The organism is Pseudarthrobacter sp. NamE2, from assembly GCF_005796205.1.
Classification (GTDB): Bacteria; Actinomycetota; Actinomycetes; order Actinomycetales; family Micrococcaceae; genus Arthrobacter.
This window is the reverse complement of record NZ_VAHN01000010.1, coordinates 114053-162176: the sequence shown is the minus strand read 5'-3', so window position 1 is coordinate 162176 and position 48124 is coordinate 114053. Positions and strand designations below refer to the sequence as shown.

Below are 48124 nucleotides of genomic sequence, written 5' to 3'. Positions count from 1 at the left end.
TGAGATGCTGGCCCGCCGTGGCGAGGTGGACGCCCAGGCCCCGGTCAAGGCAATCGAGAAGTACCGCCTGCACAACGTCAATGCCGGCACCACCGGCAACGCCGGAGGCGAGGCCTAACCCTCCCCCGGAGTTTTTGTGCAGCTAAGCTGACTTCCGGGCCCCGGAACCCGGCATATCTGCCCAAAAACTCCCCAGCCAAGGCGTGAACGACGGCGGCCCCCACCGTAAGGCGGGGGCCGCCGTCGTTCGTCAAACCGAGCGTAAGCGGTGTGACGCAGGACAACGCCGATTGTAGCCTTCGCACAAATGGAGCTTGCCGGGCGCTACCCGTATGCTCAAAGAATGCCAGCACCAGCCAACCCGTCCGCGAAGCGCAATCCTGCCCAGGCCAGGGTCAGCCCGGAAAAGTCCGAAACCCTCAAAAGGCTGCGTGCGAACGTCGGGCAGCTCTCCACCACCACAATGCGCAAGCTGGAACAGTCGCTGCCCTGGTACAGCCGGCTGAGTGCGGATGAACGGTCGGCACTGGGCATGGTGGCGCAAAACGGAATCGCGGCCTTCGTCACCTGGTACGAACGTCCGAGCTCGCCGTCGTGGATCCTTACCGACGTCTTCGGCACGGCACCCACGGAACTGACGCGGTCAATCAGCCTGCAAAAGGCGCTGCAGCTCATCAGGATCGTCGTGGAGGTGGTGGAAGACCAGGTACCGGACATTGCCCCGGAAGCCGACCAGCCGTCCCTCCGGGAAGCCGTGCTGCGCTATTCACGGGAGGTGGCTTTCGCCGCCGCAGACGTCTACGCCCGCGCCGCCGAATCCCGCGGCTCGTGGGACACGCGCCTTGAAGCGCTGATCGTGGACGCCATCCTCCGCGGCGAAAACACCGACGCGTTGCGGTCCAGGATCGCGGCGCTGGGGTGGAAGGCGCAGGAGCGCTTCACCGTCATGGTGGGCAACTCCCCCTCGGAACCCAGCGCCAGCTACGTCAGCGAATTACGCCGCATGGCCGGGCGCTACGCCGAAGACGCCCTCGTGGGCATCCAGGGCGACCGGCTGATCCTCATCCTCGGAGGCGTCCAGGACAGGGAAACGGCCTACGTGAAATTGAGCGAAATGTTCGCCCCCGGACCTGTTGTGTACGGCCCCGAGGCAGGGTCCCTCCTTGAAGCAAGCGGCTCCGCCCAGTCCGCCTTTTCGGGACTTACCGCGGCCAAAGCCTGGCCGTCGGCGCCGCGGCCGGTGGCAGCGGATGACCTGCTCCCCGAACGTGTGATCTCCGGCGACGACGCGGCGCGCCGGTCCCTCGTCAAGAACATCTACCGCCCCCTCCTGGCCGCATCAAACGGCCTTGTGGAAACCCTGGGTACGTATCTTGAACTGGGACATTCCCTGGAGGCCACCGCACGGGAACTCTTTGTGCATGCGAACACTGTCCGGTACCGGTTGAAGCGGGTGTGCGACGTGACGGGATGGGATCCGCTGCTTCCGCGCGAGGCTTTTGTCCTGCAGGCCGCGCTTGTGGTGGGCCGGCTCTCGGCCCCGCCAAAAGCCGCCACGGAGCGTCAACCGTCGCGGAACCAGCCCTGAGTCGTTGTAGACTTCCTACAACTCGACTCTGTGAGCTTGGTGCGGACAAACACCGTTGGATCACACAGGAATTTGGAAAGCTGGTTACGTGCTTGCAATAGTCTGCCCTGGACAGGGCTCACAAACCCCGGGTTTTCTGGCCCCCTGGCTGGAACTGCCCCCGGTGGCAGGCCACCTGGCCGCCTTGAGCGATATCGCCGGCCTGGACCTCATCGCCCACGGAACCACCTCCGACGAGGAAACCATCAAGGACACTGCCGTAGCGCAGCCCCTGATCGTTGCGGCCGGCCTTGCGGCCGCTGCTTCCCTCTTTGATGTGGACCTCAACTCCCTGCCCGTCATCCTGGCCGGCCACTCGGTGGGTGAAATCACTGCATCTGCCCTTGCCGGGGTCCTGACGGAGCAGGAAGCCATGACGTTCGTCCGCGAGCGGGCCAACAGCATGGCAGCTGCAGCCGCCGTCACCCCCACGGGCATGAGTGCCGTCGTGGGCGGAGACCCTGCCGAAGTCCTGGCCGCAATTGAAGCGTCGGGTGCAACCCCGGCCAACGTTAACGGCGCCGGCCAGACCGTGGCCGCAGGCACCTTCGAACAGTTGAAGGCCCTTGCGGACAACCCTCCCGCCAAGGCCAGGGTCATTCCGCTGAAGGTCGCGGGCGCCTTCCATACCAGCCACATGGCCCCTGCTGTCAGCGCCCTGAAGGCGCTTGAGCCGCGGCTGAAGCCGCAGGCGCCATCCGTTCCCCTGCTGTCCAACTACGACGGCGGCGAAGTCACCAATGGCCCTGCCGCCGTCGAAAGCCTTATCGCCCAGGTTTCCCGGCCGGTGCGCTGGGACCTTTGCATGGAAACCCTCGTCCGGCGCGGCGTCACCGGCGTGATCGAACTGGCTCCGGCAGGCACCCTGGCCGGCCTCGCCAAGCGCGGCATGCCCGGCGTCAAGACCGTCGCGGTAAAGACTCCCGACGACCTGTCCGCCGCCCTTGCACTCTTCGCGGAACTGGAGGGCAGCAAGGCATGAGCGTTCCCACGCTGAAACAGGCCCCGATCCAGGAGCACACGCGCATCCTCGGGCTGGGGGCCTACCGTCCCGACGTCATTGTCACCAATGAGGACGTCTGCCAGTGGATCGATTCCTCGGACGAGTGGATCCGCCAGCGCACGGGGATTGTGACCAGGCACCGCGCCAAGCCGGATGTCAGCGTCATCGACATGGCCGAGGGTGCTGCCCGCGAGGCGATGGAAAAGGCCGGAATCCAGGCCTCCGACCTCGGTGCCGTCATCGTGTCCACGGTGACCCATCCGTACGCCACGCCGTCGGCTGCCGCGAGCCTTGCCGACCGCCTCGGCGCGACGCCTGCTCCTGCCTTCGACATCTCCGCCGCCTGCGCCGGCTACTGCTACGGGATTGCCCAGGGCGATGCCCTGGTCCGCTCCGGAACGGCCAAGTACGTGCTCGTGGTCGGGGCAGAAAAGCTGTCCGATGTCATCGACAACCGGGAACGCACCATCTCCTTCCTGCTGGGTGACGGTGCCGGCGCCGTGGTTATCGGCCCGTCCGACGTGCCGGGCATCGCCCCGAGCGTGTGGGGCTCCGACGGCAGCAAGTGGGACGCCATCGGCATGACCCGCTCCATGCTTGACGTCCGCGACCTGGGCCTGGCAGCCCGCCAGTCCGACTCCACCGGCGACCTCGCCCTCCTTGAAGAAGCCCAGGAGCTGTATCCCACGCTCCGCCAGGACGGCCAGACGGTCTTCCGGTGGGCCGTCTGGGAAATGGCCAAAGTGGCCCAGCAGGCGCTCGAGGCAGCCGGCGTGGAGGCCGATGACCTGGTGGCCTTCATTCCCCACCAGGCCAACATGCGCATCATCGATGAGATGGTGAAGAAGCTGAAGCTGCCGGAGACGGTTACAGTGGCACGGGACATTGCCGACGCCGGCAACACCTCCGCTGCATCCATCCCGCTGGCAACCCACCGCCTGCTGCAGGAAAACCCTGGGCTCAGCGGCGGGCTGGCGCTGCAGATCGGCTTCGGTGCCGGGCTGGTCTTCGGCGCGCAGGTAGTTGTCCTTCCCTAGAAACCCCAAGGGGCCGCATCCGCGGCCCGACCCATGTCCGGCAGCCCCCTGCCGGTAAAACGAGAAAAGGAGCCACCAATGGCTAGCAGCAACGAAGAGATCCTGGCCGGCCTGGCTGAAATCGTCAACGAGGAAACCGGCCTGGCCACCGAGGCCGTAGAGCTGGACAAGTCCTTCACCGAGGACCTGGACATCGACTCCATCTCCATGATGACCATCGTGGTCAACGCCGAAGAGAAGTTCGGCGTGCGCATCCCGGACGAAGAGGTCAAGAACCTCAAGACCGTTGGTGACGCTGTCAGCTTCATCGCCGGCGCACAGGCCTAGTCAGGGCCTTCACCGCTTTGCCTGGCGGGGCCGCCGGTCCGGATGACCGGGCCGGCAGCCCCGCCGTATTTTTCTTCCTCCGGCCCTGAGCCGGGCAGCAACTGCGGGACCCTCCGGGACGGAGACGGAATCCCCAACCGACGAAAAGAGCGATCCTTTGACACGCAAAGTAGTCATTACCGGCCTGGGCGCCACCACGCCCATTGGCGGCGACGTACCCACGATGTGGAACAACGCGCTCAAGGGGGTCTCCGGTGCCCGCACCCTGGAGGACGACTGGGTTGCCAAGTACGAACTCCCGGTCCACTTCGCCGCCCGCTGCAGCACTCCAGCCCTGGATGTGCTCAGCCGCGTGGAGGCCAAGCGGATGGACCCTTCCACGCAGTTCGGCGTCATTGCAGCGCGCGAGGCCTGGGCTGACGCCGGCATCACCGACATCGACCAGGACCGCCTCGCCGTGGCCTTCGCCACCGGCATCGGCGGCGTCTGGACACTGCTGGAAGCCTGGGACACGCTGAAGGAAAAGGGCCCCCGCCGCGTCCTGCCCATGACGGTCCCCATGCTGATGCCCAACGGTGTCGCCGCCGCCGTCAGCCTGGACCTTGGTGCGCGGGCCGGTGCCCACACCCCCGTTTCCGCCTGCGCCTCCGGCACCGAAGCCATGCACCTCGGCCTGGACCTCATCCGGTCCGGCAAGGCTGACGTAGTGATGTGCGGCGGCGCGGAAGCAGCAATCCACCCGATGCCGCTTGCCGCCTTCGCCTCCATGCAGGCCCTGTCCCGCCGCAATGACGAACCGGAGCGCGCTTCGCGTCCGTATGACACCGCACGCGACGGTTTCGTGATGGGCGAAGGCGCAGGCGCGCTCGTCCTCGAGGCCGAGGAACACGCCCTCGCCCGCGGCGCCCGGATCTACGGTGAGCTGGCCGGTACGTCCGTGACCGCCGACGCCTACCACATCACTGCGCCGGACCCCGAGGGTCTTGGTGCAACCCGTGCCCTGAAGGCGGCGATGTTCGACGGCCGGATCCAGGCCGAAGACGTGGTCCACGTGAACGCCCACGCCACCTCCACTCCAGTGGGCGACAAGCCGGAGTACATCGCCCTGCGGGCCGCCCTGGGCAAGCATGTGGACAACGTGGCCGTCTCTGCCACGAAGTCCCAGATGGGCCACCTCCTGGGCGCGTCCGGCGCAGTTGAAGCAGTCCTTACCGTCCTCGCGGTGCATGACCGCAAGGCCCCGGTCACCATCAACCTGGAAAACCAGGACCCGGAAATCCCGCTGGACGTCGTCACCTCCGCGCGCGACCTGCCGGCGGGGAATATCGTGGCATTGAGCAACTCCTTTGGCTTCGGCGGCCACAACGCCGTCATTGCTGTCCGCAGCGTTTGAGACGTCAGGGCCCGGCCCGCACACAAGGGGAGGCCCCGCCGGCTTGGCGGGGCCTCCCCTTTGCTATGGAGTGCTGTGATGCCCGCGACATTCCAGGCCACGGAACGGACGTACGACGGCGGTCAGCCCACCTGGTGCAGCCAGCGCACAGGAGCGCCCTCGGCTGCGTGCCGGAACGGCTCAAGCTCCTCGTCCCAGGCCTCACCGAGGGCAAGCGACAGTTCGTGGTACACAGCTGCGGGATCACCGGCCCCGGACTCGTAGGCGTACCGGATACGGTCCTCTGAGACCATGATGTTGCCGTGGACGTCCGTGACGGCGTGGAAGATACCGAGTTCGGGAGTATGGGACCACCGGCCACCGTCGACTCCGGGGCTTGGTTCCTCCGTGACTTCAAAGCGGAGGTGCGCCCAACCGCGGAGAGAGGACGCCAGTTTGGCCCCGGTGCCGGGGGACCCGGTCCAGGACAGTTCGGCACGGAACATTCCGGGCGCGGCAGGCTGCGGGGTCCACTCAAGATCCGTCCGCTTGTCCACGACGGATCCGATAGCCCACTCAACATGCGGGCACAGGGCCGTAGGGGCCGAGTGAACGAAAAGTACACCGCGGGTCATTGCAACAGACATTCCATCCTCCATAGCTCTAGGTACGTCTTCCCCTACGACCTTGTGCCTGGATGGAACTGCTGCGCCCTGCCCAGCGGGACTTGCTGCCTGATTATTCAATTGTCCGGAATAAGGTGTGTCCGGTCTCGCCGTACCGCTCAAGCCTAGGGCTTCAAGCGGCACTTGAAAGTTGCCGGACGTGACTCTTATTGTGCCGTACCCTGCAGAATTACGCCAGTGCGATTAGCGCACCTGTAGTCATGCCCGTGGGTGCGCCTGCTGATAGCTTCTGCGAAGCCTGTCCACGGAAACGTGCGTGTAGATCTGGGTGGTCGCGAGGCTGCTGTGGCCCAGGATCTCCTGCACCGCCCGCAGGTCGGCCCCGCCGTCGAGCAGATGGGTGGCGGCGGAATGGCGGAGTGCGTGCGGCCCTGATGCCGACGTGTCGCCCAGTGCTTCAAAGAGTCCGTTCACCAGTTCCCGTACCTGCCGCTGGTCGACGCGGCCGCCCCGGGCGCCAAGGAAGAGCGCAGGGCCGCTGTTGTCTTTGGCCAGCAGCGGGCGGCCGCGCCGCAGCCAATCGTCAACAGCCACCGCCGCCGGAACGCCGTAGGGAACGGTACGTTCCTTGTTGCCTTTGCCCAGCACGCGCAACGTCCGCCGATCCGGATCCAGGTCGTCAACGTCCAGGCCGGCGAGTTCACCCACGCGCAAGCCCGTCGCGTAGAGGAGTTCAACAATGGCACGGTTGCGGACGGCCAGTGGCGCACCGTCGGCGGCCGCTTCCTCCATCTGTGCCAGCAACCGCGTCATTTGTGACGTTTGCAGGATCCCGGGCAGCGACCGTTCACGCTTGGGCGCCTTCAACCGGAGGGCCGGGTCCACTGCAGTCCGCTCTTCCCTGAGCGCCCAGGCGGTGAAAGAGCGGACAGTGGCGGAACGGCGGGCGAGGGTGGAGCGCGCGGCTCCGGACTGGCTTTGGGCACCGAGCCAGCGGCGAAGTGTTCCCAGGTCAAGATCGCTGATCCCGGTGGCGCCTTCCGAGGCGGCATGCGTTAGGAGACTGCGCAAGTCCGCCAGATAGGCACGCCGGGTGTGGTCCGACATGCCCCGCTCGCCCGACAGGTAGCCCGCGAACGCAACCAATGCCTCGTCGAGGTCCGGGGGCAGTTCCACATTTTCCACTCCTTAACTGTCGCAGTGTTGGTCCCTGAAGCGGGAGCCGACACGGTCCCGTGCAGCAGGTACTTGGCCCCGGGCTGCCGGTCACACCGACCCCTTGCCCCGTTTCCAGCCGCCCCGCTCCGATACGGCCAGGCCGAGCAGGCCCAGCCTCCCGAGTCCGGCCCGCACCGACTCCTGTCCCAGGCCGGCAACCGCGGAAAGCTTTTCGATGGACGTGGTTGACCTGAGCGGCAGCGCGTCCAGAAGGATCAGGTCCTCAAGGGTCAGCCCGTCCTGGACCTGGGCAGCGGCCTGGCGCTGCCCAGGTAGCGAAACCCCGCTCGGCGAGGCCAGTTCCACGATTTCGGCAGCATCGGTAACGCAGACAGCTCCCCCATCGCGAAGAAGACGGTGGCACCCGGCGGAGTTTGCGCTGTGGACGGAACCGGGCACTGCGCCAACCGCCCGCCCCAGGGTTTCTGCATGATGGGCCGTGTTGAGTGCCCCGGAACGCCACCGCGCCTCGACCACCACTGTCACCGCGGACAGGGCTGCGATCAACCGGTTCCGCTGCAGGAAACGGTACCGGGTTGGGGCTGAGCCCGGGGGCACTTCGGCCAGCACGGCCCCCTGGTTGCCGACGGCCCTCAGGAGGTCCTCATTTCCGGAGGGGTAGTACCGGTCCACGCCCCCTGCCATGACCGCGATCGTAGGAATGGCGCCGGAACCTCCGGCCAGTGCTGCACGGTGGGCATGGGCGTCGATGCCGTATGCTCCGCCGGACACCACGGTATATCCGCGCTGTGCCAGCGAGTAGGCGAAGTCTCCGGTGACTGATGCCCCGTAGCTAGTGCTGTCCCGGGATCCAACCAGCGCGATGCAGCTGTCCGCTCCGGGAAGCGGCTGTTCCTGGCCGCGCCACCACAGGCAGATGGGTTCCTGGATCCCGAGGTCGGATAATTGGCCCGGCCACAGTTCGTCAGAGGGCACGATAAGCCGGCCACCCAGCCGTGCCATGGTGGCCAGGTCGCGTTCCGGCGCCAGCTCCGGAATCCGCGGCTGCCAGCGTTTTAGCGCCGCGGCAAGACCTGTCCAACCCGGCGACGGGCCGTGGTCCGCGAGGAGCGCAGTGATGTCCCGCTCGAGACCGGACCCCGGCTTCAACTCACCGGTGGCGATGCCGAGGGCATCGACGGCACCCGCCACATGAACGAGCGCAAGGCCGGCAGCGTCCTGCGGCTCCATCAGCCGGGACAGCGCCGCCCTGGCCAACCGTTCCCTGTCCATGGTTGCCTGGCTCATGCCGCTGCCACCGCAGACTGGCGCAGGCCCAGGGCCTGTCCGATATCGTTCGCATCCGGCGTGTCCCGGTGCGCCAGATCAGCGATGGTCCACGCCAGCCGAAGCACCCGGTCGTAGCCCCGGGCGGTGAGTACCCCTCGCTCCAGGGATCGGTCCAGGATCCGGGTGGCGGCGGGCGCAAGCCGCAGTTCGCCGCGCAGGATCCGGCCCGGCACCTGCGAATTGGTTTCCAGCCCAAACGCCTGGAGCCGGTCAAGCTGCCGGCAGCGGGCGTCGCGCACCCGCCGTGCAACGGACGCGGTGTCCTCCTCCGCCCCGGCCTGGCCGAATTCAGCAAGTGACACCCGTTCGACCTGAAGCTGGATGTCCACCCGGTCGAGCAGGGGTCCGGACAGCCTGGCAAAGTAGCGCCGGCGCATGACCGGGGTGCAGGTGCACTCCAGCCCCTTCCCCGATGCTTTTCCGCACGGGCAGGGATTTGCAGCAAGCACCAGTTGGAAGCGGGCAGGGTAGGCGGCGGTCCCTGCTGACCTGTGGATCACCAGTTCTCCGCCTTCCAGTGGCTGCCGGAGGGCGTCCAGGACCCGGCGTTCATACTCCGGCGCCTCATCCAGGAACAGGACTCCCCGGTGTGCCCGGGACGCCGCCCCCGGCCTGGGCAGCCCCGACCCGCCCCCGATGATGGCAGCCGCCGTGGCGGAATGGTGCGGGTTCTCAAAGGGCGGCCTGCGTAGAAGCTGCACTGACGACGACGGGAGCCCGCAGAGGGAGTGGATGGCAGTGACTTCCATCGATTCCTGGTCGCCAAGATCCGGCAGCAGGCCGGGCAAACGCTCCGCCAGCATGGTCTTGCCGGCGCCGGGCGGGCCGGTCAGCAGCAGGTGGTGTGCGCCCGCCGCGGCAACCTCCAGGGCGTGCCGGGCATCTGCTTGCCCCGATACGTCCGCCATGTCGGGGAAGGCCGTTATGTCGGCTGGCCCGTCGTCCTCCTCCTCATCGTCGGGCTCAAAGTCCAGGGCAAGGTCCTGGGGATCGGCACCGAAATCCAGCGCCAGCCTCGCGAGGGTACGGTATCCCCGCACCATTGCCCCGGGTACCAGTGACGCCTCGGCCAGGTTTGCCTGCGCCACCACGATTTCCGGATACCCTGCCTGCACAGAGGCCATAACGGCCGGTAGGATGCCTCGCACCGGACGGAGCCGCCCGTCCAGCCCGAGTTCTGCGATGAACACGGTACGGCCCGTGGGTTTGATGTCGTTGGCGGCCCGGAGTACGGCCATGGTGACGGCAAGGTCGAAGCCGGAGCCGCGCTTGGGCAGTGAGGCAGGAATGAGGTTGGCGGTGATCTTCCTCCGGCTCAACGGGATGCCTGAGTTCTTCGCGGCGGACCGGATCCGTTCCTTCGCCTCGTTCAGGGAGGCATCCGGCAGTCCCAGGATGATGAACGCCGGAAGGGTCTGGCCAATGTCCGCCTCGACCTCCACCACGTAGCCGTTCAGCCCGACCAGCGCAATGGAGTAGGTGCGTCCCAGTGCCACTTACCCCACCCCCTTGAGGTGCTCCACCACGGGCGTCCCCCCGCCGTCGTCAATGACAGCGATGACGTCCACGCGCCGCAGCGGCATCCGCAGTTCACGATCGCGGCACCACGCCGAACCAAGCCGGTGCAGCCGGGCGAGTTTTTCCGCTCCCACAGCTTCGAAGGGATGGCCGTAATCAAGGGAGCGGCGTGTCTTTACTTCCGCGATCACCAGGGCATCGCCGTCGAACGCCACGATGTCTATCTCGCCCTCAAGGCAACGCCAGTTGCGTTCCACCACCAGCATGCCCAGGGATTCAAGGTAACCGGCGGCAAGCTGCTCGCCGTGCCTGCCCAACAGGTCTTTCGATTTCATGTTCTACCTCCGCAACCAGCCTGCTGCCGGGTGGTCGCGAAGGACAGGGAGCTGTATCCCTATGTGGATGGGGCGCCGTGTGGAGGAAAAGTGGGCACCCGGCTCAGGCTAATTGCCCAGGTCCACGTCCTTGGGCATGGCCAGTTCCTCGTTCCGTGGAAGTTCTTCGACGTTGACGTCCTTGAACGTGAGGACGCGAACGCTCTTCACGAACCGTGCGGAGCGGTAGACGTCCCATACCCAGGCGTCCTGCAGTGTCAGGTCGAAATACACTTCGCCATCGGCGCTGCGGGCCTGCAGGTCCACATGGTTGGCCAGGTAGAAGCGGCGTTCAGTTTCGACGACGTAGCTGAAGAGCCCGACGACGTCCCGGTATTCACGGTAGAGCTGCAGCTCCATGTCGGTTTCATAGTTTTCAAGATCTTCAGCACTCATGCTTCCATCTTGCACCATCTCCCCTGCCGGGGGCGCCGGGCTGACAGTGTCAGTCCGGGACTGAGCGTTCACTGCGGGCAGGGCCGCCGTCTTCCAGTCCCCCATCGAGGTTGGCAGCCTCCAAGTCGGCAGCGTCCAGGTCCGCGCCGTCCACGTCATCAGCGTCCAGGTCCGCGCCGTCCACTTCATCAGCATCCAGCAGGTCCCCGCCCAGGAGGCGCCAGCTGACGCGGTGGTAGGGGGTGGGCCCGGCGGTGCGCAGCGCGTCCCGGTGCGACGCCGTCGCGTAGCCCTTGTTGATGTCCCAACCAAAGCCGGGGTACTCCGCGTGCAGTTCCCGCATGGTCCTGTCCCGTTCCACCTTGGCGATGACGCTGGCGGCAGCCACGCTCAGGCACTGCATGTCCGCCTTGATTTTCGTGTGCACCGGGGCGTCACAGCTGACTTCCACGGCCGGCGGGTCGAACAGGGACAGTTGGTCTGCAGGAGACAGCCAGTTGTGGTTTCCATCAAGCAGGACCAGGTCCGGCGTGACGCCTGCTGCGAGGACTTCCTGCCACGCACGGGTACCTGCCAGGCGGAGCGCGGCGATTATGCCGATAGCGTCAATTTCCTGTGCACTGGCGTGCCCTACCGCCGCCGCTACGCTCCACCGTCGGACCAGCGGATCCAGCCGCTCGCGCTCGGCGGGGGCCAGGAGTTTGCTGTCCCGCACCCCTGCCAGCGGCTTCTGGCGCTCAAGGTCCACGACGGCGATGCCCACACTCACGGGACCGGCCAGGGCACCGCGCCCCACCTCGTCCACACCGGCAAGGTACCGTACGCCCTGCGCCTTAAAGGTCCGCTCGTGCCGCAGCGTAGGTGCGGTGCGGGAGGCGGGCACCTTTGACGAGCCGGAACGGGAGCGCGCCGGTGTCGCCTTGGCCGGACTGGCCTTTACTGCCGGAGACATGGTCAGGGAGCCGCCGGTACGTCCCGGAATACGTCCGGGTAGTTATCCAGGGTGGTGATCCGGCTGAGCGGCCAGGCGATGACAGCGGCCTTGCCCTCAAGATCGTCGAGGTCTATAAAGCCGCCGTCGGAGTCCATGTGGGCGCGGGAGTCGGCGGAGTGGTTGCGGTTGTCACCCATCACCCACACCTTCCCTTCGGGCACAACGACGTCGAAATTCCGGACTTGCGGAACTTCGGCGGGATTGATGTAGCTTTCGTCAATCGCGGTTCCGTTGATGGTCAGTTTACCGCCGGCGTCGCAGCACACCACGTGGTCGCCGGGCAGCCCGATGACCCTCTTGACCAGGTGTTGTTCGGAGTTGTCGGGAAGCAGTCCGACGAATGTCAGTCCGTCCTGCACCCACGTGAACGGCCCTAGTCCTTTTTCCTCAACGGGCGGGAGCCAGCCCTTGGTGTCGCGGAAGACCACGATGTCCCCGCGGCTGAGCGAAAACGGTTCAGGCACGAGCAGGTTGACGAAGATACGGTCATCCACGTCAAGCGTGTTCACCATGGATTCGGACGGGATGAAGAACGCCCGGAACAGGAATGTCTTGATCAGGAAGGACAGGACGACCGCGATGACCACCACCGTGGCGATCTCCTTCAGCCAGGCGAACACCTGGCTGCCGGACTCCTTTCCGGCCGCCCTGGCAGCGGAACGGGTTTCCGCGGGCGCATCACGGTCGTCAGCCGGGGCGGCTGCCTCCCGGTCCTGGCTTGCGGGGGTCCCGGAAGCGCCGTCAGGACGGGGTTCCGGTGTCCGCGGGTGGTTCTCGGGCATCTACTGTCCGTTCTGTGTGTTTGGTTCCGCGGCAGGCGGCCGCGGTACTGCAGCAAATCTATCAAGCGGCCAGATGATCTGGACCGGACGTCCGATGACGCGATCCACGGGCACCATGCCGCCGCCCGGTGCGCCCAGCAGGCTGCGGGAGTCAGCGGACAGGGAACGGTGGTCGCCCATCAGCCACAGCCGTCCTTCCGGAACCAGGGCGCTGAATTTTTGTGTGCTGGGGGCGTCGCCGGCGAACAGGTATGGCTCCTCCAGCGGTTCACCGTTCACGGTGATTTTTCCTTCTGCGTCGCAGCAGATGACGGTGTCCCCGGCTACTCCAATGACCCGTTTCACGTAGGTGGTGTCGCTGCCGGTGATGCCCAGCCACTGGGTCACTCCGGCGGCCGCGTCAAGCAGGGGTCCCTTCCCGCTGTTGAGCGGCGCGAAGGTGCCCCGTCCGTCGAACACCACCACATCGCCCCGCCGCACGGGCCCGGATTCGAAGGCCGTCCGGGACACCAGGATGCGGTCCCCGCCTTCAAGTAGGGGCTCCATCGATTCGGACGGGATGAAATAGATGTCCAGCCACAGCGACCGGACCAAGCCGCTGACCGCCAGGGCCAGAATCAGCGCCAGTAACGCAAAACGCCAGCCCGTTCCTGCGGGCTGGCGTTTCGTCTGGTCCATGGTCCGTATCCTGGCGCTGGTGCTGAGTGGCTCCGGCGCTGGCCGGATACGGCTGCGGCCCAGCCTTCGTACGTCCGAAAAGGGACTTACTTGGCAGCGGCGGTGAAGTCGCGCTTTTCCTTGATCTTCGCAGCCTTGCCGCGCAGTCCACGCATGTAGTACAGCTTGGCGCGGCGGACGTCACCCTTGGTGACAACTTCGATCTTTTCGATGATCGGGGAGTGGACCGGGAAGGTACGCTCAACGCCGACGCCGAAAGAGACCTTGCGGACCGTGAAGGTCTCGCGGACGCCGTCACCCTGGCGGCCCATGACGAAGCCCTGGAACACCTGGACGCGCGTGTTCTTGCCTTCGATGATGTTCACGTGGACCTTGAGGGTGTCACCCGCGCGGAACTCGGGAACATCGGTGCGCAGCGAAGCTGCATCTACGGAATCGAGAATATGCATGATTGCACTCCTGGTGAACGCCACAGGTCATTCACTTTGGGTCACGGCTGCAAAGCCCGGGCGCAGGCGCCGGAAGTCGCTGCCGAAAGCTAAGTGGTCCGGCCGCTTCAATTGTTGACGGGGCCGGTTGTCAGGCTGTTGGTTTCGCTCCCCCTGTGGCAGGCGCGGACCCAGCAGACACAAGGATTAATTATGCCCCATACGGGACGGATTGGTTAATTCCCGCTCCGGTGGCGGAGGCGGCCGTCGACGACGTCGTACCCCAGGTTTTGAAGTTCGGCGCGGTCGGCACGTGCCAGGCTTCCGGCGTCGAACCCCTCCAGGAGGTCTGGGCGGCGGGTGGCGGTCCGGCGGAATTGCTCGTGCCGGCGCCATTGGGCGATTTTGCCGTGGTTGCCGCTCAGCAGCACGGCAGGTACCTCGCGTTCCCGCCACACCGCCGGCTTGGTGTACACGGGGTACTCCAGGAGCCCGTCCGAGTGGGACTCCTCCACCAGCGACTCAGGGTTGCCCACCACCCCGGGGAGCAACCGGCCTACGGCTTCCACGATGGCCAGGACGGCCACTTCCCCGCCGTTGAGGACGTAGTCGCCAAGGCTGACCGGCCGCACGTCGAAGTGTTCGCCTGCCCATTCGATGACCCGCTCGTCGATGCCCTCATAACGGCCGCAGGCGAAGGCCAGGTGGCTTTCTTCGGCAAGCCCGTGGGCCATGGCCTGGGTGAAGCGCTCCCCCGCCGGGGACGGCACGATCAGCACAGGCCTGCCCGCACCTTCCGGGCGTTCATCCAAGATGGCGGCCAGTGCCTGCGCCCACGGTTCGGCCTTCATCACCATGCCTGCGCCCCCGCCGTAGGGGGTGTCGTCCACGGTGCGGTGCCTGTCGCTGGTGAAGGCACGGAGGTCGTGGACGTGCAGGTCAAGGATGCCGTCCTGCCGGGCCTTGCCGATCAGCGAAAGTTCCAGCGGGGCCAGGTACTCGGGAAAGATGCTGACGACGTCGATCCGCATCTAGTCCCTGCCTTCGCTTTCCGGGGCGGAGGCTTCGTCCGCGTTCAATTCGAAAAGTCCGTCCGGCGGGGTGAGGAGGATGTAACCGGCCTCGATGTTGACTTCGGGCACGATCTGTTCCACGAACGGGATCAGGATCTCCCCGCCGTCAGGTGTGGTGACCATCAGCAGGTCCTGTGCGGGCGCGGTGTTCAGGGCGGTAACCTTGCCCACCACCGCATCCCTTACGCGCGCCTCAAGCCCGACGAGTTCGTGCTCGTACCAGCCTTCGTCATCGTCGCCCTCGTCAAGGTCTCCGGTTTCGATGAAGAGCCGGGCCCCCCGCAAAGCCTCCGCCCGGTTGCGGTCCGCCACTTCTTCAAAGCCGAGCAGCAGGATGTCCTTGTTCCAGCGGGCGCTGCGGACGGTCAGAGGACCGGAGGACGCAGGTTCCACGACGAACTCGGTGCCCGGGACGAAGCGGTCCTCCGGAGCGTCCGTCAGGACCTCGACGGTCACTTCCCCCCGGATGCCATGGGGCTTGCCGATGCGGGCCACCTGAAGCTGCATAAGTTCCTCTGTTCGGATTGGACGTTGTTCGGAAAAGACTCCGGCCCCTCCACCTTGCGGTGGAGGGGCCGGAGCAAAAGACTGATACTGACGTGCGCTCAGCGGCGGCGGTCGGTGTCGACGACGTCGACCCTTACCGGCTCGCCGCCTGCCAGGGCTGCCACCACAGTGCGCAGCGCGCGTGCCGTGCGGCCCTGGCGGCCGATCACCCGTCCCAGGTCGTCCTGGTGGACACGCACCTCGAGGGTATCCCCGCGGCGGTTGCTCTTCGAGCTGACCTGGACGTCGTCCGGGGAATCAACAATTCCGCGGACCAGGTGCTCCAGCGCGTCTGCCAGCAAACTACTCAGCCTCGGTGGTCTCTGCTTCGGCGTCGGCCGGAGCCTCGTCGGACTTGGCTGCCTTCTTGGTGATGGCCTCCGGGATGATTACGGAGCCCTTCTCGGGGGCAACGAAGGCTTCCTTCTCAGACTTGGTCTTGAGGGTGCCTTCCTGGCCCGGCAGGCCCTTGAACTTCTGCCAGTCACCGGTGATCTTGAGGATCGCGGCAACCTGCTCCGACGGCTGGGCGCCGACGGACAGCCAGTACTGGGCACGCTCGGAGTTGACCTCGATGTACGAGGGCTCTTCGGTGGGGTGGTACTTGCCGATCTCCTCGATCGCGCGGCCGTCACGCTTGGTGCGTGAGTCCGCGACGACGATGCGGTAGTACGGTGCGCGCATCTTGCCGAAGCGCTTAAGGCGAATCTTTACGGCCACTTTTGTGGTCACTCCTGTTTCAGAAAAGGGGGTGAACCCGGCTTTCTGCTCCCGTGGGGCGGGCCGTACTTGCGGGCTCGAGGGACAGGATCCGGACGCGGAGAGAGGGGCCACGCAGATCGAGTACCTGTTTATTGTGCCAGATCAGCGTCCGGATTTCGACTTGACACTGCGCAGGCCGGCGGAAGTCCGGCCGCAGGATTTCAGGCGGACCAGACGTACAGCCCCGTGCGTTCGGAGTCGTCGAGGCTGCCGGCAAGCTCCGCCACCTGCTGGACATACGTCCGCGCCCGGCCGGCGTCGAAAGGCATGTCCTCCTGGGCCGCCCACTGCTCGGCGACGTCGTCCAGGACGTTGCCCTCGCCTTCGGTTTCATAGGTCAGCAGATCCGCCAGGGCGCGGACCATGGCCGGCGGGACGGCGAGAAGCGAATCGCTGGCGACATCAACCATGGTCAGCTCGTAGTCGGCGCCGCCGGCATGGACAGCGGTCCCGGCGATATCCCCGAGCTGCTCAACTTCAAAGTCACTGATGTCCGGGATCCGGACAGCGCCCTGCGCGGCAGCAGCGCCGCCTTCATCGAGCTGGCCGGCCCGCTTGAGGGCGGCATCATGGGTGGCGACAAAGATCTCGGTAAAGCCCATCGGGTGTCCCTTTCTTCCGTCGAAAGTGCGGCGGCCGGGCAGGCCTCCCGGCCGGCCGTTCCCGCTTCAGCCTAGTACGGCGGGGTCCGGTTCAGCGCACTGCCACCCGGATGTTGTTGCGCCACGGATCCTGGAACCGCAGTTCCGCGCCCGTGTGGTGGGACGGCACTCCGGCGGCCTTCAGGCGGTCCGCGAGCGCGCTGACGTCGTCCCCGGAAGGCACCTCGATCAGGACCTCGCCCAGGCCCAGGGTGTCCTTGCGGGGCCCCGCGCCGCGGCTGTTCCAGACGTTCATGGCCATGTGGTGGTGGTAGCGTCCGGCGGAGACGAAGAGGGCCTGCCCGTGCCAGCCGGCGGTCTTCTCGAAGCCGAGGATGCCGACATAGAAGTCGCGGGCGGACTGGACGTCACCCACCTGGAGGTGGACGTGGCCCACGCCGGCCGCGGTGTCCCGCTGTCCTGCAAGGGACTCTTCCGTGAGGTGCTGCTCAAGGTACCGCTGCGGCGGAAGCGCCAGGCTGTCCATCACCACGTCGTCGCCGTTCCATGACCAGTTGCTGCGGGGCCGGTCCCAGTAGAGTTCGATGCCGTTGCCCTCCGGATCGCTGAAGTAGAAGGCCTCACTGACGAGGTGGTCGGCGCTGCCGGTGAAGGAGCGGGGCTCGTACTGCGCTGCCGTTGCGATGGTTGCAGCAAGTGAAGCCTGGTCCTCGAAGAGCAGTGCGGTGTGGAACAGGCCCGCCTCTCCCCTGCCCGGAAGGTTCAGCCCGGGTGCGGGCGCAAGGTGGACCAGGGGTTTCTGCAAGCGGCCCAGGTAGAGCCCGCCGTCCTGCTCGGCCACCACCTCGAGGCCCAGCGCGCGCTGGTAGTAGTCGGCCATAACCTTCATGTCGCCGACCTTGAGCATCACGGTGCCCATGGTGAGGTCGGCGGGAAGGAGATCCCGGCTGGTGGGTTCTGCTGACATTGATCGCTCCTGTGCTGGAGGCCGCCCGAGGATGGGCGCGGCCCGTCACAGTTAAAATTACTTGAAGGTTCAATTTATTCCAAGTGCTTTGCACCTGGGGAATCAGGGAACCTCGCGTCCTGCCAGGAGTACGTGTGACGGTTGCCGCACGGCATCCGGCGCCTTCCGCGGATCCTCCCGGTAGAGCACGACGTCGGCCCGCGCGCCTTCCTGCAGGCCCCGCGCCCCGAGCCATTCCCGGGCGGACCAGCAGGCAGCGTCCAGGGCAGCCGTCATGGGCAGTCCCGCGGAATGAAGGGCAAGGATCTCTTCAGCGATCCTGCCGTGGCGGATGACGCTGCCGGCGTCTGTTCCGGCGTAGATTGCCACTCCCGCGTGGTAGGCCTCCCCCACCCGCTCCAGGCGCCGTTCCCACAGCGCCATCATGCGGTCCGCATACCGCGGGAATTTCGGCTGTGCCTGCGCGGCGATGTCCGGGAACGTGGCGATGTTGATCAGCGTCGGCACGATGGGCACATCCTGCTCCACGAACCGCGGTATGTGCCGGGGCAGCAGCCCGGTGGCGTGCTCAACGCAGTCAATGTCTGCGTCCAGCATCTGGTCCAGGGTGTCTTCCGCGAAGCAGTGCGCCGTGACCCGCGCTCCTTCGTCATGCGCCGCCCACACGGCGTCACGTACGACGGCGGCAGGAAACGAAGGTGCCAGGTCGCCGGCCTGGCGGTCGATCCAGTCCCCGACGAGCTTCACCCAGCCGTCGCCGTCACGCGCCTGTTTCCGCACCGCCTCCACCAGGTCTTCCGGTTCGACCTCGTGGGCGAAGCCGCGCAGGTACCGCCGCGTGCGGGCCACATGGCGCCCGGCACGGATCAATACCGGGAAGTCGCGACCGCCCTGCATCCAGCGGGTATCGGCCGGAGAGCCGGCGTCGCGGACCAGCAGGGTTCCGGCCGCGAGGTCGGCGCGGGCCTGGCCTGCCGCCGTGGCGGCATCAACCGGGCCGCCGGGGCCAAGCCCGATGTGGCAGTGCGCGTCGACCAGGCCTGGCAGCACCCAGCCGGCCAGGACACGGTCCGGTGCCCGCCCGGGGTGGACGAAGGTCAACACGCCGTCCACGGACCACAGGCCCTGCCGCTCCGTGTCCGGCCCGGTCAGGACAGGGCCGCTGAACTCGATGATTTCCGGCATCCGACTCCCTTTTCTCCGCGAGTCAGGCTAGCACCGCCAATGTGACAAAGCCCTCCGAACCGGCTGTGGTAGCTTCGTTGCTGACCACACGGGTGCCCTTGCAGGGGCTGAGATCGGGCTGATGCAGCCTGCGACCGTCGAACCTGTCCGGGTAATGCCGGCGAAGGAAGTGAGTATTCATTGAGTACACCAAAAGAACAGCTGAGCCCTGCCCACAACCAGCCGGGAGCGGCCCCGGCCCCGGTTACCCAGTCCCTGAAGTCGCATTCCCTGGCGTTCGCTGAGGACACGGAGTACGGCATCCGGGTTCCGGTGACGGAAATTTCACTGGAGCCGTCCCCGAATGGCCAAGCCAACGCGCCGTTACGCATTTACCGGACGGCCGGTCCGGGCAGCGACCCGGTCCGGGGCCTTAGCCCTTTCCGGTCTGAATGGATCCTGGCGCGGGGGGACACCGAGGCTTACGGCGGCAGGGAGCGGAACCTGCTCGACGACGGCCGCTCGGCCGTCCGCCGCGGAGCCGCCTCAGCGGAGTGGAAGGGCACGCAGCCGGTGCCGCGCCGTGCCGTCGATGGTAGAACCGTGACGCAGATGCACTACGCCCGGCAGGGCATCATCACCCCGGAAATGCGCTTTGTGGCGCTGCGCGAGAACTGCGACGTCGAGCTGGTCCGCAGTGAGCTCGCGGCTGGCCGGGCCATCATCCCGAGCAACATCAACCACCCGGAATCCGAACCCATGATCATCGGCAAGGCATTCCTGGTGAAAGTCAACGCCAACATCGGCAACTCCGCCGTGACCAGTTCCATTGCCGAAGAGGTGGACAAGCTGCAGTGGGCAACCCAGTGGGGCGCCGACACGGTGATGGACCTGTCCACCGGCGACGACATCCACACCACCCGCGAGTGGATCATCCGCAACTCCCCCGTCCCCATCGGCACCGTCCCCATTTACCAGGCCCTGGAAAAGGTCAACGGCGAGGCCAACAAATTGAGTTGGGAGGTCTTCCGGGACACCGTCATCGAGCAATGCGAGCAGGGCGTGGACTACATGACCATCCACGCCGGCGTCCTGCTGCGCTACGTGCCCCTCACCGCCAACCGCGTGACCGGCATCGTCTCGCGCGGCGGCTCCATCATGGCCGGCTGGTGCCTGGCGCACCACCAGGAGAACTTCCTCTACACGCACTTCGACGAACTGTGCGAAATCTTCGCCAAGTACGACGTCGCGTTCTCACTTGGCGACGGCCTGCGGCCCGGTGCGACGGCGGATGCCAACGACGCCGCCCAGTTCGCGGAGCTGGACACGCTCGCCGAGCTGACGCAGCGCGCCTGGGAATACGACGTCCAGGTGATGGTGGAGGGGCCAGGCCACATCCCGTTCCACCTCGTGCGGGAGAACGTGGAACGGCAGCAGGAACTCTGCAAGGGGGCGCCCTTCTACACACTGGGCCCGCTTGTCACGGACATTGCGCCTGGCTACGACCACATTACGTCCGCCATCGGGGCCACGGAGATCGCAAGATACGGCACCGCGATGCTCTGCTACGTCACCCCAAAGGAACACCTGGGCCTGCCCAACAAGGACGATGTGAAAACCGGCGTGATCACCTACAAGATCGCAGCACACGCAGCCGACCTCGCCAAAGGCCACCCCGGCGCGCACGAACGCGACGACGCCCTGTCCAAGGCCAGGTTCGAGTTCCGCTGGCGCGACCAGTTCGCCTTGTCCCTGGATCCCGTGACGGCCGAGGCGTTCCATGACGAGACACTCCCCGCCGAGCCAGCCAAAACCGCGCACTTCTGCTCCATGTGCGGGCCCAAGTTCTGCTCCATGCGGATCAGCCAGGACATCCGAAACGAATACGGGTCCGCGGAAGCCCAGGCAGCCCGGGTGTCCGGCATGCGGGAGAAGAGCAAGGAATTCATGGCGGCCGGCGCCAAGGTGTACCTGCCGGAGCCCCGTGTCCCGGCAGGAGGGTAGCGGCAGCAGCGGCGCGGCCTGCCCGGTGGCTAGGAGGCCCGGGCCGGCCGGGTCCTGCTGACCTCGGCGATGAAGGAGCGGATGGCCCGGTCGCCGTCGGGGGTGTCCTGCGGCCGGTGTCCGCCCGGCGAGATCCGGTGCCATGCCCCGGTTTCCTGCAAGTAGCCGGCGATCTCCTCATAGAGGGGTTCCCATCCGCCCGTGAGGACCAGGGTGGGGACACCCGGGACGATGTGCAGCGGAGCCTCCCAGGACGGCGCCTGCAGACGCAGGCGCCGTCCGGCGCGTTTTTCCTCCGCGGTGGCGGGTTCCTGAAGGTCCGTGGCGTAAACCCTCCGCACAAACTCGCGCTGGAACTCTTCGTCAGTGAGCTGGTGGCGGCGTTCGAACAGCGGCTGCATCAGCGCGATGTGCGCTGCGGTGGCGGGCAGCTCCGCTGTAAGGGACAGGCAGGCCGGCTCCACGAGGGTGAGGGAGTAGACGAGGTCCGGGCGTTCGACGGCGGCCATCATGGCTGCCACGGCGCCCTGTGCGTGTGCCACGACGTGTCCGCCGGCGGCGCCGCGGCCATCATCAGCGAGTGACCGCAGCACTATTGCGGCGTCCTCGGTAAACGAGGACTCCACGGGTTCCGCGACGGAATCGAAGCCGTAGCGGCGCAGGAAAAGGGCATCGTAGGACAGAGCCATGCCGTGCTGGCGCGGCCAGGCAGCGGCGCCGAAGCTTCCGGCGCCGTGCACGAACACTACCCTCTGCTTGAACATGTCCCAACCCTATTCCACGGCGCCGACAGTCCAACCAGGTAGCGCCAAGTGTCGCTTTGACCGCTCAAAACGACAGTTGGCGCTACTCAGTCGGGGCACCGCTACTTGCCGAGGAACTTATCGAAGCCCTTGGGCAGGTTCAGCTGGGACGGATCGAAGTCACCGGACTGCTGGCCGAATGCGGCGCCGGTGGGCAGGGCCTTGGCGGCGTTGGCGCGGCGGGCCTCGGCTTCCTTGCGCTCCTGGGCTGCCTTGGCCGGGTTGCCCGACTTTGCCTTCTTCTTGGGCGCGTTCTTGGCGTTCTTGCGCGCTCCGCCGCCGGCGCCGGGCAGCCCCGGCATCCCGGGCATTCCCGGCATGCCGCCCTGGGCCATCTTCTTCATCATCTTCTGGGCCTGCGCGAACCGCTCCAGCAGGCCGTTGACCTCGGACACGTGGACGCCGGAACCACGGGCGATGCGGGCACGGCGGGAGCCGTTGATGATCTTGGGGGCCAGGCGTTCGTGCGGCGTCATGGAACGGACGATGGCTTCCACGCGGTCGATCTCGCGCTCGTCGAACTGCTCAAGCTGCTGGCGGATGTTCTGCGCGCCGGGCATCATCATGAGCATTTTCTTCATCGAGCCCATATTGCGGATCTGCTGCATCTGGGCCAGGAAATCCTCGAGGGTGAAGTCTTCCTGGTCGGCGAACTTCTTCGCCATCCGGGCAGCTTCGTCTTTGTCCCAGGCCTTTTCCGCCTGTTCGATAAGGGTGAGGATGTCGCCCATGTCCAGGATGCGCGATGCCATCCGGTCCGGGTGGAACAGCTCAAAGTCGTCCAGACCTTCGCCCGTGGAGGCGAACATCACGGGCTTGCCGGTGACCGACGCAACGGACAGCGCGGCACCGCCGCGGGCGTCGCCGTCGAGCTTGGAGAGCACGATGCCGGTGAAGTTGACGCCCTCGTCGAAGGCCAGAGCCGTGTTCACGGCGTCCTGGCCGATCATGGCGTCGATGACGAACAGCACCTCGTTCGGCACGATGGCGCGGCGGATCTGGCGTGCCTGCTCCATCATGTCGGCGTCCACGCCGAGGCGGCCTGCGGTGTCAACGATGACGACGTCGTGGAGTTTCTGGCGGGCTTCCTCGACGCCGGCGCGGGCCACGGCCACGGGGTCACCGGCGGGCTGGTCGAGTTCGGTGGAGGTGGCTCCGGGATGCGGGGCGAAGACCGGCACCTTGGCGCGGTCGCCCACCACCTGGAGCTGGGTGACGGCGTTGGGGCGCTGCAGGTCGCAGGCCACGAGCATGGGGCTGTGGCCCTGGGACTTCAGCCACTTGGACAGCTTGCCGGCCAGGGTGGTCTTACCGGCACCCTGGAGGCCGGCCAGCATGATGATGGTGGGGCCGTTCTTGGCGAGGCGGATACGGCGGGTCTCGCCGCCGAGGATCTCCACGAGTTCCTCGTTGACGATCTTCACGATCTGCTGGCTGGGGTTCAGGGCGGCCGAAACCTCGGCGCCAAGGGCGCGCTCCCGGACCCGGCCGGTGAATTCACGGACCACGGGCACGGCAACGTCGGCGTCCAGGAGGGCGCGGCGGATCTCGCGGACTGTGGCATCGACGTCGGCCTCGGTGAGGCGGCCCTTGCCGCGGAGATTCTTGAAGGTTGCTGTCAACCGGTCAGAGAGTGAATTGAACACGCGCGGTGCACTTCTTTCAGGAGATGATCGGGACTCGACTATCTAGGGTACCAAGTCGGGCCTGCCAGATGGCATGCTGGCAAAATGACGAGCCCAACTACTGTAAGAACCCTGCTCATCCTCGGTGCCTCTGGGGACCTCACCGGGCGGCTGCTCCTTCCGGGCCTGGCGCGCCTGGTGTCGCGGGGCCGGGCTGCAGGCCTTCGGCTGGCCGGGGCAGGGTCCGACCCCTGGACCCCGGAACAGTGGCGCGAACGGGTCCGGACATCTTTCGCGGCTGCCGCGGATGCCGCCGGAACCGAAGGGCGGGAAGCGCTGAGCGCGCTGGAAAAGGACACGGTCTACCACCAGCTGGATGTCACCGCAGCCGGAGCCCTCGCAGCCCTGCTGAACAGCCTCGAAGGCCCCGTGGCCGTCTACTTCGCCCTTCCGCCGCGGGTCAGCCAGCTCGCCTGCGAGTTCCTGCGCCCTGAAGAGGTGCCGGCCGGCACCCGCCTGGTGATGGAGAAACCCTTTGGTTCCAGCGAAGAGTCGGCGCGTTCCCTGAACCGGACCCTGGTGCGGCTGGTCCCCGAGGACCACATCCACCGGGTGGACCACTTCCTGGGCAAGGCCACGGTGCTGAACATCCTGGGACTGCGCTTCGCCAACAACTTCCTGGAGCCCGTCTGGAACCGGCAGCACATTGAGAAGGTGGAAATCATTTTCGATGAGGACCTCGCCCTGGAGGGGCGGGCCCGCTATTACGACGGCGCCGGGGCGCTCCGGGACATGATCCAAAGCCACCTCCTGCACATCATGGCCCTGCTGGCCATCGAGCCTCCAGCCACCATCCGGGAGCGCGACCTCCGTGACGCCATCTCCGCCGTCCTCCGCGCCGGCAGCGTCAACCAGCCCTTCGCGGCGTCCACCAGGAGGGCGCGCTACACGGCGGGAACCGTCGCAGGGAAGACCGTACCTGACTATGCCAGGGAAGAGGGCGTGGACGCAGGCCGTGGTACGGAGACCCTCGCCGAGATCGAGGTGATGATCGACAACTGGCGGTGGAAGGGCGTCCCCTTCATCCTGCGCTCCGGCAAGGCACTGGGCGCCAAGCGCAAGGAAGCTGTTGTCACGTTCCGCCCGGTGCCGCATTTGCCCGCCGGTTTCACCGGGGTTGATTCGCCGAACCAGCTCCGCATCGGGTTCGGGCCGGACACCCTTCAGTTCGACGTGGACGTCAACGGTCCCGGTGATATCTTCAGCCTCAGCAGGGCGACCCTTGAAGCCCAGCTGAGCGCCTCGGAACTCCTGCCGTACGGTGAGGTCCTCGAAGGTGTCCTCACCGGCGATCCGCTGCTCTCCGTCCGCGGCGACACGGCGGAAGAGTGCTGGCGGATTGTCGAGCCGGTGCTGGCGGCATGGCAGCAGGAAGCGGTCGTGCTGGAGGAGTACGACGCCGGCTCGTCCGGACCTGCAGCGTGGCCCGCCACGCCGCGCCGGAAGTAAGCCGCGGCCCGGCGGGCTGGACAAGGGCCGCAGCAGCACGCAGCAGGGCGGGCGGGGAACCTTCCAGTTCCCCGCCCGCCCTGCTGCTTGTTGCTGGCGGAAGCCCCCTAGATGGCGGCCACTCCCCGCTCGCCGGTACGGACCCGGACGGCCTCGAAGACATCCACGGTCCAGACCTTGCCATCCCCTGCCCGGCCGGTGTTCGAGCTGGCGATGATGACGTCCAGGATGTCATCGGCCTGCTCGTCGGTGGCCAGCACCTCCACCCGGATCTTGGGCAGGAGGTCCACGTTGTACTCGGCACCGCGGTAAACCTCGGTGTAGCCGCGCTGCCGGCCGTAGCCGCTGGCTGCGCTGACCGTCAGGCCCTGTACGCCGTATGACTCCAGTCCTTCCCGGATGGCCTCGAGCTTTTCCGGCCTGACGATTGCGGTGATCAGTTTCATGCCCCCACGCTTTCCTTGCCTGTTGCTGATTCGTTCTGCTGACCAGCCGGTGCGGGCCGGTCAGCGGGATCCTGCTGGGTCTTGCCGGTGATCACGTCGTGCAGCGGCTGGAAGGTTCCCCCGTGCCCGCCGACCCCGAACTCGTATGCCGTCTCGGCGTGCAGGCTGAGGTCCACGCCCACCGTTTCCTGTTCCTGCGAGACCCGGAAGCCCATGGTCTTGTGGATGGCCAGGGCGATGATTGCCGTCAGGATGGCGGAGTAGGCGATGGCGATGCCGGCAGCTGCGAGCTGTGCCCACATCTGGGCCATGCCGCCGCCGTAGAAGAGGCCGCCGCCCACACCGTCGGTGGGGAGGGCGATGAAGCCAAGGGCCACGGTGCCGATGATGCCTGACACGAGGTGGACGCCGACGACGTCGAGCGAGTCATCGAATCCCCAGCGGAACTTCAGGCCGACGGCAAGGGCGGAAGCGATGCCGGCCACCAGGCCGAGGCCGAGGGCGCCGACCGGGCTGACGTTGGCGCAGGCCGGAGTGATGGCAACGAGGCCGGCGACGACGCCGGAGGCTGCACCGAGGGAGGTGGGGTGGCCGTCGCGGATGCGTTCGGTGATCAGCCAGCCGAGCATGGCTGCGGCAGGCGCTGCGAGGGTGTTGACCCAGATCAGGCCGCCCTGCTCAGCGGTGGTGGCTGCGCCGCCGTTGAAGCCGAACCAGCCGAACCACAGGATGGCAGCGCCGAGCATGACGAAGGGGATGTTGTGCGGGCGGTGGTTCGGGTCCTTGCCGAAGCCCTTGCGGTTGCCGATGATCAGGACCAGGACCAGTGCAGCAACACCGGCGTTGATGTGGACCACGGTGCCGCCGGCGAAGTCGATTGCCGGGCCGAGGGCCTGTCCCACGGCGCCTTCGGGGCCGAACAGTCCGCCGCCCCACACCATGTAGGCCAGCGGGCAGTAGACCAGGGTGACCCAGACCGGGACGAAGACGCTCCAGGCGCCGAATTTGGCGCGGTCGGCGATGGCGCCGCTGATCAGGGCCACCGTGATGATGGCGAAGGTGGCGGCGTAGCCAACCTTGATCAGTCCGTCCGGCGTGTCAATGCCTTCCAGGCCGAACGTGGCGAACGGGTTGCCGACGATCTGCATGAAACCGTCGCCGGAACTCATCGACGCGCCCCAGAGAACCCAGACTACGCCCACCATGCCGATGGAGATGAAGCTCATCATCATCATGTTCAGTGCTGCCTTGGCACGGGTCATCCCGCCGTAGAAAAATGCCAGGCCCGGTGTCATGAACAGCACGAGCGCTGCCGCCACCATGAGCCATACGTGACCTGCGGTAAGTTCCATGGTGCACGTCCTCTCTTCTCGTTCTTGCGGAAGTCCTCCGCCTGCCAACGCCGTTTTGCGTCCTGTAACGAGTGTGTCCGCGGCGTGTTTCACCCGGAGAGGAATTAGATTGCCGCCCTGTTACAACAACCTCTAGGAAGTAAATGGTGCATATCCGCCTTGTTACGGTTGTGTTTCATCACTTTCGCCGGGCACGGATGCCCCACTCTGCAAGGAACTGCGGCCCATGACAGCACCACCCCGCGGAAGCGGCGCCACGGCAAGGATCCTGGCGCGCCTTCGGCCCCGGCGGGAGAAGCTGCCCCGGGACATCAAGGTGATGCTGGCCGCCGCGTTCCTGATAGCGCTTGGATTCGGGCTTGTTGCGCCCGTATTGCCGCAGTTTGCCACCACATTCGGAGTGGGAAACACGGAAGCAGCCGTGATTGTGGCCATTTTCGCCTTCATGCGGCTGGTCTTCGCGCCTGCCGGCGGGACGCTCATCGGCCGGCTGGGTGAACGTCCGGTCTACGTTGCGGGGCTGCTGATCGTGGCCGCGTCGACCGCGGCCTGCGCCTTCGCGGCTGACTACTGGCAGCTGCTGCTGTTCCGCGGACTCGGCGGCGCCGGCTCCGTGATGTTTACGGTTGCGTCCATGGCGCTGGTGGTGCGGCTGGCTCCGCCGGAAAGCCGTGGCCGTGTTTCCGGGGCCTATGCGTCGGCTTTCCTGATCGGCAACGTGTGCGGACCGATCGTGGGCGGACTGCTTGCCGGCTACGGACTCCGGGTCCCCTTCCTCGCCTACGCCGCGGCCCTGGTGGTGGCCGCCGTCGTGGTGCAGACCCAGCTGAGCCACGAGCGCCGGGGGTCCGGGGAACGGCAGAAGCAGGCCCCTGATATGCCCTTCGCGGAGGCTCTAAGGGTGGGGGCATACCGGTCGGCATTGTTCTCGAGCTTCGCCAACGGCTGGGCGACCTTCGGGGTCCGGATGGCCACCGTTCCCCTTTTGGCGGCGGTTGCGTTCGGTTCCGGTCCGGAAGCTGCAGGCCTGGCGCTGGCTGTCTTCGCCGCCGGAAACGCTGCGGCCCTGACGTTTTCGGGGCGGCTGGCCGACAGCCTCGGCCGCAGGCCGATGATGGTCTATGGCCTTGTTGTGGCAGGGTTGGCGACGGGGGGCATCGGCTTCACCCAGGACCTGCCGTGGTTCCTGGCCGCCTCGGCGCTTGCCGGCGTCGGCTCCGGATTGTTCGGTCCGGCACAGCAGGCCGCAGTCGCGGATGTGGTGGGCAACGCGCGGTCAGGCGGCAAGGTTCTGGCGGTCTACCAGATGACGTCCGACGTCGGCGCGATCATTGGGCCCGTCCTCGCCGGCGTGCTCGCGGACCGGCTGGGTTTCGGCTGGGCTTTCGGCGTGACCGGGGGCATCATGCTGGTGGCGGCCTGTGCGTGGCTGGCCACGCGGGAGACCTTGCGGCCCGCCACGGCGTAAGACGCGGAAAAGCCCGGCCGGGACGCCCCCGGCCGGGCTTTTAACCTGCCTAGTTCAGCAGTGCGTCAACAAAGCCTTCGGCTTCGAACGGGGCGAGGTCGTCAGCGCCCTCCCCGAGGCCGATCAGCTTCACGGGGACACCCAGGGTCTTTTGGATAGCCACGACGATGCCGCCCTTGGCCGTCCCGTCCAGCTTGGTGAGAACGATGCCGGTGATGTTGACCACCTCGGAGAAAACCCGCGCCTGGTTGAGCCCGTTCTGGCCGGTGGTTGCATCCAGGACCAGCAGGACCTCGTCCACCTCGGCCAGCTTCTCCACCACGCGCTTGACCTTGCCCAGCTCGTCCATGAGGCCCACTTTGTTCTGGAGCCGGCCGGCAGTATCGATCATGACAACGTCGACTTCCTGGTCAATACCGGCCTTGACGGCCTCGTACGCTACCGACGCGGGATCGGCGCCGTCAATGTCCGACTTCACGGTGGGAACGCCAACGCGCTGGCCCCAGGTGGCCAGCTGCTCGGCGGCGGCGGCGCGGAAGGTATCCGCGGCCCCCAGCAGGACATCCTTGTCCTCGGCAACCAGCACGCGGGCCAGCTTGCCCACGGTAGTGGTCTTTCCCACGCCGTTGACGCCCACCACCATCATGACGGCCGGCTTGTCCGCGTGCCGCTGGACGTTGAGGCTGCGGTCCATCGTGGGGTCCACGAGCTTGACCAGTTCTTCCCGGAGCAGCTTTTTGACCTCGTCAGGGGTGCGCGTGCCGAGCACCTTGACGCGCTCGCGCAAAGAGTCCACCAGCTGCATTGTGGGTTCCGTGCCAAGGTCCGCCAGCAGCAGCGTCTCCTCCACCTCGTCCCAGACGTTTTCGTCGATCTTGTCGCTGGAGAGCAGGGCCAGCAGGCCCTTGCCCATGATGTTGTTGGAGCGGACAAGCCGTTCCCGCAGCCGCACCAGCCGGCCGGCCACGGGCAGCGGGGTTTCGACGGGGATGACTTCCAGGCCGGCGGCATCATCCGGAACAGTGGTGGTGTCCAGGTCTTCGACGTCGCCGTCCGCCGGCGCCTTCCGGTCCACCGCAGGTGCCGGCCGGTCCGCGACCAGCGTGCTGCCGCCGGTCTTGATGTCGGGGTCGTTGGCGTCACGCGTACCCGGGTACCGGGTGATATTCCTCCGCGTCTTGACCAGGACCGGAATCAGCCCGCCTATGACCGCCAGGGCAGCAACGATGGACAAAATAATGGGAAGGATGTCATTCACTCCCCTAGCTTCTCACAACAGATCGGGCCCTTTTCCCGGCAGGGCGGCCGTTGTTCCGTCGCGGTGCGGTGCGTTTCCGCCCGAAGCTACGCGTCCGCGCCCAGCCGCTGGCTGATCACCGTGGAGACGCCGTCGCCCCTCATCGTGACCCCGTAGAGCGCGTCCGCCACTTCCATGGTCCGCTTCTGGTGGGTGATGACGATGAGCTGGCTGGACTCCCGGAGCTCCTCGAAGATCGTGATCAGCCGGCCCAGGTTGGTGTCGTCCAGGGCGGCCTCCACCTCGTCCATCACATAGAAGGGCGAAGGCCGGGCCTTGAAGATGGCGACCAGCAGGGCCACCGCCGTCAGGGAGCGTTCGCCGCCGGACAGCAACGAAAGCCTCTTGATCTTCTTGCCGGCGGGCCGGGCCTCCACCTCGATGCCCGTGGTGAGCATGTCGGCGGGGTCGGTGAGGACGAGCCGGCCTTCACCGCCGGGGAACAGCCGCTCAAAAACCCTGGTGAACTGTGCCTGCGTATCCTCGAAGGCCTCGGCGAACACGCGCTGGACCCTGTCGTCCACTTCCTTGATGATGTCCAGCAGGTCCTTCCGGCTCGCCTTCAGGTCCTCAAGCTGCGCGCTGAGGAACTGGTGGCGCTCTTCCAGCGCTGCGAATTCCTCCAGCGCCAGCGGATTCACCTTGCCGAGGCTGGCGAGATCGCGTTCGGCTTTCCGCAGGCGCTTCTCCTGCTCCGCGCGTACGTAGGGCTTTCCCTCCCGGATCTCCTGTCCGCCGGCATCCACCGGGGTGCGCAGGGCTGCCCACTTGTCGCCGCTGTCCTCTGCCGGAACCGGCACCGGGACATGCGGTCCGTAGTCTTCCACCAGGGCCTCGGCGGTGATTCCAAGTTCGTCAACGGAGCGGGTCTCCAGCGCTTCGATCCGGGCCCGCTGCTGGGCCCGCGCCAGCTCGTCGCGGTGGACATCGTCCGTGAGGTCGGCGAGTTCCCTGGCCAGGGCTTCGGTGGCTGTCTTGGCTTCCTTCAGGGCCTGGTCGCGCTGCTCGCGGTTCTCCTCGGCGAGGTCGCGTTCGTGCGTGGCCAGGGCGACGGAGACATCCACGTGGCGGAGTGCCAGCTCCACGGCCTCGGAGACTGCAGAGGAACGCCGGGCCTGGATGCGGCGGAGCCGCGCCCGTTCGGCGGCTTCCTCTCGGGCGCGGCGTTCGGTGGCTGCAGCGCGCTCCAGGGACGCCACCCGGTTGCGGGTGGCGGACAACTGTTCCTCGGCGCTCCGCAGGGAAAGCCTTGCCTCCACCTCGGCGGACCGGGCGGAGGACGCTGCCTGCGCGAGGGCATCGCGCTGTTCCGTGGACGGCTCCTGCTCCATCGGCACCTCCTGGGCGGCGGCGAGGCGCGCGGTGATGGCAGCGAGGGCTTCCTCCTCCGCCACCACATGTGCTTCTGCCCTGGCCAGTGAAGCGGCCAGCCGGTCGCTTTCACCGACCGCGCTGCGGAGCACCGAGTTCAGGTGGCCCAGGCGTTCCGCCACTGCCGCGAGGCGCGCATCGGAGTCGTGCAGTTTGTCGAGGGCGGCGTCGGCCCGTTCCTGTGCCCCGGCGCGCCGTGCTTCCGCAGCGGCGAGAGCGAACCTGTTTTGCTCGATGGCGGACGTGACCTCCGACAGCTGCTTGTCGGCGTCGTCCGCCGCTGCCTGGACTTCAAGCAGCGAGGGAGCCTTTGCCGATCCGCCCGTCACCGACACCGCGGTGAAGACGTCACCGGCAGCGGTAACGGCGGTCAGCGCAGGCTGGCTGGACACGAGCGCTGCGGCAGCCCCGGCGTCGGGAACGACGGCGGTCCGGGACAACAGGTGCCGGGCCAATGCCGTGTACGGACCGCCGCCGTGCAGCAGGCTGCCGGCCGGGCGGGCACCTGCGGGCAGGATACCCACGGCTGTTCCCGGGACGACGTCATCCGCAGCAGACTGCAGGAGCAGCGAGGCCCGGCCGGCATCGTCGGTCTTCAACAGTTCCAGCACCGCCGCTGCTGTCCCGGAGTCCCGGACCAGGACAGCTTCGGAGGCTTCCCCGAGGGCTGCGGCGATGGCCGTTTCAAAGCCGGGCTCCACTGTCAACTCCCCGGCAATACGTCCCTGGACGCCCGGGATCCCGGACTGGAGGACATGGCCGGCGCCGTCCTTGCGGTCCAGGGCCAGTTTCAACGCATCCCTCCGTGCCGCCAGGGCATCACGCTTCCGGATTCCCTCACTGGCGGCTGCCTTGAGGTCGGAGATTTCTGCAATGACGGCGTCCAGCGCGGCGCTTGCGGCCTCGTAGTCGGCGTCGAGGGTTTCTTCGCCTTCCTCAACGCCCGCCACCTGGTTTTCCAGGGCCGTAAACTCCTCCTGAGCGCGGGCGCGCCGCTCCACGCCGGCAGTGAGCGCCTCCCGCAGCCTGCCGAGTTCGGCCTGTGCGGATTCAACCCGTGACCGGGCAGCTGCCACCTGCCCGGCCAAACGTGCCAGCCCTTCCCTCCGGTCAGCCACAGCACGGAGTTCAGCGGTGAGCCGGCGGTCCTCCGCATGCGCGGCCTGCTCAGCCTCGGCCTTTGCCGCGGTGGCGGCTTCCAGTGCGCTGCGCCTGTCCACAATGGACCGCTCAAGCTCTGCAAGCTCCGCGCGGACCCTGGCAGCCTGCCGTTCCAGCTGGTCCGGGTCCCGGCCGGAGGCAGGCGCGGAATCGGCGGAGCCGAGGAGCCGGCTCCGCTCGCGGGCCAGCGATCCCAGCGAACGGAGCCGCTCGCGGGCTGAGGACAGCTGGTACCAGGTATCCCTTGCGGCATTGAGCTTAGGCGTGGCCTCGGCAGCCAACTGCTCGAGTGTTGCCTGTTGCCTCCTCCCGGCCTCGAGTTCCTGTTCGACGGCGGTCCGACGCGCCTTCAGGGCGGCCTCGTCAGCCACATCCTGTTCCAGGGCCAGCTGCAGCTGGACGAGGTCGTCGGCGAGGAGCCGGGCGCGGGCGTCCCGGACATCGAACTGGACCCGCTGCGCCCGCCGGGCAACCTCGGCCTGTTTGCCAAGCGGGGTGAGCTGGCGGCGGATCTCGCCCGTGAGGTCGGTAAGCCGCTGCAGGTTGGCCTGCATACCCTCAAGCTTGCGGACCGTGCGTTCCTTGCGGCGGCGGTGCTTCAGGATGCCGGCCGCTTCCTCGATGAAGCCCCGGCGGTCCTCCGGTGTGGCATGCAGGACGCGGTCCAGCTGGCCCTGTCCCACGATGACGTGCATCTCCCGGCCCAGGCCGGAATCGGACAACAGCTCCTGGATATCGAGCAGGCGGCAAGCGGCGCCGTTGATGGCGTACTCGGACCCGCCGGTGCGGAACAGGGTCCGGGAGATGGTGACTTCGCTGTACTCGATGGGCAGGGCACCGTCGGTGTTGTCGATGGTCAGCGATACCTGGGCACGCCCGAGCGGAGGGCGGCCCGATGTCCCCGCGAAGATGACGTCTTCCATCTTGCCGCCGCGGAGTGTCTTGGCCCCCTGTTCGCCCATCACCCAGGCGAGCGCGTCGACGACGTTCGACTTGCCGGAGCCGTTGGGGCCGACAACCGCGGTGACCCCGGGTTCGAAGTCAAAGGTGGTGGCGGACGCAAAAGACTTGAACCCCCGGACGGTAAGGCTTTTGAGGTGCAAGGCTTTGGGGTCTCCTGGGTGGCTGTAGCTGTCGCGTCGCAGTCCCAAATCTACTGCGTTGCGGGCAGAAATCCCGGACGCGTGCGGCCTGTCCTGTGGATTGCCTGCTACCAGCGTCCGTTGCGCGGTCGGGGCTGGCACACAGGGCAGGTGTGGGACGAGCGGTTCATGAACTGTTCCCTGCGGATGGTGGCGTGGATTCCCGCAGCCGCGCACCGCGTGCACGGCTCCCCTTCACGGCCGTAGGCATTGAGGGAGCGGCCGAAGTATCCGGACGCACCGTTGACGTTGACGTACAGGGAGTCGAAGCTGGTGCCGCCGGCTGCGAGGGCGTCCACCATCACTTCACGGGCGCTCTGCAGGACCCGTTCGGCTTCGCTTCTTCGGAGTGTGTCCGTTGGCCGGGCGTAGTGCAGCCCGGCACGCCAGAGCGCTTCGTCCGCGTAGATATTGCCGATGCCGGAGACCAGCCCCTGATCCAGGAGGGCCCGCTTGAGGCCGGTTTTACGCTTGCGGAGCCGCCGGTAGAACTGGTCAAAGGAGAAGTTCGGGTCCAGCGGGTCGCGGGCAATGTGCGCGGCCTCTTCGGCGATCAGGGGAAGGGGGGATTCCGCAAGGCCTCCCGGACCGCCGTCGTCCGTGGGTACCAGTGAGGTGACGAACAGGCCTCCAAAGATCCGCTGGTCGACGAAGCGCAGCTGTTCCGGCATGCCGTCCCGGGCGCTGAGCCGGAGGCGTACCTTGAGATGTTTCTCGTCCGGCACGTCCGGGTCCTGCATGAGAAGCTGCCCGCTCATTCCCAGGTGCGCCATTAGCGCCGCTGAGGGATGCGGGTTACTCCCGGGCGTTCCCGGGGCTCCCGGGCTGCTGTCCAACAGCGGCATCCACAGGAACTTCCCGCGACGGACAACATCGGCAACGACGGCACCTTCGAGGTTGCCGATGAAGTCTCCGGGACCGAGCGCGTGCCGGCGGATGGAGCGGGCATCAAGGACGTCGACGGAGTCGATGGTCCGCCCGCGGACCCAGCTCACCAGGCCGCGGCGGACCACTTCCACCTCGGGGAGTTCGGGCATGGGCTACTTGGCGGCCACGGAGCCGGCGGGACCGCCGGCATCTCCGGCAGAACCGGCGGCGGTGAGGACGCGCCAGGCGTCGGCGGCGGCTTCCTGCTCCGCTTCCTTCTTGGAGTGGCCCATACCTTTGCCGTAGGCGTTCCCGCCAATGTTCAGGACCGCAGTGAAGGTCCGGGCGTGGTCGGGACCGGCACCGTCAACGGCGTAGTGGATGGTGCCCAGCTGGCGGCTGGCCGCCAGCTCCTGGATGCTGGTTTTCCAGTCCGTTCCGGCGCCGAGCACTGCCGCATCCTTCAGCAGGGGCCCGATCAGCCGCATGACCAGCTGGCGGGCGGTCTCGATATCGTTCGACACGTAGGTTGCACCAATGAGCGCTTCCATGGTGTCGGCGAGGATGGATGCCTTGTTCTTGCCCTCGGTGAGCTTTTCGCCCTGTCCCAGGTAGATGTAGTCCCCAATGCCGAGGCTGCGGCCGATGTTCGCCAGGGCACGCGTACTGACAACGGCTGAGCGGCGTTTTGCCAGATCGCCTTCGGGAAGGTCCGGATGGTCCCGGTAGAGGGCGTCCGTCACCGAGAAGCCGAGGATGGAGTCACCCAGGAACTCCAGCCGCTCATTGGTGGGTATGCCGCCGTTTTCGTAGGCATACGAACGGTGCGTGAGCGCAAGACGAAGCGTCCCGGCGTCAATAGAGACACCGAGACGCTTCAAAAGCTCTTCAGTTGAAGACATCAGGTCAGCCCGAGCGGCCGATTAGACGTCAGCGACCTTGCGGCCCTTGTACTCAAGGAACAGCGCGGTGCCGGCAGAGTCAGTGACGACCTTGGCCTGGTGCGGCAGGCTGTAGGTGACCTGGCCGTTCTCGACGGTCTTCACCAGGTGGGGGGCGGTCGCCTTCCACTGCGAGCGACGGGCGCGGGTATTCGAGCGAGACATTTTCCGCTTGGGAACAGCCACGGCTAACTCATTTCTCTCTAGACAAACACGTACAGATCAATTTTGCCGGTCAGGCTTAGCCAGATCAGCTAGGGCAGCCCAGCGAGGATCCAGGACCTCGTGGTGGTGCCCCGGCTCGTCTTCCAGGCGGACTCCGCATTCGGAGCATAGGCCCTGGCAGTCTTCCCGGCACACCGGCTGGAACGGCAGCTGCGTAACAACCGCGTCCCGCAACACCGGTTCAAGATCGATTAGATCGTGCTCGACTCGACGTTGCTCTTCATCACCTTCTTCGTACGAAAGCTCGGTGCCTTCGTAGAAGAAAAGTTCCTGCACATTGACCTCAAGGTCATACTCAAGGGGATCCAGGCATCGGCTGCACTCACCGGTTACTTCGGTGAGCACGGTTCCTGATACCAGGATTCCTTCGTGTACGGCCTCAAGCCTCAGGTCCAGCTCGACATCCGAGCCTTCCTGAACGCCAATGAGCGGCACACCAAGGTCACTTGGTGCGGGTACATGTTCCTTCAGCGTCCGCATGCTTCCCGGGCTGCGCCCGAGGTCCTTGACGTCGAACACCAAGGGCGAACCAGCATCTCTTTTAATGAGAACTCCTGTTGAACATATGACCGACGTACCATCTTAGCCTGAAGAACCACAGGGACTCAAACCGGCATACCGGCTGCTCAGAGGTACCGGACAAGCCTACCGTCTTGGCTGCTGATCTGCCGCAGACTCGCCAGCGAGCATCCTGCGGTGGACGGACCGCGGCACGTAATCGGACACGCTGCCACCAAGGCTTGCCACCTCTTTGATAAGCGTGGAAGAGAGGTGGACGTAGTGGGCCTCGGCGGGCAGGAACACCGTTTCCACCCCGCTCAGCTGGCGGTTCATGGTGGCCATGGGGAGCTCGTAGTCGAAATCCGACGACGAGCGCAGGCCCTTGACGATGGCGGAGACACCGCGCTGGCGGCAGTACTCGGCAAGCAGGCCATCCCCCACAGGCTCAACCACAATGCCCTTCAGCGAGGCCAGGGTCTCCCGCGCCATGTCCAGCCGTTCGTCCAGCGTGAACCTGTACTTCTTGGCGTAGTTGGTGGAGATCGCCACGATCACCTCGTCGAAGAGCCCTGCGGCCCGCGCAATCACTTCAAGATGGCCGTTGTGGATGGGGTCGAAGGATCCGGGGCACACAGCTCGTCTCATGCTTTGAAACTACCCCATGAAAAGCCCGGGATACCATGACTGGATGCATCCTCGACGGGAACTTTCCGCACCCACGGCTCCTGCTCCCTGGCAGCGCACGGCACTCGGCGCCAACCTCCTGGCGCCCGACGGCGGACTGGGCGTCACCATTTTTGAGGAGATGACCAGCCTGGCCCTCGAGACCGGCGCAATCAACCTGGGCCAGGGCTTCCCGGACGAGGACGGTCCCCTGGAAATCCGGGAAGCCGCACGGGCCGCCATCGCGGCAGGAGCAAACCAATATGCCCCCGGCAAGGGCATCGCCGAACTGCGCGAAGCCGTGTCCGCGCACCAGGAACGCTTTTACGGACTCACCCCCGACCCCGCGACGGAAGTCATCGTTACCACGGGCGCCACCGAAGGCATCGCAGCCTCGCTCCTTGCCCTCGCCGGTCCCGGCGACGAGGTGCTGACCTTCGAGCCCTTCTACGATTCCTACGGCGCTGTCATCGGGCTCTCCGGGGCCACCCACGTCACTGCGCCGCTGCTGGCTCCTGATTTCCTGCCGGACATGGCAGCGCTCGAGTCCGCCTTCAACGGGCGGACCCGCGTGGTGCTGCTCAATAATCCGCACAACCCTACCGGGGCTGTTTTTCCGCGGCAGGTGCTGCAGCGGATACTGGAACTGGCGGAACAGCACAACAGCGTCGTCGTCACGGACGAGGTCTATGAGCACCTGACGTTCGGCGTCCGCCACGTTCCCGTCGCATCCCTGCCCGGGGCTGCAGGGCGCACCATCACCATTTCGTCGGCCGGAAAAACGTTCTCCCTGACAGGCTGGAAAATCGGCTGGTTGTCCGGTCCGGAAGATCTGGTGGCCGCAGTCCGGACTGTCAAGCAGTTCCTGACCTATAGTTCGGGGACCCCGTTCCAGTCGGCCATCGCCGCTGGCCTTGCGCTGCCGGATGCCTTCTATGACGGGATCGCGGCAGACCTTGAGCGCAAGCGGGACATCCTCAGCGCAGGCTTGCGCGCGGCAGGATTCGACGTCTTCACGCCGCAGGGCACCTACTTCGTCAACGTAGACACCGCCCCGTTGGGAATCACCGACTCCGTGGACCTGGCCAGGCGGCTTCCAGGGCTTGTCGGCGTTGCAGCGATACCGGTGCCCGTGTTCTGCCATCCCGAGGGGGCTGACCGGACGCGGAGCCTGCTCCGCTTCGCGTTTTGCAAGAAGACGGCGGTCCTGGAGGAGGCCGCCGGTCGGCTCGCAACGCTGGGCCGAAAGCTCTGATGTCCGGGGGCAGCCGGGGCCCGGCGGCCAGGTTCCTGCGCACCACCGGCCAGCACGCCTCCATCGAACCGGATGCCTTCACTGAAGGCAGCTACGTGCTGAGCATCGGTGGGGCCGAGCAGTCCCATGTCAACCTGGCCCACCCCGAGGAGATCTTTTACGAGTACCTCCGAAGGATCGGACACCTGGTTGACCTTGCCGCGCCTTCCGGAGCCCCGGTCCGGGCTTTGCACCTGGGCGCCGGCGCCCTGACGCTGGCCCGCTACATCCAGGCCACCCGGCCAGGGTCCGTACAGTACGCCGTCGAGCTGGAACGTGAGCTGCTTGACTTCGTCCTGCGGCAGCTCCCCCTTCCCGAAGGAACGGACCTGCATACCATCACCGGTGATGCCCGGGCGGCACTCGGTCAGCTGGATCCTCAATCCGCCTTCGACGTCGTCATCCTGGACATCTTTTCGGGGCCGGACGCTCCCGCCCACATCGCCTGCACCGATTTCTACCGGGAGGTACAGGCAAGGCTTGCGCCGGACGGGGTGCTGATTGTCAACGTGGGCGACGAGCCGGGTCTGACGCTTGTCCGCAGCCAGGTGGCGGCCATGCGGCAGGTGATGACGGATGTGGCGGCCTTTGCCGAAGCAGGGATGTTCCAGGGACGATACCCCGGCAACATCATCCTCGCCGGAACCCAGGTGCCCTGGCCCGGTGAGTGGACGGCGGAACTGGCCGCCCGGGGACCCCACCCCGCCACGGTCCTTGCCGGCGTGGACCTGGATCCGTTTACGGGTCAGCCGCGGCCGTAGTGCTGCGTGGCGGCCTGGACACCTACGGCCCGGCCGTTTCCGCCTCTTCCACCGCCGAAATATCGTCCCGGTCAATGGCATCCGGAACGTACGGTTCGGCAAACCACAGCCTTGTTTCCCCGTATTTCTTTTCTGCGAAGCGGGTGAGCGCTTCCGGCCATTCCGGTTCAGGAGACCGGGACGAGCGTTCCACCACAACGACGGCCGACGGCGCCAGGTGCGCGGCGAGCTTGGAAAGCACGGCGGACAGCGCCGTCTCCTCCAGGGGATAGGGCGGGTCGAGGAAGACCAGGTCCCACGTGTCCCCGGGGGTTGCCCGGTCCAGGAACGGTTCGACCTTGGACCGGTGGACCGTCACGGCCTTGCGCCCCAGGACGCCATTGAGGAGGTCGGCGTTCCGCTGGCAGACGGCGCTTGCCTTGGCGTCGGATTCCACGAGCTCCACTGCCTGCGCACCCCTGCTCCCGCTTTCCACCCCCAGGGAACCCGAGCCGGCGTACAGGTCGAGCACCCTGGCACCGGCGATGACGTCGAACGCGTCAAGCCGGGAGAACAGCGCCTCCTTGACGCGGTCGGTGGTAGGCCTGGTAAGGGAACCGGGAACGGCAGACAACGGCGTGCCGCCCGCCGCTCCGGCGATGATCCTGCTCATGGGGTCCCCCCGGGTATGCCTGGTCCCGCGGACTGCGCACCGTCCGCATCCAAGGTTCGGTCAGCCGCGCTCAAGGAACGCCTCCTTCTCCGGATTGAGGTACTTGTCGATGGCATCGGCCAGTTCCGGGTGGCGGGACAGGAGGGGGTCCTTGCCCACAATGTCCTGTGCATCCTCCCGTGCCCTTGCAATGACGTCCCCGTGTTCCAGGACGCGCAGCAGTTTCAGGGTGGAGCGCCCGCCGGACTGGGAGGCTCCCAGGATGTCACCCTCGCGGCGGAGCTTCAGGTCTTCATGGGAGAGCACAAACCCGTCAGTGGTGGAGGCCACTGCTTCAAGCCGCCGCCGGCTGGGGTGCCCCGGTTCCAGTGCCGTGACCAGCAGGCAGGTTCCCGGCAGGCCGCCCCGGCCCACCCGGCCGCGAAGCTGGTGCAGCTGCGAGATACCGAAACGGTCAGCATCCAAAATCACCATCAGCGTTGCGTTATGGACATCGACGCCCACCTCGATCACTGTGGTGGAAACCAGCAATTTGACACTGTTGTCCACGAACCCGGCCATGGTGGCAGACTTCACCTCGGGATCCTGCCGTCCGTGCAGCGGAGCCAACGGAACCCCGGAGAGGGACGGCTCCGCGAGCAGGTGTTCGACGACGGCCGTCACCGACGCCAATTCGCGTGCGTTGTCCTCCCCCTCCAGGCCGGCGGGCTCGGCCTCCCCGGGGCTGAAGTCGCCGTCGTCATCGGTGCCGATCTTGGGGCATACGACGTACACCTGGTGGCCGGCGTCGATTTCTTCGCGGGCACGTGCCCAGATGCGCCCGGCCCAGGCGGGGTTCTCGGCGAGCCCCACCAGGTGCGTGGTGATGGGAGCACGGCCCTTGGGCAGCTCATCGAGCATGGATGTCTCAAGGTCACCGAAAACCGTCATGGCAACAGTGCGGGGAATGGGGGTGGCGGTCATGACCAGGAGATGCGGCGGCTTCCGCGCTTTCGCCCGCAGAGCGTCGCGCTGCTCCACGCCAAACCGGTGCTGCTCGTCCACCACGATCAGGCCAAGGTCATAGAACGAGACGTTGTCGCTAAGCAGGGCATGGGTCCCGATGATAATCCCGGCCGTGCCGGAGGCTGCATCCAGCATGGCCCGCTTGCGTGCCGCCGTGGGCATGGACCCGGTCAGCAGCGTGACCTGCACGGAGGCACCGTCCGCTCCGCCCAGGGGACCCAGCAGTCCGTCCCGGGACAGCGGACCGAGGGTGCGCCGGATCGATTCATAGTGCTGGGCGGCCAGGACTTCGGTGGGTGCCAGGAGCGCCGCCTGTCCCCCGGCGTCAACCACCTGCAGCATGGCCCGTAGGGCCACCACCGTTTTCCCGGAGCCCACTTCGCCCTGCAGCAGGCGGTTCATGGGGGTATCGCGGGCCAGTTCCATCGCCAGCGTCTTTCCGACGGCGGCCTGCCCGTCGGTCAGCGAGAAGGGAAGGCTGCGGTCAAAGGCTGCCCGGGCTCCGTCCTCCACGGGGCGCCTGGCGGTAGCTTCCTCCGCCGCCAGCTGCGCCCTGCGGCGGGCGAGGGCGGACTGGAGTACGAACGCTTCCTGGTAGCGGAACCTGTCCCGGGCCCGCGTCCAGGCAGTGGCGGACTCGGGGGCGTGGATCAGCCGGTAGGCCTCTGCGAGGGGAAGGAAATTCTCTCGCTCAGCGACGGCCGGTGGAACCGGGTCCGGCAGGGATTCAAGGTCGGCGGTTTCGAGCAGCGCCGTGATGACTTTCTGGATTTTCCAGCTGGGAAGCTTGGCGGTTGCCGGGTACACCGGGATGGGCATGGCGGCGAGCTTACCGGCGTCCTGTCCGCTGGAGGTGAAAGGGTCCTCATCCAGGACGTGGTAGTCCGGATTGGTGAGGCCAAGGGAGCCTTTGAAGCTGGTGACCCTGCCCGAGAACAAGGCGCGCCGGCCGGGCAGCAGTTCCGCCTTGGCGCGGTAGGCGTTGAAGAAGCTGATTTTGAGCGTGCCGGGAACTTTGCCGCGGTAGTCCGTGCCGCCAACGAGCCGCAGCCCCGACTGGCCGTCGTCGTCCGAAATGACGACGTCGGTGATGGTCCCCTTGCGTGCCCGCATGCTCCGGGTGCTGGTGGACAGCACCCGGGCGATGAGTGTGACGTCCTCGTCGCGGGGAATCCCGCTGATGGGCGTCAGTTCGCCACGGGTGAGGTACCGGCGCGGGAAATAGTTCAGCAGCCCCGCCACTGTGGTGATGCCCAGGTGCTTCTCGATGACGGCGGCGGAGCGTTTGCCGACCCGTCGTTCCAGGGGCAGGTCAAGCTCAGCGTTCATGCCCGCCGGAGTTCACAGCGTCGACATCCGCGTTCCGTGGCTGCGCGAGCTCGCTGATGCTCATTTGTGCCGGCTCACCCAGGGAGCGGATGATGGCGACCACAGGGCCCGCGTCGGGAACATGGACATGCACCCGCCACCGGTAGTTGCCGTGGTCATCCGCACCGCTTCCCACCTGGCTCATGATGACTGATTCGCCAATCTCGTCGAGCCGCTGCCGGAGGGTCGCGGCGTTCAGGGGCGAGAGGCTGATGGTGCACATCACCTCGACGCCGTCGTCGTCCGGCATGTCGGCGTGGATGTGGGGATCGGCGACGTCGTAGCCGTGCAGCCCGTCGAGGAGTTCGCTTTGCAGCTCCTCACCGAGGACGGCGGAGCGGAGGCAGTCGAGGATCAGGAGCATTCCAACGCCTCCGGCGTCCACAACGTGGGCCGAGGTCAGCGCATCGAGCTGGTCCTCGGTCTGGATCACCGCCGCGAGCGCACCTTCGACGGCTGCGTCAAGGGCAAGGCCAAGCGCGTGGTTGCTGTCGTCTCCGTTTTGTCCCGCATCCACGGCTGCCGCTGCCCGTGCCGCGGCCTCCATAACGGACAGCATGGTGCCCGGTACAGGATCGCTGAGGGCGGACCAGGCACGGATCTGTGCCCGGTTCAGTGCCGCCGCGAGCAGTGTGGACGTAAGCCGCGTGTGTCCGGCGAGGGGTTCGGCGGCTGCGCACAGGAATACCGAGAAAAGGGTTCCGGAATTCCCCCGGGCCTCCTCCAGGGCAGCCTGCCCGGCGGTCGCAAGCAGGGCTCCCACATCGGTCTGGGCGGGCTGGTCGCCGTCCGCGGCCAGGGAGCGGGCCGCGGCGCGGACTGTCAGGTAGAGGTTGGTTCCGGTATCCCCGTCCGCCACCGGGAAGATGTTGATGGCGTTGAGGCGGTCACTGTGATTGCCCAGGGTGGTTTCAGCCTTGCCCAACCACCTCTTCATCGCCTGCGCGTTGGCGGCAACCTTAGTGTGCAAAGTGATCCCATCCCCCGGTGTCCGCGGACCGGCCCGCAATCATGACGCCCGGGCCTTCATCGATTCCCAGTGCTTGTACCGAGCCTATCGCAGTGAATCCCGGAGGCAGCTGCACGCCGGAAGGGAATGTGGCCAGCAGGCCGTGGTCCTCGCCTCCGTCCAGCACCCAGCCGACTGCGTCCGCTCCCAGCAGCCCCGCGGCAGGCTGCAGGCCGGCTGCCAGCCGCGCCACCTGTTCCGGGTCGAGATGGACGGCGGCCTGGCTGGCCACTGCCAGCCTCCGGCTGTCCCGGACCAGTCCGTCAGAGACGTCGAGCATGGCGGTGGCGCCACCTGTCCTGGCGGCAGGACCCGCGGCAAGGGGCGGCCGGGGCCTGGACTGCAGGCCCAAAAAACGGAGTTGCTCCGTCGTGAGGGTGTCCACGCTGTGGGACGATTCGAGCAGCGCCAGGCCTGCGGCGGCATGTCCGGCGGTCCCTGCCAGTGCCAGGACGTCGCCCGGCCGGGCTCCGGAGCGGAGGACGGCGTTTCCACCGTCCAGCGTTCCCAGGACTGCGACGGTGACGGATATTTCGCGTCCCCTGCCGAGATCGCCTCCTGCCACTGAACAGCGGTCCGCCCCCAGTTCCCGGATGCCGGCCGTCAGTCCGTCCGCCAGGCCTTCAACCCAGCTGACCGGTGTGTCCGGTGGAAGGGTCAGGCTCACGACCATCGACGTGGCGGTTGCCCCCATGGCGTTGATGTCGCTGAGGTTTTGCGCCGCGGCCTTCCAGCCGACGTCGAAGCCGCTGGTGCAGTATCCGTTGGGCCAGTGGAGACGGAAGTCCTGGTCCTGGACCTGCGTATCAATGCTGATGACGGTCCTGCCGTCCGTTGCGGCCACCACGGCGGCGTCATCTCCCGGACCCAGGAGGGTGGCTTCGGAGTGACCGCTGCCCATCGAAAGCCGGGGAAAGATCCGGGCCAGCAGCTCGGCTTCGGAAAGCCCGGCAACAGCAAGCTGCTGCGCGGAACCCGTGCGGGCGTGGCCGCTGCTGTTTAAGGACGTTTCAGGCACGGCACTACGCTACAGCGCGGCGGCGACAATCGCGGGCGGGCCGGAAAACCTGTGCCCGTGTGGTGGGCGGCGGACGGCAGAGATTGGCCTTGCCGGGTCCATATTCGGGATGATGGGTTGATGCACCGTCCCCGGCTTTCCCTTCCTGCCCGTGCCGCCACTATGGCCCTGACCGGGGGCCTGGCCGCTGTTGTGGCCCTCACAGGCTGCTCGTCCGCCGTCGACGTTCCCGCAGCCGGTGACGCTGCCAATCCTGCATGCGCCCCAATGATGGTGTCTCTGCCGGACTCGATCGGGGAGGCCAAACTAAGGAAGACCAACAGTCAGGCCACCGCAGCGTGGGGCGATCCGTCCCTCGTCATCCTCCGCTGCGGCGTCAACGCCCCCGGGCCGACGACGGACCGCTGCGTGACGGTCAACGGTATCGACTGGGTGATCAAGGAGGGCGACCCTGTGTGGACCTTGACCACCTACGGGCGCGAACCGGCCACCGAGATCCTGATGGATCCGGACAAAATCAGTTCGGCGACCGTGCTCGCCGACCTCGCTGCCCCGGCCGGCGAGGTACCTGCCACGCGGGGCTGCGTGGGGCAGGAAGAGCTGCAGGACCTGCCGCAGAGCCAGTAGGTGGACGGGGCCCGGAGGGTGGGATTAACGGAGCCCGGTTTTCCTGTTCAACGCAAGGTAGATGAGCTCGTCGATCAGGTCCGGGTAGCTGAGCCCCGACGCGGCCCACATCTGCGGGTACATGCTCTTGGGCGTAAAGCCGGGCATCGTATTGATCTCGTTGATGATGATCTCGCCGTCGGGCGTGTAGAAAAAGTCCACACGGCTCAAACCCTCGGCACCGATGGCGTCGAACGCCGCGGCCGCCAGCTCCCTCACCCGGGCGATGGCTTCCTCGGGGATATCCGCAGGGCAGCTCAGCGCAACGGCGTTGTCCTCAACGTACTTTGCCTCAAAGTCATAGAACTCGTGGGTGCCGCCGGCAACGGAAATTTCACCGGGCATCGACGTGCGGGGCGCGTCGGTCCCCCGGCCCTCGAGGACTGCACACTCGATTTCGCGGCCCATGATTCCCGCTTCGATGACCAGCTTGAGGTCGTGCCGGCGCGCGGCTTCGATGGCAGCGTCCAGCTGTTCGAGGGAGTCAACCTTGGAGATGCCCATGGAAGAACCCGCCCTTGCCGGCTTGACGAAGACCGGGAAGCCAAGGCGGTCCACCTGCTTACGGACAGCTTCCGGGTCCTTGCGCCACTGCCGGTCGGTCACCGCGATGTAGGGGCCAACGTGCAGTCCGGCAGCTTCAAAGACCACTTTCATGAAGTGCTTGTCCATGCCGACCGCGGAGGCCAGCACTCCGGCCCCCACGTAGCGTGTGTCGGAAAGCTCCAGGAGCCCCTGGATGGTGCCGTCTTCACCGAACGGTCCATGCAGCAGCGGGAAGACCACGTCAACAGTCCCGAGTTCCTGCGGGACCTCGTTGGGCGCCGCCACGATCAGCTGGTGCTCTCCCCCTATTTCCGCCAGCGTGACGGTCTCGGCCGACGGCGCCACCTCGGGCAGCGACGACCCGGCAAGCGACCACTGGGAGGTGTCCGGGGACGCCAGGACCCACTGCCCGGATTTTGCGATCCCGATGGGGATGACGTCGTACTTGTCTTTGTTGATGGCGCCCAGCACTCCGGCCGCCGTTACGCAGCTGACGGCGTGTTCGCTCGAGCGTCCGCCGAAAAGCACCGCGACCCGGGGCTTGGACGGGTTCCCTGCGGTCTGGTTGTTCTGGGACATCGTCAGTAATCGCCTTCAGGTTTCAGTTCCCGGGACAACAGGACGGGCCCCAGTTGGTCAACGGACAGTTTGCCGGCCAGGACAGCCACCACCGCGGCGGTGATGGGCATGTCGACACCGAGCTTGCCGGCCAGTTCGTGCACGGCCTGGCCGGACTTGATGCCTTCGGCGGTCTGGGTCATCTTCTGTCCCACCTCGTCCAGCGTCAGGCCCTGGCCGAGCAGGCGGCCCGCGGTATGGTTCCGGGACAGCGACGACGAGCAGGTTGCCACCAGGTCCCCCAGGCCGGCAAGGCCTGCCATGGTCTTCGCGTCACCGCCGAGTGCCAGCGCAAGGCGCGAGGTTTCCGCAAGGCCCCTTGTGATGACGGAAGCCTTGGTGTTGTCCCCCATCTGCTTGCCCTCGCAGATGCCCACGGCCAGCGCGATGACGTTCTTGACGATGCCGCCGATTTCCACCCCCACCACGTCAGACGTTGTATAGGGCCGGAAGTAGGGTGCCGTGCAGCTCCTGGCGATCCAGCCCGCAACGGCGGAGTCGGAACAGGCAACCACGGAAGCGGTGGGTTCCTCGCGCGCAATTTCCATCGCCAGGTTCGGGCCGGAGACGACGGCGATCCGGTCCGCGGGCACCCCCAGTTCCTGGTTGATGACCTCGCTCATGCGGGAATCGGTGCCGAGTTCGAGGCCCTTCATCAGGGATACGACGACGGCCCCTGGTGCAATCAGGTCCTTCCATCCGCGCAGCTGGGGGCGCAGTGACTGGGCGGGTACTGCCAGGACAACAAGGTCCGCCCCCTCCAATGCCTCAGCCACATCGGTGGACGCCGTGATGCCGGCCGGAAGCGCGATGTCCTTGAGGTACTGCGAATTCCGGTGCCGGCCATTGATCTCATCCACCACTTCAGCACGGCGCCCCCACACCCGGATGCTCCGGGGGGAACCGGCCGCCGCGGCGGCATCGGCAAGGATTTTCGCAAACGTGGTTCCCCACGACCCCGCGCCGAGCACGGCTACGGAACGGGACGAGCCCGCCAGTTTGCCCTCCAAGGTCACTGTGCATCCGCCCCGTTGCCGGGCTGCTGCTGACCGCGCTCCACGAAACGCCCGTGCTTGGCCTGCTGCTGCCGGGTCGGATCCCAGCGCTCCGCAGGCGGCTGTTCGCCGCGGAGCTCCGCGAGGAGCGCCGTGATGGCATCCATAATTGCATCGGTGGCCGCCGTAAGGGTGGCCTTATCCAGGGGCCGGCCGGAGAAGGCGCTGAGATCCACCGGGTCGCCAACCACTACCCGGGACAATTTCCGCGGAAACAGGTGAAACTTTTTGCCGTAGCGCGGGAACACTTCGTGGGCGCCCCAGTGGGCAATGGGAACCACCGGGATCCCGCCTTCGAGGGCAAGCCTGGCGGCGCCCGTATGACCCTTCATCGGCCAAAGGTCCGGGTCCCGGGTGAGCGTTCCTTCGGGATAGATGATGATGGCCCCGCCCTCGGCGACAATCTCCTGGGCGACCTGCAGGGAGCGGTTGGCTCCCGCCGTCGAACGCTCCACCGGGACCTGCTTGGTGGCCCGCAGGAGCCAACCCAAACCAGGCACATTGAAGAGCCCGGATTTGGCGAGGAAGTGCGGAGCGCGCTTCCGGTTGTAGAGCATATGGCCCACCACCAGGGGGTCGATCTCGGTGCAGTGGTTGGGCGCGGCGATGAATCCGCCAGCGGGAAGCTTTTCGGTACCTTCCCACTTCTTACCCATCATGAGGTTCAGCAGCGGGCGGGCGATGGCTGCGATGAACATGAATGTGGCCCTGCTTTTGGCCGATTCCTTCACGGTCCGTCCCGTTACTTCGTGGTGGTGATGTCGAAATCGGCACCCAGCCCGGCGAGCTTTTCGGTGAAGCGCTCGTAGCCTCGGTTGATGATGTCGATGCCTGTCACACGGGAGGTTCCCGTGGCCGCAAGGGCGGCGATCAGGTGGCTGAACCCGCCGCGGAGGTCCGGCACGTCGATATCCGTTCCCTTCAGCTGGGTGGGACCGGAAATTACCGCCGAGTGGAGGAAGTTGCGTTGGCCGAACCGGCACGGGACACTGCCCAGGCATTCGCGGTGCACCTGGATGCTGGCACCCATCCTGATCAGGGCATCCGTGAAGCCGAAACGGTTCTCGTAAACCGTTTCGTGGACGATGGACACACCCTCCGCCTGGGTAAGCGCCACAATCAGCGGCTGCTGCCAGTCGGTCATGAAGCCGGGGTGCACGTCCGTTTCCAGGACCAGCGGGTTGAGCTTGCCGCCCGGGTGGTAGAAGCGGATGCCGTCCTCGCCGATGTCCATCCCGCCGCCAACCTTCCGGTAGGTGTTCAGGAAGGTCATCATGTCCCGCTGCGAGGCGCCTTCCACAAAGATGTCGCCGCGGGTGACCAGGGCAGCGGAGGCCCACGACGCCGATTCGTTCCGGTCCGCCAGTGCGCGGTGGTTGTAGCCGCCCAGGTCGCGGACGCCCTCGATCCGGATGGTCCGGTCGGTCTGGACGCTGATGATGGCGCCCATCTTCTGCAGCACGGCGATCAGGTCGATAATCTCGGGCTCGGTGGCCGCGCCGGACAGCTCCGTGATGCCCTCGGCGCGGGTGGCGCTGAGCAGCACCTGCTCGGTGGCACCCACGGAGGGGTAGGGCAGGGAAATTTTCGCACCGTGCAGCCCCCTGGGCGCTGAAATGTGGATCCCGCCCGGCCGCTTTTCAACGACGGCGCCAAACTGGCGCAGCACGTCCAGGTGGTAGTCGATGGGCCGGTCACCGATCTTGCAGCCGCCCAGGTCGGGGATGAAAGCTTCACCGATCGCGTGGATCAGGGGCCCGCACAGGAGAATGGGAATGCGTGAATCGCCGGCGTGGGCGTCAATCGCCGTGCTTGACGCCGTCTTGGCGTCGCTGGGATCGAGCGTGAGGTCGCCGGTTACCGGGTCCTTGGCCACTGTCACCCCGTGCAGCTGCAGGAGCGAGGTGACAACCTCCACGTCCTTGAGCTCAGGCACGTTCCGCAAAACCGAGGGTTCGTTGCCCAGCAACGCG

Annotated in this window: 47 protein-coding genes and 1 riboswitch (1 of these 48 only partly in view); of the genes, 11 read left to right on the top strand and 36 right to left on the bottom strand. The window is 66.6% G+C overall.

The window, feature by feature from the left end; genetic code table 11:
* Nucleotides 1–343: 343 nt before the first annotated feature.
* The 5 genes from FDW83_RS13325 to FDW83_RS13305 all read left to right on the top strand — a co-directional run bounded on the left by FDW83_RS13325 (nt 344) and on the right by FDW83_RS13305 (nt 5387).
* Nucleotides 344–1588, top strand: coding sequence for a CdaR family transcriptional regulator (locus tag FDW83_RS13325; RefSeq protein ID WP_138138571.1), 1245 nt, complete (start codon nt 344–346; stop codon nt 1586–1588).
* Nucleotides 1589–1676: 88 nt separating this feature from the next.
* Nucleotides 1677–2609, top strand: a complete 933-nt coding sequence (locus FDW83_RS13320; RefSeq protein ID WP_171027552.1) for an ACP S-malonyltransferase — start codon at nt 1677–1679, stop codon at nt 2607–2609.
* On the top strand, nt 2606–3667 hold the full coding sequence (locus FDW83_RS13315) for a beta-ketoacyl-ACP synthase III (protein ID WP_138138569.1): 1062 nt from the start codon (nt 2606–2608) through the stop codon (nt 3665–3667). Before FDW83_RS13320 ends, FDW83_RS13315 begins: the two co-directional genes overlap by 4 nt.
* Before the next feature lie 78 nt (nt 3668–3745).
* Nucleotides 3746–3994, top strand: a complete 249-nt coding sequence (locus tag FDW83_RS13310) for an acyl carrier protein (RefSeq protein ID WP_138138568.1) — start codon at nt 3746–3748, stop codon at nt 3992–3994.
* A 157-nt stretch (nt 3995–4151) separates the two neighbouring features.
* A complete protein-coding gene (locus FDW83_RS13305) occupies nt 4152–5387 on the top strand; it encodes a beta-ketoacyl synthase (protein ID WP_138138567.1) in 1236 nt (411 codons plus the stop codon).
* 122 nt (nt 5388–5509) lie between these two features.
* Here the strand turns inward: FDW83_RS13305 and FDW83_RS13300 are convergent, their stop codons facing one another.
* The 17 genes from FDW83_RS13300 to FDW83_RS13220 form a co-directional block, all read right to left on the bottom strand.
* Entirely contained in the window at nt 5510–6013 is a 504-nt protein-coding gene (locus FDW83_RS13300; RefSeq protein WP_138138566.1) for a DUF3145 domain-containing protein, read from the bottom strand.
* 237 nt (nt 6014–6250) lie between these two features.
* Nucleotides 6251–7177 carry a tyrosine recombinase XerC gene (locus FDW83_RS13295; protein ID WP_138138565.1) on the bottom strand — a complete coding sequence of 309 codons (927 nt, stop codon included), beginning with the start codon at nt 7175–7177 and terminating at the stop codon, nt 6251–6253.
* 81 nt (nt 7178–7258) lie between these two features.
* Complete coding sequence (gene dprA, locus FDW83_RS13290; protein WP_138138580.1) at nt 7259–8443, bottom strand: DNA-processing protein DprA; 1185 nt, start codon at nt 8441–8443, stop codon at nt 7259–7261.
* An 11-nt stretch (nt 8444–8454) separates the two neighbouring features.
* Nucleotides 8455–9996, bottom strand: coding sequence for a YifB family Mg chelatase-like AAA ATPase (locus tag FDW83_RS13285; RefSeq protein WP_138138564.1), 1542 nt, complete (start codon nt 9994–9996; stop codon nt 8455–8457).
* Nucleotides 9997–10353: a YraN family protein gene (locus FDW83_RS13280; protein WP_138138563.1), complete on the bottom strand. Its 357-nt coding sequence runs from the start codon at nt 10351–10353 to the stop codon at nt 9997–9999.
* 108 nt (nt 10354–10461) lie between these two features.
* On the bottom strand, nt 10462–10788 hold the full coding sequence (locus FDW83_RS13275; RefSeq protein WP_009359307.1) for a DUF2469 domain-containing protein: 327 nt from the start codon (nt 10786–10788) through the stop codon (nt 10462–10464).
* Between the two features lie 49 nt (nt 10789–10837).
* The gene (locus tag FDW83_RS13270; RefSeq protein ID WP_138138562.1) at nt 10838–11740 is read right to left on the bottom strand and encodes a ribonuclease HII; all 903 of its coding nucleotides are present in this window, start codon (nt 11738–11740) and stop codon (nt 10838–10840) included.
* 2 nt (nt 11741–11742) lie between these two features.
* Nucleotides 11743–12564, bottom strand: a complete 822-nt coding sequence (gene lepB / locus FDW83_RS13265) for a signal peptidase I (protein ID WP_138138561.1) — start codon at nt 12562–12564, stop codon at nt 11743–11745.
* Nucleotides 12565–13242: a signal peptidase I gene (gene lepB, locus FDW83_RS13260; RefSeq protein ID WP_138138560.1), complete on the bottom strand. Its 678-nt coding sequence runs from the start codon at nt 13240–13242 to the stop codon at nt 12565–12567.
* An 86-nt stretch (nt 13243–13328) separates the two neighbouring features.
* Nucleotides 13329–13691: a 50S ribosomal protein L19 gene (gene rplS, locus FDW83_RS13255; RefSeq protein ID WP_138138559.1), complete on the bottom strand. Its 363-nt coding sequence runs from the start codon at nt 13689–13691 to the stop codon at nt 13329–13331.
* 215 nt (nt 13692–13906) lie between these two features.
* On the bottom strand, nt 13907–14701 hold the full coding sequence (trmD, locus tag FDW83_RS13250; RefSeq protein WP_138138558.1) for a tRNA (guanosine(37)-N1)-methyltransferase TrmD: 795 nt from the start codon (nt 14699–14701) through the stop codon (nt 13907–13909).
* Nucleotides 14702–15250, bottom strand: coding sequence for a ribosome maturation factor RimM (gene rimM / locus FDW83_RS13245; RefSeq protein WP_138138557.1), 549 nt, complete (start codon nt 15248–15250; stop codon nt 14702–14704).
* 98 nt (nt 15251–15348) lie between these two features.
* Complete coding sequence (locus FDW83_RS13240; protein ID WP_138138556.1) at nt 15349–15591, bottom strand: RNA-binding protein; 243 nt, start codon at nt 15589–15591, stop codon at nt 15349–15351.
* Nucleotide 15592: 1 nt separating this feature from the next.
* Nucleotides 15593–16009, bottom strand: coding sequence for a 30S ribosomal protein S16 (rpsP, locus tag FDW83_RS13235; protein ID WP_138138555.1), 417 nt, complete (start codon nt 16007–16009; stop codon nt 15593–15595).
* A 203-nt stretch (nt 16010–16212) separates the two neighbouring features.
* Nucleotides 16213–16653: a hypothetical protein gene (locus FDW83_RS13230; protein WP_138138554.1), complete on the bottom strand. Its 441-nt coding sequence runs from the start codon at nt 16651–16653 to the stop codon at nt 16213–16215.
* A gap of 91 nt (nt 16654–16744) precedes the next feature.
* Nucleotides 16745–17620 carry a VOC family protein gene (locus FDW83_RS13225; protein WP_138138553.1) on the bottom strand — a complete coding sequence of 292 codons (876 nt, stop codon included), beginning with the start codon at nt 17618–17620 and terminating at the stop codon, nt 16745–16747.
* A gap of 102 nt (nt 17621–17722) precedes the next feature.
* Nucleotides 17723–18805, bottom strand: a complete 1083-nt coding sequence (locus FDW83_RS13220; RefSeq protein ID WP_138138552.1) for an amidohydrolase family protein — start codon at nt 18803–18805, stop codon at nt 17723–17725.
* A 78-nt stretch (nt 18806–18883) separates the two neighbouring features.
* Nucleotides 18884–18991, top strand: a riboswitch (TPP riboswitch).
* Here FDW83_RS13220 and thiC point away from each other — a divergent pair.
* Entirely contained in the window at nt 18986–20788 is a 1803-nt protein-coding gene (thiC, locus tag FDW83_RS13215; RefSeq protein WP_138138551.1) for a phosphomethylpyrimidine synthase ThiC, read from the top strand. It overlaps the preceding riboswitch by 6 nt.
* A 29-nt stretch (nt 20789–20817) precedes the next feature.
* Here the strand turns inward: thiC and FDW83_RS13210 are convergent, their stop codons facing one another.
* Complete coding sequence (locus tag FDW83_RS13210) at nt 20818–21552, bottom strand: alpha/beta fold hydrolase (protein WP_138138550.1); 735 nt, start codon at nt 21550–21552, stop codon at nt 20818–20820.
* Nucleotides 21553–21653: 101 nt separating this feature from the next.
* Nucleotides 21654–23237, bottom strand: coding sequence for a signal recognition particle protein (gene ffh / locus FDW83_RS13205; protein ID WP_138138549.1), 1584 nt, complete (start codon nt 23235–23237; stop codon nt 21654–21656).
* Between the two features lie 84 nt (nt 23238–23321).
* Between ffh and FDW83_RS13200 the strand changes: the two genes are divergently transcribed.
* Nucleotides 23322–24725, top strand: a complete 1404-nt coding sequence (locus tag FDW83_RS13200) for a glucose-6-phosphate dehydrogenase (protein ID WP_138138548.1) — start codon at nt 23322–23324, stop codon at nt 24723–24725.
* Between the two features lie 107 nt (nt 24726–24832).
* Here the strand turns inward: FDW83_RS13200 and FDW83_RS13195 are convergent, their stop codons facing one another.
* Together FDW83_RS13195 and FDW83_RS13190 are read right to left on the bottom strand one after the other, a co-directional pair.
* Nucleotides 24833–25171, bottom strand: a complete 339-nt coding sequence (locus tag FDW83_RS13195) for a P-II family nitrogen regulator (protein ID WP_056349123.1) — start codon at nt 25169–25171, stop codon at nt 24833–24835.
* Complete coding sequence (locus FDW83_RS13190; RefSeq protein ID WP_138138547.1) at nt 25168–26523, bottom strand: ammonium transporter; 1356 nt, start codon at nt 26521–26523, stop codon at nt 25168–25170. The genes FDW83_RS13195 and FDW83_RS13190 overlap by 4 nt, the downstream gene beginning before the upstream one ends.
* A gap of 226 nt (nt 26524–26749) precedes the next feature.
* On the opposite strand from FDW83_RS13190, the gene FDW83_RS13185 reads away from it, so the two are divergent.
* Nucleotides 26750–27991 (top strand): MFS transporter, encoded by a 1242-nt coding sequence (locus tag FDW83_RS13185; RefSeq protein ID WP_138138546.1) that lies wholly within the window; start codon nt 26750–26752, stop codon nt 27989–27991.
* A 49-nt stretch (nt 27992–28040) separates the two neighbouring features.
* Here the strand turns inward: FDW83_RS13185 and ftsY are convergent, their stop codons facing one another.
* The 7 genes from ftsY to coaD all read right to left on the bottom strand — a co-directional run bounded on the left by ftsY (nt 28041) and on the right by coaD (nt 36141).
* Nucleotides 28041–29249 carry a signal recognition particle-docking protein FtsY gene (gene ftsY / locus FDW83_RS13180; RefSeq protein WP_138138545.1) on the bottom strand — a complete coding sequence of 403 codons (1209 nt, stop codon included), beginning with the start codon at nt 29247–29249 and terminating at the stop codon, nt 28041–28043.
* 86 nt (nt 29250–29335) lie between these two features.
* Nucleotides 29336–32923 carry a chromosome segregation protein SMC gene (smc, locus tag FDW83_RS13175; RefSeq protein ID WP_138138544.1) on the bottom strand — a complete coding sequence of 1196 codons (3588 nt, stop codon included), beginning with the start codon at nt 32921–32923 and terminating at the stop codon, nt 29336–29338.
* Between the two features lie 107 nt (nt 32924–33030).
* Complete coding sequence (gene mutM / locus FDW83_RS13170) at nt 33031–33999, bottom strand: bifunctional DNA-formamidopyrimidine glycosylase/DNA-(apurinic or apyrimidinic site) lyase (protein ID WP_138138543.1); 969 nt, start codon at nt 33997–33999, stop codon at nt 33031–33033.
* Between the two features lie 3 nt (nt 34000–34002).
* The gene (gene rnc, locus FDW83_RS13165; protein ID WP_138138542.1) at nt 34003–34731 is read right to left on the bottom strand and encodes a ribonuclease III; all 729 of its coding nucleotides are present in this window, start codon (nt 34729–34731) and stop codon (nt 34003–34005) included.
* 21 nt (nt 34732–34752) lie between these two features.
* Nucleotides 34753–34956: a 50S ribosomal protein L32 gene (rpmF, locus tag FDW83_RS13160; protein WP_009356569.1), complete on the bottom strand. Its 204-nt coding sequence runs from the start codon at nt 34954–34956 to the stop codon at nt 34753–34755.
* A gap of 36 nt (nt 34957–34992) precedes the next feature.
* On the bottom strand, nt 34993–35517 hold the full coding sequence (locus FDW83_RS13155; RefSeq protein ID WP_138138541.1) for a DUF177 domain-containing protein: 525 nt from the start codon (nt 35515–35517) through the stop codon (nt 34993–34995).
* A gap of 123 nt (nt 35518–35640) precedes the next feature.
* Complete coding sequence (coaD, locus tag FDW83_RS13150) at nt 35641–36141, bottom strand: pantetheine-phosphate adenylyltransferase (protein ID WP_138138540.1); 501 nt, start codon at nt 36139–36141, stop codon at nt 35641–35643.
* 43 nt (nt 36142–36184) lie between these two features.
* On the opposite strand from coaD, the gene FDW83_RS13145 reads away from it, so the two are divergent.
* Both FDW83_RS13145 and FDW83_RS13140 read left to right on the top strand, forming a co-directional pair.
* On the top strand, nt 36185–37414 hold the full coding sequence (locus FDW83_RS13145; protein ID WP_138138539.1) for an aminotransferase class I/II-fold pyridoxal phosphate-dependent enzyme: 1230 nt from the start codon (nt 36185–36187) through the stop codon (nt 37412–37414).
* Complete coding sequence (locus FDW83_RS13140) at nt 37414–38214, top strand: spermidine synthase (RefSeq protein WP_171027551.1); 801 nt, start codon at nt 37414–37416, stop codon at nt 38212–38214. Before FDW83_RS13145 ends, FDW83_RS13140 begins: the two co-directional genes overlap by 1 nt.
* A gap of 22 nt (nt 38215–38236) precedes the next feature.
* Here FDW83_RS13140 and rsmD read toward each other — a convergent pair whose 3' ends face one another.
* Genes rsmD through thiL form a run of 4 tightly spaced genes read right to left on the bottom strand, consistent with a single transcriptional unit; the run spans nt 38237 to nt 43149 of the window.
* Entirely contained in the window at nt 38237–38866 is a 630-nt protein-coding gene (gene rsmD / locus FDW83_RS13135; protein ID WP_138138538.1) for a 16S rRNA (guanine(966)-N(2))-methyltransferase RsmD, read from the bottom strand.
* A gap of 60 nt (nt 38867–38926) precedes the next feature.
* Complete coding sequence (locus FDW83_RS13130) at nt 38927–41200, bottom strand: ATP-dependent DNA helicase RecG (protein WP_138138537.1); 2274 nt, start codon at nt 41198–41200, stop codon at nt 38927–38929.
* Nucleotides 41190–42176, bottom strand: coding sequence for a DAK2 domain-containing protein (locus tag FDW83_RS13125; protein ID WP_138138578.1), 987 nt, complete (start codon nt 42174–42176; stop codon nt 41190–41192). Before FDW83_RS13125 ends, FDW83_RS13130 begins: the two co-directional genes overlap by 11 nt.
* Before the next feature lie 22 nt (nt 42177–42198).
* Nucleotides 42199–43149: a thiamine-phosphate kinase gene (gene thiL / locus FDW83_RS13120; RefSeq protein WP_240720979.1), complete on the bottom strand. Its 951-nt coding sequence runs from the start codon at nt 43147–43149 to the stop codon at nt 42199–42201.
* Between the two features lie 237 nt (nt 43150–43386).
* On the opposite strand from thiL, the gene FDW83_RS13115 reads away from it, so the two are divergent.
* The gene (locus FDW83_RS13115; protein WP_138138535.1) at nt 43387–43893 is read left to right on the top strand and encodes a DUF3515 family protein; all 507 of its coding nucleotides are present in this window, start codon (nt 43387–43389) and stop codon (nt 43891–43893) included.
* A 24-nt stretch (nt 43894–43917) separates the two neighbouring features.
* Here the strand turns inward: FDW83_RS13115 and FDW83_RS13110 are convergent, their stop codons facing one another.
* The 4 genes in view from FDW83_RS13110 to murA are tightly spaced (at most 11 nt apart) and all read right to left on the bottom strand, a layout consistent with a single transcriptional unit that may run on beyond the window.
* Nucleotides 43918–45057 carry a D-alanine--D-alanine ligase family protein gene (locus FDW83_RS13110; protein ID WP_138138534.1) on the bottom strand — a complete coding sequence of 380 codons (1140 nt, stop codon included), beginning with the start codon at nt 45055–45057 and terminating at the stop codon, nt 43918–43920.
* A gap of 2 nt (nt 45058–45059) precedes the next feature.
* Complete coding sequence (locus tag FDW83_RS13105; protein WP_138138533.1) at nt 45060–46112, bottom strand: NAD(P)H-dependent glycerol-3-phosphate dehydrogenase; 1053 nt, start codon at nt 46110–46112, stop codon at nt 45060–45062.
* Nucleotides 46109–46882 (bottom strand): 1-acyl-sn-glycerol-3-phosphate acyltransferase, encoded by a 774-nt coding sequence (locus tag FDW83_RS13100; RefSeq protein WP_138138532.1) that lies wholly within the window; start codon nt 46880–46882, stop codon nt 46109–46111. The genes FDW83_RS13105 and FDW83_RS13100 overlap by 4 nt, the downstream gene beginning before the upstream one ends.
* A gap of 11 nt (nt 46883–46893) precedes the next feature.
* Nucleotides 46894–48124, bottom strand: partial view of a UDP-N-acetylglucosamine 1-carboxyvinyltransferase gene (murA, locus tag FDW83_RS13095; protein ID WP_138138531.1) — the 3' portion only. The gene runs 95 nt beyond the window's last position; the window shows 1231 of its 1326 coding nt (coding positions 96–1326); the start codon falls outside the window, past its right edge; its stop codon occupies nt 46894–46896.

Excerpts from the sequence above, each read along its gene's own strand:
- FDW83_RS13325 (WP_138138571.1), top strand. The coding sequence starts at position 344 with ATGCCAGCACCAGCCAACCCGTCCGCGAAGCGCAATCCTGCCCAGGCC.
- FDW83_RS13315 (WP_138138569.1), top strand. The coding sequence starts at position 2,606 with ATGAGCGTTCCCACGCTGAAACAGGCCCCGATCCAGGAGCACACGCGC.
- FDW83_RS13310 (WP_138138568.1), top strand. The coding sequence starts at position 3,746 with ATGGCTAGCAGCAACGAAGAGATCCTGGCCGGCCTGGCTGAAATCGTC.
- FDW83_RS13300 (WP_138138566.1), bottom strand. The coding sequence starts at position 6,013 with ATGTCTGTTGCAATGACCCGCGGTGTACTTTTCGTTCACTCGGCCCCT.
- dprA (WP_138138580.1), bottom strand. The coding sequence starts at position 8,443 with ATGGACAGGGAACGGTTGGCCAGGGCGGCGCTGTCCCGGCTGATGGAG.
- FDW83_RS13280 (WP_138138563.1), bottom strand. The coding sequence starts at position 10,353 with ATGAAATCGAAAGACCTGTTGGGCAGGCACGGCGAGCAGCTTGCCGCC.
- FDW83_RS13275 (WP_009359307.1), bottom strand. The coding sequence starts at position 10,788 with ATGAGTGCTGAAGATCTTGAAAACTATGAAACCGACATGGAGCTGCAG.
- FDW83_RS13270 (WP_138138562.1), bottom strand. The coding sequence starts at position 11,740 with ATGTCTCCGGCAGTAAAGGCCAGTCCGGCCAAGGCGACACCGGCGCGC.
- lepB (WP_138138561.1), bottom strand. The coding sequence starts at position 12,564 with ATGCCCGAGAACCACCCGCGGACACCGGAACCCCGTCCTGACGGCGCT.
- lepB (WP_138138560.1), bottom strand. The coding sequence starts at position 13,242 with ATGGACCAGACGAAACGCCAGCCCGCAGGAACGGGCTGGCGTTTTGCG.
- rplS (WP_138138559.1), bottom strand. The coding sequence starts at position 13,691 with ATGCATATTCTCGATTCCGTAGATGCAGCTTCGCTGCGCACCGATGTT.
- trmD (WP_138138558.1), bottom strand. The coding sequence starts at position 14,701 with ATGCGGATCGACGTCGTCAGCATCTTTCCCGAGTACCTGGCCCCGCTG.
- rimM (WP_138138557.1), bottom strand. The coding sequence starts at position 15,250 with ATGCAGCTTCAGGTGGCCCGCATCGGCAAGCCCCATGGCATCCGGGGG.
- FDW83_RS13230 (WP_138138554.1), bottom strand. The coding sequence starts at position 16,653 with ATGGGCTTTACCGAGATCTTTGTCGCCACCCATGATGCCGCCCTCAAG.
- FDW83_RS13225 (WP_138138553.1), bottom strand. The coding sequence starts at position 17,620 with ATGTCAGCAGAACCCACCAGCCGGGATCTCCTTCCCGCCGACCTCACC.
- FDW83_RS13220 (WP_138138552.1), bottom strand. The coding sequence starts at position 18,805 with ATGCCGGAAATCATCGAGTTCAGCGGCCCTGTCCTGACCGGGCCGGAC.
- FDW83_RS13210 (WP_138138550.1), bottom strand. The coding sequence starts at position 21,552 with ATGTTCAAGCAGAGGGTAGTGTTCGTGCACGGCGCCGGAAGCTTCGGC.
- FDW83_RS13200 (WP_138138548.1), top strand. The coding sequence starts at position 23,322 with ATGACGAGCCCAACTACTGTAAGAACCCTGCTCATCCTCGGTGCCTCT.
- FDW83_RS13195 (WP_056349123.1), bottom strand. The coding sequence starts at position 25,171 with ATGAAACTGATCACCGCAATCGTCAGGCCGGAAAAGCTCGAGGCCATC.
- FDW83_RS13190 (WP_138138547.1), bottom strand. The coding sequence starts at position 26,523 with ATGGAACTTACCGCAGGTCACGTATGGCTCATGGTGGCGGCAGCGCTC.
- FDW83_RS13185 (WP_138138546.1), top strand. The coding sequence starts at position 26,750 with ATGACAGCACCACCCCGCGGAAGCGGCGCCACGGCAAGGATCCTGGCG.
- mutM (WP_138138543.1), bottom strand. The coding sequence starts at position 33,999 with ATGCCCGAACTCCCCGAGGTGGAAGTGGTCCGCCGCGGCCTGGTGAGC.
- rnc (WP_138138542.1), bottom strand. The coding sequence starts at position 34,731 with ATGTCTTCAACTGAAGAGCTTTTGAAGCGTCTCGGTGTCTCTATTGAC.
- coaD (WP_138138540.1), bottom strand. The coding sequence starts at position 36,141 with ATGAGACGAGCTGTGTGCCCCGGATCCTTCGACCCCATCCACAACGGC.
- FDW83_RS13145 (WP_138138539.1), top strand. The coding sequence starts at position 36,185 with ATGCATCCTCGACGGGAACTTTCCGCACCCACGGCTCCTGCTCCCTGG.
- FDW83_RS13140 (WP_171027551.1), top strand. The coding sequence starts at position 37,414 with ATGTCCGGGGGCAGCCGGGGCCCGGCGGCCAGGTTCCTGCGCACCACC.
- rsmD (WP_138138538.1), bottom strand. The coding sequence starts at position 38,866 with ATGAGCAGGATCATCGCCGGAGCGGCGGGCGGCACGCCGTTGTCTGCC.
- FDW83_RS13130 (WP_138138537.1), bottom strand. The coding sequence starts at position 41,200 with ATGAACGCTGAGCTTGACCTGCCCCTGGAACGACGGGTCGGCAAACGC.
- FDW83_RS13125 (WP_138138578.1), bottom strand. The coding sequence starts at position 42,176 with ATGAAGAGGTGGTTGGGCAAGGCTGAAACCACCCTGGGCAATCACAGT.
- thiL (WP_240720979.1), bottom strand. The coding sequence starts at position 43,149 with ATGGGCAGCGGTCACTCCGAAGCCACCCTCCTGGGTCCGGGAGATGAC.
- FDW83_RS13115 (WP_138138535.1), top strand. The coding sequence starts at position 43,387 with ATGCACCGTCCCCGGCTTTCCCTTCCTGCCCGTGCCGCCACTATGGCC.
- FDW83_RS13110 (WP_138138534.1), bottom strand. The coding sequence starts at position 45,057 with ATGTCCCAGAACAACCAGACCGCAGGGAACCCGTCCAAGCCCCGGGTC.